Here is a 57,671-nt window from a genome sequence, read left to right as displayed (position 1 = left end):
ATAAAATTCCATTTATGCGTGAATCTAAAAGTTTGATAAATAGATTTTTTTTACCTATAAACTCTTGATTTGATCCTCTTAAAGCTAAATATGGTAAAAGAGCAAATGCACCAACAGCAAAGGAAGCAGTAGCAAATGGCCAAGCGCGGATTTTTTGCCCTCTACCATCAATAAATAAAACAGTGCTGTAGATTAAAGGCCATACACCCATGATATTAAATAAGGCGATAACTAAAGGGTTAATGCCTTGCCATTGACCAGTAGAAAGATTTTTAATTAACTCTAAACTCTCTGGGAAATTGTCAGGAGGAGCAAATAAAAAGGCGTAGGAAATAAATCCTAGCCATAACAAACCAAAAGAAATTTTTCTGAACATGATTTAAGTAATTTAACTGAAAGCTTCTGAGAGGTAATCTGCGGCTGCGGCTACAACAGCGATCGCACTTTCATAGTCTAACCGAGTCGGTCCCAAAACTCCCACACTTCCCACTGGGACAGAACCCCGACGATAGGTAGAAGAAATCAAACTACAAGTGCGAATTGGTTCTAATGGATTTTCTGCACCAATACGAACTGTCACCCTTGACTTACCCAAATCCTCTGTTTCTGGCTCCTCACAAATTAACCGCCATAGCTGTTCTTGTTCTTCTTCCAGCAGATGGATAATTGTTTGTACTTGCTGTACTTGGGAAAATTCTGGTTGACGCAAAACCTCTCCTACACCCCGCACCATAATTTGTGTAGCAGCTGGTGCAAAAGTCCGACGAGTCAATTCTACCAATGAATTTTTCAAGAATTCGCCATAGCGTTGAAAATCTTGATCTAATTCACTCCAGTCCAGATTAGCTAATTCCAACAGACTGCGGCCTCTTAAGTGGCTATTCAGAAAATTAGATACAATCTGCAACTCGTGATCAATCACCTCTGGCTCTGGTTTGGTTTCTGATGAAGCAGTGAATAAATCCATCACCTTGGAATGTGTCTCATAACCCTCAGTCACCACAATCAGCATAATCTTATCCGATTCAATTTGCACTAATTGCAAATGTCGTAACTGTGCTGTGTTAGTTTGCGGCATAGTAATTAAGGTAATACAGCCACTTAAAGTTGCCAAAATTTGGGCTGCTCCTTGTAATAGCGCTTCCAAACCCCAATCTTCCCAAGGTCGAAGTTGTTGTAATGCTGCTTCCACCTCTTTACCTACAACTTCCGTACTCCTTTCTTGGGGAACGCTACGCGCTCGGTGAACCAAAGTACGTGTAGCATCTTGTAGAGACGGTGTAATCAGTTGGTCAACATAAATGCGATAACCAGAATCAGAAGGTATTCTCCCAGCAGAAGTGTGCGGTTGGTAAACTAACCCAGATTTTTCTAAAACTCCCATGACATTGCGAATGGTAGCGGAGCTAACACCCAGGTCAAACTCCTCAATTAGAGCTTTTGAACCAACAGGTTCTGCCGTAGCGATATAGTGGCGTATAATTGCCCATAGTATATGCTGTTGTCGATTTGTTAGCTGAACTTGCATAGGAGATGTTTTACTGAAGGCAAATTTTATTCAAAGGTTGAAAAAACTTGTGGCTTTTACCACCAAAAAATTTTAAGTATTAATTAATTTAAGATAGCAAATTATATGGTTATGTAATGATAATTTAGAGCAAAACTCTACTTAAGCGTATTTACTACACTAGTTTGCTGATTGCTACAGTCTCTATCTTGAGAGTATCATCTCATCTTTTCCCGTATACTCTCACAGTACATTAACAAAAGCAGTATTTTAAGTTACAAATATAATCTTTGCCTTTTGTCGCTTTCATAGCTGTAGGAATCCTGAGAGGATGTTTTAAAAGTATTTTATGAAACCAATAAAACCTAGATACTTAACTCCCTTCCCTAAAAGGGTATAGGCATTTTCAAGCCTTTATCCTACAAGGAGAGAGGTTCTTTGGTAAAGTTTATAACTTTCCAAACATCCTCTCCAGGACTTGCAAATAAAAATCTCCCGTTTGTAGGCTGTGTTATGACGGTAGTCTTTAACACACTATGGATTTAGTAATTTATTTTTGGGGAAATCCCCCCATCTTTTCCCTAATATTGGGGAATCGAAGGATCAACTAATATAGAGTAGGCAGCAATACCACCACCAATATTTTTAACATTTGTGAATCCTTGCGCCACTAACCATTGGCACATTTGAGCAGAACGAATACCGTGATGACACAGCACCAGGGTTTCCGCTTCCGAATCAAAGCGAGTAGAAATCTCTTCGTTCCATTCAGCAAATTCGCTGAGAGGAAGGTTAACGAAACCCTCAATGCTGGCTATTTCCACTTCTTGGGGTTCTCGGACATCCACTAACTGTAGTCCAGAATCACCAGCAGCTAGACGTTGTGCTAGTTCCTCTACGCTAATTTGGATAAAAGATTGACCTGTCATGTAGTTTTTCTAAACAATCCTAATATTATTTATGTTGGCAGAAAAAATCAGAAAAATCCTCTTTTTCAATGCATAGAAGTTGCGCTTCTAGCCTAAAATCAAAAACGGAGCATTTACTAGGTCTAATGTGAACAGTCAAAGCTCATTTTTCAAGTTTCTAGTGGCTGGTGCGATCGCCCTGCTACTGTTTAGTATTGCTGGTTTTTACTGGTTTTTTCCCAAAAGTCCGATTGGCCTACTGACTTCTCGCTCTCAACCTGGTGCTGCTGTATTTGTATCAAAGCTGTCACCTGTGATCGTGTCATTGCTGGTAAATCCTGATGGATTACAGGGATTGGAGCAAAAAGGGGAAATTTCCCAGATAAAAACTAATTTATTGGCTAAAACTAGCATAAATTATCAAGAAGATATTAAACCCTGGCTGGGAAATGAAATTACATTGGCTGTAACTAGCCAAGACATAGACCGCGATCCAGAAAATGGACTACAATCAGGGTATCTGATGGCACTGGCAACAGAGAACCCAGCCCAAAGCCACGAGTTTGTCGAGTTGTTGTTTTCCAAACGGTCTTTAGCTGGGGCTAATTTAGCTGTTGAACAATACAAAGGTGTGAAGTTACTTTATGACTCCCCAGAAACACCAGCACCCGCCAAAATCCAAACCGCTTTAGCTGGTGCGGTTGTTGATAACTTTGTTTTGTTGGCGAATGATGCCAAAGTGCTACGAGAAGCTATTAATAATGTCCAAGCACCGGATTTGAATTTAACCAGTTTTCCCCAATATCAAAAAGCTACTCAAGAAATAGCTAAAGATGCTGTTGCGGTAGCTTTCCTCAATCTGCCCGAAGTTGCTAATTGGCAAGGGTTTGAACTGGCAGAATCTACTTATAATAGCCAAATTCTGTCTTTGGTATTAAATCCCCAGGGATTACTGGCAGAAAGTACGTTTTTAACATCTACTTTAACATCTACAGAAGTTACGCCTCCATCCGCATCACTATCTAAACCTGTAGGAGCTTTGCATTATATTCCCGCATCAGCAAGTTTGGCAATTAGTGGCGCGAATTTGAGTAATTTAGCTGAGAGTAATTTAGCAAAACTCTGGAAACAAGGAACAGCAACAATATACGGTTCATCAGCAGAGGCGATTTCTCGCTGGATACAACCTTTGGTAGATGTGCAGAAAGATTGGGGTTTAAATTTTAGAGAGGATATTTTTAGTTGGGTAGTGGGAGAATATGCGATCGCTATGCTAACTGAAAATAACGCACTTTTACCCAATCAAGGAAATACAACCCCCAATTGGGTGTTTGTGGTGGAAACAACACCGCAGTTAGTAGAAGGTATAGCCCGTTTAGATAAAATTGCCAGTAGCAAAGGCTTAAATGTCAGTTCCCTCACTCTCAATCAGCAAACAGTCTCCGCTTGGACAGAGTTAACAGCTGTTACTGAGGATAAATCAGCCCTCAGCGTCGCAGCTAAAATTCAGGGGGTGCATACAACCCAGGGTAATTATGAGATTTTTACCTCAGACTTAAAAACGATGGATAAAGTCTTAAGTAGTAAGGAAAAATCCTTAATTGACAATCCCAATTTTCAAGATGTGATCGCCCCTATTCCCCAACTCAACCAAGGCTACATCTATGTTGACTGGAAAAAGAGCCAAAAACTTCTCGAACGTCAACTACCCTTGCTGAAATTTGTGGAAGTTTTAGGCAAACCACTGTTTAACAATCTGCGATCGCTTACAGTTAGTAGTTATAGTCGTGAGCCAGGAACTCTAAAAGGCGGTGTGTTCTTCCAGTTTCATCGCTCTTAATTTCTCTATTTTTCTCTTCAAATCACACTTGATTGAGAAGCACAGTTTGCAAAATCCACCAAATCAAGGAAACAGTACTCTTTGTGTCACATTTCCAGATCATGTAATTAGTACTAAATAGCGCTGTTTACAAATAAAATTAGTACATATAGCAGAGAACAGGAAACAGGGAACTTTTAACAGGGTGGAAAGTCCCTTGGTGTCTGACTTATATTTACTGCCTGTCCTCACCGATCTGGCAGCTGCTATACAGTCCTGCTACGCTAAGGATGGGGTACTCCCCCTAAAAAAAATGAAAGATTTTCGTTTCTGGCTTCAATTTCGAGGTGGCTGGTTGCTGGCTACGATTACCGCTATGATAGCGATACCAGCAGCAGCCCAGACAGCAAATTTTGGTACTCTTAAGCTATCACCAGGTTTTGAACCTGCACAAGGAATGGGAACTGGCTATACAGGAGGTTCTTATTCATTATCTGCCATGAGCAAACGCGATCGCGATAAAAAAGCTTGTATCGGTTTTGCAGATCCAAATCCTGACCACATCCTCGTTTTAGAAAAAGACTTTGACAGTCTGAAAATATTAGTCAACAGCGGTGGTGATACGACTTTGTTTATTAAAGGCCCAGACGATGGGACAATCCGTTGTGGAGATGACACAGGTAAAAGTAAAGATGCGAGTGTGCTTGATCAGCAATGGAAAAGTGGCACTTATCGCATTTGGGTAGGTACATTTAATTCCGGTGTCAAACGTAACTACACTTTGACAGTAACGCAGTAATAGAGAATAGGGAATTCCTCATTATCTCCCCATCTCCCCATCTCCCCATCTCCCCATCTCCCCATCTCCGCGTCACCGTGTCCTCCCATCTCCCCATCTTCCTAGTTCCCAAGTAACGATAAAATGGGAAAGTAGCTCGCAATGCTGTCCAAGGGTACTATCTCGATGCTCTCTATACTACGTGCCGATTTTCGCATCATCTTTGAACGTGACCCAGCTGCTCGAAATTGGTTGGAGGTCTTGTTTTGCTATCCAGGTTTACAAGCCCTCATGTTCCACCGCTTTGCTCACTGGTTGCGTAGTATTGGTCTTCCATTTTTCCCCCGGCTCATTTCTCACATAGCTCGGTTTTTAACCGGGATTGAAATTCACCCAGGGGCTGTAATTGGTCAAGGAGTATTTATTGACCACGGTATGGGAGTAGTAATTGGTGAAACAGCCATTATCGGCAACTATGCCCTGATTTATCAAGGTGTCACCCTGGGGGGAACAGGTAAAGAAAGCGGCAAACGTCACCCCACATTAGGCGAAAATGTCGTTGTTGGCGCGGGAGCAAAAGTTTTGGGAAATATCCAAATTGGTGATAATGTCCGCATTGGTGCTGGTTCTGTAGTGTTGAGAGATGTTCCTTCTAGCTGCACAGTTGTAGGTGTACCAGGTCGCATTATCTATCGTGCTGGAGTTCGGGTTTCACCTCTAGAACACAACAATTTACCAGATTCAGAAGCTCAAATAATTCGCACCTTAGTTGACCGCATTGAAGCACTTGAAGAACAAATTCAAGCTCTCCAAAATCCCGCAAAAACTCCAGTTTTGGTAGGTAAATTCACTCAAGAAGATGAACTACCAAAAGAACACAACTTCTGTAATCTCAGAGATAAACAGATTCAGGAATTCTTTGATGGTGCAGGAATATAGAAAATCAAAAATTAACAACTTAACAAAATAAAACTATGGGTTTATTGCTTCAGTTAACCATTCCTGGTTTTTATTGCGGTGATAAACTGATCTATTTTGTGGTTCACCTCGCAATTCTAAATGATCTACTTGTGTAGGTTCAAGCAATAATAAACAAAAATTTTCTCCTGGTTGAATAGGATCTGGTACAGGTGGTGTAAATGCTTCCGGTGTTGTTATTCTCATTTGACCAGGAGTAGGCCAAGCAAATTGTAACCTAGCTGCATCACTCAATTCTTGCCACATTTTTATTCTCGCTGGTTGTAAATGTGGGTGAGAATCAGCACTTACTAATATTAATTCTCCAGTAATACGAAATTGTTCTCTGGTGTTGGGAAAATACCAACAAATTTCTGCTGCTGCTTGTTTTGCTATTTGTTCAGCTTTTGCACTGCGAATATCGGTGATAAATTTTAGTTGGTTGGTATCGTCTAGAAAGCCGCGAAAAACTACGGTGCGGTTAGCAGGACAACCATTTTCTCGCACCGTTGCAAGTTGTAGATAACGGGCATAAACGAGGCTGCGATTGCGATGTAGTGCGCGGGTAATAAGACTTCGCCAAGGTGCTAGTGACATTTTTTATTTTGTGTTGTCATTAATATTTCCAAAATTGTACGGTAATCCGTACCTAAGAATTCTTTGTCTACTAAAATTACCTTTCTAAGTTGGGTATATCAACAAAAAAACAGAACTTATCCCCAATTTAAGGAGGAAAAAATGAATAGTGCTGAAAAATCAGCCTTACTTGCTGAACTTGCCCAACTTAGTATTAAACATAACCCTGAAAAAATAGTGAAGATTGCTAAACAAGCAGATGGCAAAATCGTATTTTTAGAACAAGGAAACATTGAAGCAGGACTCCAGCATATATTAGAAGAACATTCTTCACAATTTGCAGATCAGGGCATAGAACCAGACCAGATACCGGATGCAATTATTACTGCACTAACCGAAGGGAAAATAATTGGGTATCAAGGAAGAAAAAAAACTCGTACTATTTATGAAGTTAACTTTAATAGCAAAACTCACTACATCTCTGTCACTGTAAGCGATAATGGGTATATAGTGGGGGCTAACCCCAGAACTTCCCCATAACTTGGTAAAGTGACTATGGCAGAAAAAATCAAACTCATGGCTGATTATGGATGCTACCCATTATGGTGGGATAGTTCTGATAAAGCTGGAGATATTGATCCAGAAACGATGCCATTAAGTAAAGAAACTATTAGCCGTTTGGAAAAATGGGCAGATATTTATGATGCAAAGTTGAATTGGGAAGATCCTAATTCATCTGGTTTTCCCACTTTAGAAGCTAAAGCAGCTTTTGAAAAACAAGGTATTAGTTTATGGAAACAACTACAAAAAGAACTTGCACCTAATTATGAAGTTATATATTTCAGTGAAACTTTACGTAAAGTTGTAACTAATATAAATGAATTAGAATCTTTGCTGACTATCAATGCTTAATGGATAGTCAACGAAAAAAGTAAACAAATAACAATCACACTGATAGCCTATTCCGCAAAAACTGATAGGTAAAACTTTGATAAGTTACAACCCTGGCACATAGTCAGGGTTTTATACTTACACTAAAATATAGTCATAATTTACACAAAATCAGACATAGCGCAAAGTGGTAAATTTATCAATCTTCCATCCTCTAACTACTTGGCGTTATAGTCTTAATTTGTTAGTCAGCACAAAGACATTATTTATGGTTCAAGAACTGGAACGTAAACGCCAGAGTACATCTTTTCCCGAATCTGCTCCAGCAGCCAATCCTGTGTTTTTTAGAACCTACAGCCGTCGTACAGAGGCCGGTTTAAGAGAAACTTATGATCAGGTGTGCGATCGCACTTTACGCGGTTTAGTCGAACTGGGAAAACTCACCCGTGAAGAAGCTGCCCTTTTGGATAAGATGCAGCGCAACATGAAAGCCCTCCCCAGTGGACGCTGGATGTGGGTAGGTGGCACAGATTGGTTAACCAAACCCAAAAACTTCTCCGGTGCTTATAACTGCACTTCTACCAACTTGGTAGACTGGAAAGCCTTCGGTTTAATGATGGACTTGGCCATGATGGGCTGCGGTACAGGTGCTATCATCGAACCCCAGTATATTAATCAACTGCCCCCTATCCGTAATCGCCTAAATATCACCATTAAAGGCGAAATTGGCAGCACTCCTCAAGAACAGCGTCATGAATTTACACAAATCCATATAGAAGCTAACACCGCTACTATCCATGTTGGAGACAGTCGAGAAGGTTGGGTAAAATCCTATCAAACCCTTTTAGAACTTTCCACCGATGAACGCTTTACAGGTGACGTTGAAGTAATTGTAGATATTAGCGACGTGCGCCAATCTGGGGAAACCCTCAAAGGCTTTGGCGGTATGGCTAATCCTGTGAAGTTGCCTGGATTATATCAGCGTTGCGCCTCTATTCTCAATAAGGCTTTAGGTAGACAATTAAACTCAGTGGAATGCTGCTTATTAATTGATGAAGCTGCTGTCACAATTGTTGCTGGCAATATAAGAAGATGTCTTCCTGAAGATGCCTTAGTTCATACCTCCAAAGGTCTTGTCCCCATTTGTGATGTGCAAGTGGGTGACTTGGTACAAACTCCTTTAGGATTTCGTCGAGTAGTTGATAAATTCGACCAAGGATTTCAGGATGTCTACGAAATTGAAACTAATGCAACTTACCCTAGAGCAACTTTAAACCACAAACAAGCAATTTTAGCAGATGCTAAAGGTGGAGTGAACTGGAAATCAGTTGCAAGTTTAGTGGAAGGCGATCGCCTGTTTCATAACACACAAATTTTACCTGGTACAGTTACCCATCTTCCGGCTGACTTTACAGGATCTAGACCTTCCCAAAGCCGAACCAGCAAGGACTTAATTGTTCCTGATCTCACACCTGAAGTAGCTTGGTTAATTGGATTAACTCATGGTGATGGCTATGTTGCCCTTGGTCGTAATAAGCATGATAAGCCCTATGGCCGTGTTGAATGGTCAATGAACAGCTTACAAATTGAGCAAACGGCAAGAATTCAAGCCAAAATAGATTCTGCTTTAGCTTTATTTGGATTGACTGCTACTCACAGCGTTACCAAAGGTGAAAATACTGCCAAGTCAATTTGTTCTTCTATTCGACTAACTGAATACTTCCATAGCTATATTAAACAGCCTAATGTCCCCTTAAAAATTCCTAGTTTTATTTTGCAGGGTTCAGTAGATATTAGGTCTGCATACTTAGCTGGACTAATGGACAGTGATGGAGCAGTTAATAATCGGCCGCCCCATCTAGTTACATCAGTCTATCAATCATTTGTTCGACAAGTTGGTGTAGTTTTATCAAGCTTGGGTATCGCTGGTAGAATTACCACTACTCGTCCCCAACAGCAAGGATGGCAAATTAAATACCACCTCACGATTCCAGCCCTTAAAGAACGTTATAACGCCATCATCGCGCCTCACTCAGTTAAGGGAGAACTGCGTCAGGGACTGAAAATGTATGGTTTTACTGTTCCTGGTGCAATTATGCGCGAGGCTTACACCTATAGCGAAATGCGAGAAATGGGTTTCCAGGGTTCTCGCACGGTCGATGCCAATTATGAACGCTACATAGCTGAGGCTGATATCTCACTAGATATTCCTGTCACAGTCAAAGGTTTAGGCAGTTACGATCATGTTCAAACCTATGACATTGAAGTAGAAGAAGCTCATTGTTTTTACTGCGACGGTTATCTGACGCATAACTCAGCAGGGATGCGACAGTTCGTTTCTGAGGATGAACAAGGCGCAACTGCCAAAGATAACTTATGGCAACAGGACGCAGAAGGCAACTGGCGCATAGACCCAGAGCGCGATTCTTTGCGGATGGCCAATCATACAAGGGTATTTCACCGCAAACCAACCTTAGAAGAATCCATTGCTGCTGTACGTAAACAATATTACAGTGGTGAAGGGGCAATTCAATGGGCAGGTGAAGCTGTAGCTAGAGCTAACATTGATTTACTAAATACACCTGAATTGAAAAAAGACTTCTTACAAGCTTATGAGCAAGGAAAAGCTAAGTATTGGATAAAAGAATACTATCCTGAAATTGATGCTGATGAGCTAGAACATAGAATAGGTAGGTTTGGTCTAAATCCGTGCGGAGAAATCACGGGTAGCAATTTTCACTGTAATTTGTCTGAGGTACACTTAAACCAACTTGATCCCGACAACTACAAAGAACAAGAAGAAGCATTTACAGCAGGTGCTTTGTCAGTGGCTGCACTGTTAAATCACCAATTCCTTGAACCACGCTATCAATACAGTCGGGAATTAGATCCCATAGTTGGTGTTTCTTTCACCGGTTTATTTGACTTCTTTGTTCATGCTTTTGGTGTGGATTGGTTACGCTGGTGGGAAGCAGGAAGACCAGAAACCACCGAAGGACTGGTTTTCAAACGCGGTGAGCAAAAATATCTCAGCTTCTGGAAAGATGTAGTCCATAAAGTTGTGTGGGAATATTGCGATCGCCATCACATCAAACGCCCCAACCGTTGTACCACAGTGCAGCCATCAGGGACAAAATCCCTCTTAACAGGTGCTAGTTCCGGTTGGCATCCCCCCAAAGCCCAAAGATTTATTCGCCGGATCACCTTCCGTAAAAATGACCCCGTAGCCTTAGCTTGTATAGACTATGGTTACAACGTCATCCCGTCCCAATCTGACAAAGACGAAAACGGCAACTTACTTAATGATCCTTTTGATCCTCGTTGTACAGAATGGTTAGTAGAAATACCTGTGGCTGTATCCTGGGCTGATTTACCCGGTGCTGATGTAATTGATGTGTCTAAGTTCTCAGCCTTAGCCCAATTAGATTTTGTCATGCAAGTGCAGCGTCATTATGTCACTCATAACACCTCAGCTACCCTAGAACTACGTTCTGAGGAAGTAGAACCCTTGGGAACACGCATCTATGAGGCTATCCAAAATGATGAAGGATATATTTCTGCGGCTTTATTAGCGCGATTTGACGATTTGCAATCATTCCCACGTCTACCTTTTGAACCAATAGACAAAGCCACTTATGAACGCTTGTCAGCAGAAGTGAAAGCAAGACGTACAACAGATGATTTCTGTGGAGCCTTAAGTCGTTACGATTTAGGGGAATTATCAGAAGCAGGCCCCAGTGGTTGCGACTCTGACAAATGTATGTTTCCAGACCAAGCACCAACTTCATAAGGATTGGGAATGGGGTATTGGGGATGAGGAAAAATTCTTCCCCATTACCCAATAATCACCCCGAAATTGCTTTCCGAGTTACGATTGATTAAGAAATAGTAATTTTTACGCCAATACCTGGAGATATTTAAATGTTCACTGATGAATTGTCACCCATCTTTAAACAAGCTACCCAGCATCCAGTCTCATTTTTTGGTGGGTTATTCTCTGGAGTGCTGCGACTCAACCTAGCTGATGATCCTGTGAAAAGTTGGTTAGATAAACATATTAGTTCTAGCAGTTCCCCTACTTGCGGGGTTCAGAATGGCAAAGCCACTGGCCCGCAACAAATTTCAATTGATTAATCTTTTATTAACCGTTAACTGTTAAACGTTAACGGTTAATAATACAACTAATAAATCATGCGAACAGACGATTACCGGAAAAATAAAGTCTAGAACATTTAGGTTTTTATAGTAGCTTAAGTCTCAATGGAAGAACTTATAGAATTGCGCGAATTATTACAAAGAGGCAACATATCCAGTGCGCTATTGATGATTGATGAAATCGAAGAGATGAGCAAAAAGGATATTCTCAATAAAATTCGTAGATATGGCATCATTCTTCTGTTGCACTTAATCAAGCAAGAAATAGAGAAACGCACAACCCGCTCTTGGGATGTATCTATCCGCAATGCGATTTTAGAAATTCAAAACTTAAACGCTCGTCCCAAATCTAAAGGCACATACAGCAGAATTCAGGAGTCAGGAGACGCTTCGCAGACCTCCGGTTCAGGAGTAAAACTGGCTTGGTGTCTAGGTTTCAATTTTGATTCTGTACCTCATTGATCTGCAATCTGCTGTATTTAGATGATAGCGAACTTTGCGAATCTCTAGAAAGCGCCTACCGTCAAGCAATTAACCAAGCATCTTTAGAGATTAATGAAGGACAATACGATTCATCTGAGCTTCAGCAAATGGTAAACAAACAAGATATCTGCAACCGAGCAATGGCAGCAATCTCAGTATTTACCGATGATGTCTAAATCAGGATTCTCAGGATTAAAGGATTAACAAGATGAAAAATACAGCGGATTCCTTTGTTATAAGGTACATCATAGTCCCCTCCCCGCAAGCAAAGCTAGCTACAGCAATGGTTTTAGCGATTATGGGGGGGGTAGAAATATTCATTTTTACCATGAGTGTAAAATCCTTAAAAGATAGTTTATACATAACATAAAATATTTTTTTGTAGTGTCTATAATTACTAATAAATAGATTTGTTAGCTAGAGAAAATACGTAAAGCCACAAATCCCCAGTAAAATTTTAGCATCCTAAAATACAGCAGTTTCCATGTATTTAGACGACGTTCTTGATTTCTCTTAGCGACTCTGCGCCTCTGCGTGAGATAAAAAAGATGTTGTAGAGACATTGCATACAACGTCTCTACAACGAAAAATAAAGTGCATCTATCTATGGCTACGCCACGCAAGCTATCATCCAGAAATGGTATTACACCCTCAAATTTGAATTCTGTAGTTTATCTAAAAACAATCTTTAGTTATCAAAATACCTTTCTAAGATAAAGACAGCGACCAAAAATCGCCATTGATAAAACTGACCCAACTGCAAAACGCTAGGGAGTAACAAAAATGGCTCAAGCCTCAGAATCTTTAGATTTGTCGATCAACTACGCTACAGACAAAGCCCTAGATCGTGATTGTACAACCTTATCCCGTCATGTACTTCAGCAATTGCAAAGTTTTTCCGCAGATGCACAGGATTTAAGTGCGCTGATGAATCGCATCGCTTTAGCGGGTAAACTAGTGGCGCGTCGCATGAGCAACGCTGGGTTAATGGAAGGCGTTCTCGGATTTACTGGGGAAGTTAACGTCCAGGGAGAATCTGTAAAAAATTTGGATGTTTACGCTAACGACGTATTTATCTCAGTATTTAAGCAAAGTGGCTTAGTTTGTCGTCTTGCTTCCGAGGAAATGGAAGACCCCTACTACATCCCGGAAAACTGCCCTATTGGTCGTTATACCTTGCTCTATGACCCGATAGATGGTTCATCTAACACAGATACTAATCTCAGCTTAGGTTCGATTTTCTCCATCCGTCAACAGGAAGGAAACGATAGCGATGGTAAAGCTACTGACCTGTTAACCAACGGACACAAGCAAATTGCCGCTGGATACATACTGTACGGCCCCTGCACGATGCTGGTCTATACTATAGGTAAGGGAGTTCACTCCTTTACCCTTGATCCCAGTTTAGGGGAGTTTATTCTCACAGAAGAAAATATCAAGATTCCTGACCACGGTTCAGTTTACAGCGTTAATGAGGGGAACTTCTGGCAGTGGGATGAATCCATTAGGGAATACATTCGCTATGTTCATCGTACCGAAGGTTATACCGCTCGTTATAGTGGCGCGATGGTGAGTGATATTCATAGAATTTTAGTACAAGGTGGTGTGTTTCTCTATCCAGGCACACTGCAAAAACCAGAAGGTAAATTGCGCCTACTTTATGAATCTGCACCTTTAGCATTTGTGATTGAACAAGCTGGAGGTAAAGCAACTACAGGATTAGTGGATATTTTGGACGTAGTTCCGAAGAAACTACATCAACGCACACCTCTAATTATTGGTAGTAAACAGGATGTAGCTAAAGTCGAATCTTTTATTCAAAACGGTCATTAGACGAAGTTGAAAAAAAGCGTCTAGCTGATGCCAGTAATGAAGCTGAAGATGGGTAATTTGGGATTGGAATGCAGCACTAGCAATGTTTGTATGTGAATTGAAAAATTCATCTCAGTTGTTTGATGTCACATTGAAAAACCACCATCAACTGAGGAAATTTATGAACTTCACCAAAAAACACTGTGAATAGGAGTTAAAAAATAGCTATGGCAACCAATCATTTATTAGAGATAAAAGAATACGGTCAAAGTATCTGGATGGATAATTTGAGCCGTGACATTATTCAATCAGGGGAACTCGAAAACTTGGTGAAAAATCAAGGAATCTCTGGTATTACCTCCAACCCCGCCATCTTTGAAAAAGCAATTACTGGTAATGCCATTTATGATGCCGATATTGAAGTTGGAATTCGTGAGGGTTTACCGACATACAAAATTTATGAATCCCTAGTTTTTGCAGATATCCGCAATGCTTGTGATATTTTGCGCCCTGTTTATGAAGCCACGAATGGTCTAGATGGTTATGTGAGTATAGAAGTCCCACCAACTATAGCTCATGATACCCAAGCGACAATAGCTGAAGCTCGTCGATATTTCCAGGAAATTGGGCGAGAAAATGTGATGATTAAAATTCCTGGGACTGAAGCTGGTTTACCAGCTGTAGAACAAGCAATAGCTGAAGGAATTAATATCAACGTGACGCTGTTGTTTGCAGTCCAAAGTTACATTAATGCAGCTTGGGCGTATATTCGGGGCTTAGAAAAACGGGTGAGTGAAGGTAGGGATATTAGCAAAATTGCTTCTGTAGCCAGCTTTTTCCTCAGCCGGATTGATAGCAACATCGACAGTACGATAGATGCGAAATTGCAGCTTGGCGTTGATGACATTAACCATGAAGCTGTGTTGCGAGCTATCAAAGGGAAAATTGCGATCGCTAACGCCAAGATAGCTTACCAAGAATACAAGAAAATCACCAGCACTGATGCTTGGCAAGCCTTAGCAGCAAAAGGCGCAAAAGTACAGCGGTTACTATGGGCCAGCACCAGCACCAAAGATCCCAGTTACAACGATGTCATGTATGTCAACGAACTAATTGGCAAAGACACAGTTAACACCCTACCACCAGCAACAATAAAAGCTTGTGCCGACCATTGCGATGTGAGCGATCGCCTGGAAACAAGGGTAGAAGAAGCGTACACCCTCATCGAAAGCTTGAAAGAAGCGGACATCAACATTGACATCAATACCGTAATGGACGAATTACTCGTTGAAGGTATTGACAAATTTGTCCAGCCCTTCCAGTCACTAATGAACTCTTTAGAAGGCAAAATCAAGCTATTGTCACCAGTATAGGGGAGATGGGGAGATGGGGAGATGGGAAGATGGGGAGATGGGGAGGAATTACCTGTCACCTGTCACCTGTCACCTGTCACCTGTCACCTTTCCCTAAATCCAAAATCCAAAATCCAAAATCTAAAATTCTATGGTCAGTCTGCTAGAAAATCCCCTACGCGTTGGTCTACAACAGCAAGGGATGCCCGAACCCCAAATTATAGTTATCTTTGGCGCTTCCGGGGATCTTACCTGGCGCAAACTAGTACCAGCACTGTACAAATTACGGAGAGAAAGACGTATTCCGCCAGAAACCACCATTGTCGGTGTAGCACGTCGAGAATGGAGCCATGAATACTTCCGTGAACAAATGCAGAAGGGCATGGAAGAAGCTCATAGTAGTGTCGAACTAGGGGAACTGTGGCAAGACTTTTCTCAAGGTCTATTCTACTGTCCTGGGAATATAGACGACCCGGAAAGTTACCAAAAACTAAAAACCTTATTAAGTGAATTAGACGAGAAACGGGGAACAAGGGGAAACCGAATGTTCTACCTTTCCGTTGCCCCCAACTTCTTTCCTGAAGCTATCAAACAGCTAGGGGGAGGGGGAATGCTAGAAGATCCTTACAAACATCGACTGGTAATTGAAAAACCCTTTGGTCGGGACTTGGCTTCTGCCCAAAGTCTTAACCAAATAGTGCAGAAATATTGTAAAGAAAACCAAGTCTACCGCATTGACCATTACTTAGGTAAAGAAACAGTTCAAAACTTGCTGGTGTTCCGTTTTGCTAACGCCATTTTTGAACCTTTGTGGAATCGACAATTTGTTGACCACGTACAAATTACCGTAGCGGAAACCGTCGGAGTAGAAGACCGGGCTGGTTACTATGAAAGCGCCGGCGCACTGCGGGATATGTTGCAAAATCACCTGATGCAACTTTATTGCTTAACAGCAATGGAAGCACCCAATTCAATGGATGCTGACAGTATCCGCACAGAAAAAGTTAAAGTACTACAGGCTACTCGTCTAGCTGATATTCATAATCTCTCACGTTCGGCAATTCGCGGGCAATATAGCGCCGGCTGGATGAAAGGACAACCAGTTGAGGGGTATCGGCAAGAACCGGGAGTTGATCCTAACTCAACAACACCCACCTATGTAGCAATGAAGTTCATGGTGGATAACTGGCGCTGGAAAGGTGTTCCTTTCTACCTCAGAACAGGGAAGCGGATGCCAAAAAAGGTGAGCGAAATTTCCATTCACTTCCGCGAAGTTCCTTCCAAAATGTTTACTTCCGCTGCTCAACAGACCAACGCCAACATTTTGACAATGCGAATTCAGCCGAATGAGGGCATTTCCCTGCGCTTTGATGTGAAAATGCCAGGGGCAGAATTCCGCACTCGTGCCGTTGATATGGACTTTAGTTATGGTTCCTTTGGTATCCAAGCTACTTCTGATGCCTATGATCGCCTGTTCCTCGATTGTATGATGGGCGACCAAACACTCTTCACACGGGCAGACGAAGTGGAAGCAGCTTGGCAAGTAGTCACACCAGCCCTTTCCGTGTGGGACGCACCGGCAGATCCCACCACTGTTCCCCAGTACGAAGCTGGTACTTGGGAACCAGCAGAAGCAGAATTCTTGATTAACCAAGATGGTCGCCGCTGGCGCAGACTCTAGAAATTTTAGATCAAAATCCAAAATCCAAAATCCAAAATAGACTATGGCTACACAAGCTCCGACGATTTTTTCACTGCAAGCACCTAAGGATGTTTCGCTCACAGAAATAGAAGCGGAATTAACTCAAATCTGGCAAAGTTATGGTATCACCGGCGATGACGGTGGACTGCCTGCGGCAACCCGGGCTACGACATTTACTTTGGTGGTTTATGAACCGGAAGAAACCCAGTATTTGTTAGCGGCAACAGGCTTTTACAACGGTCCCATCGATGGCATTTTAGGGCCACAAACAGACGCAGCATTGCGGGAAGTACAAAAAAAGCATGAATTACCAGAAACTGGTACTGCTACACCGGAAACTCTCACGGTTTTACGGGAAGAATACTTCCAAAAGCAGCACAGCGGACCAAAGGGAGATAATCATGGCGCGGCTATGGGCTATACTTTCAGCGCCACTAGTCCTACCATTGCTGATGAAATCGCGCTCCGTAACCCTTGCCGCATTATTGCTTTGTGTCCCATTGCTGGGGAAGATGAGGGGGTAAAGGCGCAAGTTTCCGCCTATTGTCCAATTCAAAAGCAATCTTCTAGTACACTAGTTTGCTGTGAATACATTACTCTCACAGGGACAGTGGCAGCTTTGGAAAGAGTTGGAGGGATGATTCCCGCTTTGTTAATTGGTGGTTTGCCTAAGTTTTTGTGGTGGAAGGCTACACCAGATGCTCATAACCCTTTGTTTAAAAGGTTAGCGGCTGTTTGTAATAATGTGATTGTTGATTCTTGCAACTTTAATACTCCAGAAGATGATTTATTGACTTTGCAAGAATTGGTAGAAACGGGTGTACCTCTAGCTGATTTGAACTGGCGGCGTTTGGCTGCATGGCAAGAGTTAACTGCTGAAGCTTACGATGCACCTCAGCGTCGTGCTGGTTTGAGAGAAATTGACCGTGTAGCTATTGATTACGAAAAGGGCAACCCTGCTCAAGGTTTGCTGTTTTTGGGTTGGTTGGCAAGTCGGTTGGAATGGCAGGCTGTTTCTTATTCAAAGGAAACCGGTGATTATGATATCACTCGCGTTCGTTTCCTGGCTCAAGACCAAAAACAAATAGAAGCAGAATTAGCAGGTGTTCCCATTGCTGATATTGGTGACATTGTTGGTGATTTGATTGCTTTGCGTTTGAGTTCTACTAATCCTCAAGCTAATTGTGGAACTTTAATTTGCTCGGAAACGGGCGGTTGTATGCGGATGGAAACTCACGGTGGCGCTCAGTCTGCTGGTTTGTTTCAACAGGTAAGTTCTCTTTCGGAACAGAAAGCGGAAGTGCTGTTGAGTCAACAGGTACAACGCTGGGGTCGTGAGGCACTTTTTGAAGAAAGTTTGGCGGTGATAGCACAAACTTTGAAGTTGGAGAATCGCTAATTGATAATTTGTAATTGGGAATTTATTCCTCACTCTTTTACCCTCTTTCTGTGATGTAAGGGGGTATTTTTTATTTTTAATCGTTGGGTAATAGTGCAATGTGATATTCCAACGTATCTCCAAAACTCACTTAAAGATGCAATATTTACAATACAATCGAGGGCAGGGAAACCCAGCCCCTACAGGCTTGGTGATAAAACTGCTATAAAAATGTCAATGAAATAATTCTAATTACCAATGTCTATAATTATTGCTGGAGAACGTAGCGGGGTGGGTAAGACAACTGTGACACTTACCCTTTTAGCGTCTTTGTGCCGTCGTGGTGCAAAGGTACAATCTTTTAAAGTGGGGCCAGACTATATTGATCCGATGTTTCATCAGTATGTTACTGGTCGTGCTTGTCGGAATTTAGACGCTGTGCTGACTTCGGAAAGTTATGTAAAAGAATGTTTTCATCGTCATTCCCCAAGGTGCGAATATGCTCTAGTTGAGGGGGTAATGGGTTTATTTGATGGGGTGAAGGGGACTGGAGAAGAAAATCAATTACCAACTGATTTTGCGAGTACAGCGCACGTTGCACGGTTATTAGACATACCTGTGATTTTGGTGATTGATTGTAGTCGGTTGTCTGGTTCGGTGGCTGCGATCGCACATGGTTATTGTGCTTTGGATAGTAGAATTAAAATTGCTGGGTTAGTTCTGAATCGGGTGGGAAGCGATCGCCATTTATCCCTGCTCAAAGATTCTCTAAAACCCCTAAAATTACCGATTCTCGGCGTTTTACGAAGACAAGATAACATCACTATACCCGACCGTCATCTTGGTTTAGTCCCCACATCTGAATTACCAGAATTGAATGATGTAGTCAATCGCTTGGCAGATTTAGGCGATAATTGCTTTGATTGGCAAAGATTATTACCACTACTTCAAGTATCTCCAATTTCAGTTATTAATCCTCAATCTCCCCAATCCCAAATCCCCAATCTCAAATCTCAAATCAGAATCGCAGTTGCACTAGATAAAGCCTTTAATTTTTACTATCAAGATAATTTAGATTTACTGCAACAATTAGGTGCAGAATTAGTTTTTTGGAGTCCTTTAGAAAATACAGAATTCCCAAACAATATCCAAGGACTGTATTTTGGTGGTGGATTTCCCGAAGTATTTGCACAACAATTAGCTGCTAATACAAGCGTTATTAAAGAAGTAAAGAAGGCTATTTTAGCCGGAATTCCCACAATTGCTGAATGTGGAGGATTGATGTATTTATGTGAAAATATTATTGATTTTGAAGGTAAATCTTGGTCAATGGTGGGCATTTTACCAACATCAGCACAAATGGATAAAAAGTTAACTTTAGGATATCGTCGTGCAGTAGCTTTACAAAATAGTTTCTTATTCGATGCCGGAACAAATATATATGGACATGAGTTTCATCGTTCTCATTTAATTACTAATTCTCAACAACCTTTATTTGATACATATCGTTATGATTGTAAGGAAAATACAGGTTTTGAAGGTTGGTGTTTACCTAATGTTCATGCTTCATACATTCATCAACATTGGGGAGAAACTTTAGAAATTCCCCAAATGTTTCTGCAACAAGCTCAAAAATTTGGTGAATAAAATTTTTCTTTCAGGATAATTGAAGAGTTATTTATAATTAGCTAAAATTTCTATATGACTTAATGCTGCTGATATGGTCACAGGTGTATAATATCCACCTCCATGCCTGGAAATAACTGGACAGGATACTTTTTTAGCTAAATCTAAAACATATTTAGTTAATTCTTGAAAGTCTCTATTTGTCCAATCCGTAATGTCTTTACCACAATCATCTCGATGTGAGTCATACCCAGAAAAGATGAAAATTAAATCAGGATTCCAGGGTAAATTTTCTAAAGCATGACGGAAGGTTGATAAACTTTCATGACTTCGGTAAAACTTCCCATCTAATCCTATTTCTGCAATAATATCTGGTGTTATTCCCTCAGAAATAAGAGGAATATTACAATGTCCAATTTTTTCTGCCATTGTCGTTGTCCCATAGCTTAAATTAGAAGCTTTAGACATATATATATCAACGGCAGTATGGATACTAATGCAATAAACATTATCGTCACAGCTAAAAATTGATTGCGTACCATCTCCATGATGAATATCCCAATCTATAATTAATATTTTATGGAAACCTTGGGACTGAGCATATTTTGCTGCTGTTGCTAAAGGGTTAAGTAAACAATATCCATGTCCCCAGTTTCTATGTGCATGATGTCCTCCTAAACAAAAACAGTAGGCACGTTCTAAACGTCCTCTTTTTATTTCATCTATAGCAGCAAATATTCCCCCCAAGCCATATACATAACCGGGTAGGCAATATTCAAAACCTTCGCATTCAATACCCAGAAGTGGTAAGGAACGCATTGATTCATTAAGTGGTTTTCCTAATGCCTTGAAAACCAACTTTTGTAGATAATCATGACTATGAACTCGCAGATATTCACTATATTTAACTTTCTTAACAGGCAAAGTTGGATAAATAGTGATTTTTTTAGCAATTTCTTGTCTGATATGATTGTAATGAGGAAATGAATAACCTACAAAAGAAATCGAATTAATTGCTTTAGAGGTTTGGCAGGTGTGCGGATGAAAATAAGTGGCAAACATATTGAATTAAGGATTGACCAATGACTAATGACTAATGACTAATGATTAATACTTTCATTCAGTCGGCGAATTATCCGCGATAGTTCACGAATAATATTCACCGCAATTTCTGGAGTTTCTTCAATCGCATCATAAAGTTGCTCTTGGGTGAGTTCTAAACATTCACAAGGATCTACAGTCGTAGCGGTGGCGGAACGGGGTTGAGTATCAAATACAGCCATTTCTCCAAAGTATTTCCCTTGCTCAACTTCTGCTAATTTGGTTTCCCCAATATGCACTTTGACTTTACCAGATACAACAATATAAAGCGATCGCCCTTCTTCACCCTGTTTAAAGATGCTGTAATTAGCAGGATATGATAATTCATTCATCACTGAAGCCAGCCGAACCACAAAATCATCTCGCAATTCATTAAAAATAGGGACGCGCCGGACAAATAACAATCGATCAACGCTGGTGAGCATAATTACTAGTTATTAATCAAACAATCTTTACAAGTTTCAAATCTGAAGTGAGAAGGAGATTAGCCATATTAACAACGATTTTGACCTAACTCTTTGAGGGTAGATGTAGAGTCTGGAGAATATTATACCAGTTAATCAGTAAGTAGATAATGAGCATGAACACTTATATATTTCCTTGAGAAGTATATCTCTCAGTCTTAGCCATTGGCAGAAAACTGATCCCTAAACCTGTAGTGTTAAGTAACTTTCTTTTTACCTTGGTCATAAAACTGTCTAGAGTATTGATATAATAAATACCACTGTGGGGTATTTAAATAAAGGGTATTTATATCAAGTTCTGCTAATTGTTTATCAAAAAAACTCTCCGTGTCAACCCTTAATCATAAGTATTCAACTGGACAGGATATAATATCCTCTTTTAAGACTTATAGAACTTTAGCATCTCAACTCACGCACATCGGGTAGGATTATGTACTTTTTAGAGAATTATTCCCTCATAGAAATTTATAACAATGTACATAGCAAAATTATTCATGAGGATAAATTTACTCCTAGTCAAGTTACAGAGCTAAGTCCCATCAAACAATTTCCAACTTTAGGAAACATAGAACCAGAGGTTGTAACTCCAATCAGTCCCACAGCTATATCAATACCTTCTGATTATTTAACTCAGGCTCCTGAAATCAACATTGATCAAAATGGTAATCATTTAACAACAGAACCTAGCTACCCAGAGCAAAAGCCTTTTAAACCACAAAAGTTACCCTTAGTACTAGAAAATAATAAAGCGCGGCCGCTTTCAACTCCCAGTATTACTATGCTGACACCATCTGCTTATGGTAAATCTTGGGGAAGAGCCTCTATTGCGGTAGGATTACAATCTCGCGCTCGCTTTACTGACAAAGCTGATGGAGTTTTAGGTGTGGGTATAGGCTTAGGTGATGCTAACAAATCGGTTGGTTTAGATGTAAATGTAGGTATTGTTGATCTGGATTCTTTCCAAAATGGAAACATTAGTTTAAAATTACATCGCCGACTACCAAATGATATGGCCGTGGCTGTCGGTGTGAAAAATTTTGTAACGTTTGGTGACACCGATGGAGGTACATCTGGTTACGGTGTAGTTACTAAAATGTTTCGCTTACAAGATAGTGATAGCAAACCTTTTAGCCGCCTTTATGTATCCGCTGGTGTGGGTGGTGGACAGTTTCGTTCCGAATCGGATATTAACAAAAAGATTGATTCAGTTGGTGTTTTTGGTAGTGTAGCTGTACAAGTTGCAAAGCCAGTGAGTACAATCATTGAATGGTCAGGACAAGATTTAGCTTTGGGTTTATCTGTCGCACCATTTAAGAAAATTCCTGTGGTAATAACACCAGGAATTAGCGATATTACTGGCAATGCTGGTGATGGTACACGTTTTATATTAGGTATCGGTTATAGTCTTTCTTTTTAGCGTAATTTACATCAATATTTAGGATCAGATTGATGAAATTTAATCGTTTATTCTTGTCAATTTTTTTGTCGGTTATTTTAATTCTCAGTTTCTTGAAATCTGTTCAGGCACAATCAGAAAATCAGTCAGATATCACTAATCCTGACCCGCAAGAGGTTGTTAACCCTGGAAATCAGTCAGATATCACTAATCCTGATCCCCAAGAAGTTGTTAACCCTAATAATGATAATAAAGATACGGGAGTAATTGTCGTAGATAGGAACGAATTTGATAGAGCTTTTTCAGCAGCAACACCAGCAGAAGCTGTGACGCAGTTGGAAGAATTACAAGCTTTTCAATTTGGGGCATATTTAGGTACTGATTTTTTTGGAGATATTACTTCAGCAGAAGGGATCGCTAACAATTTAGCTATTCTTACTAAAAAGACAAATCGAAAAGCCGCAGTTATTTACGTAACTGCTTTAAAAGACAAATTGAGTCTAATTCTGATTCCACCAATTGAAGATCAAAAAAATATTTCTAGCAATTATAAAAGCTTACAAGTTACAACACCAATTCCTGTATATCAGCCTCAAATTCTCCGCAAAGATATCCAAGAAGCCAAAAACAGCAATATCCAAAAAGTTGCTAAAGAGTTTAGAGCTAAAATTACTAATAATAGACGTAACGATTACTTTACAAGCGCTCAACAACTCTATAATTGGATAATTGAGCCTCTGGAGCCAGCCTTAAAAGCCAATAAAATCAATACCTTAATCTTTTCCCTGGATAGCGGCTTGCGAACTATTCCTATTGCTGCTTTACATGATGGTAAAGAGTTCTTGATTGAAAAATATAGTATTGGTATTATCCCTAGTTTTAGCCTCACAGATACTCGTTATGTTCCTATTGTCAATTCGGACATCCTAGCTATGGGGATATCGCAAAGTACAGAAGGACAAGAGCCTTTACCTTCTGTACCCATAGAAATAGATGCCATAAGTAAACAAATTTGGCAAAGTCAGGCTCAGGTATTTTTAAATGAAGCATCTACCCTAAATAATCTCAAGGCTTTTAGTAATAAACAGAATTATGGGATTATTCACTTAGCAACTCATGGTGATTTTAAACCAGGAAAAATCAATAATTCTTATATTCAACTTTGGAACGAAAAAATCAACTTACAACAGTTGAGAAAGTTATCTCAAGAATTACAATGGAGTAAAAATCCTAAAGTAGAAATGTTAGTTTTGAGTGCCTGTAGAACTGCCTTGGGTAGTCAAGAAGTAGAATTAGGATTTTCTGGTTTAGCAGTGCAGGCAGGGGTAAAATCGGTATTAGGTAGCCTTTGGTATGTGAGTGATCAAGGTTCTCTGGCACTGATGACTAAATTTTACGAGCAGTTAAAGATGACTTCCTTGCGCTCTGAATCTCTCAGACAAGCTCAGTTAGCCATGCTGAAGGGCGAAGTTCGCATAGCTGATGAACAATTATATCTGTCACCAGAAAAACGCATTTCTCTACCTCCAGAACTGTCTAATTTAGGTAAGATCGATTTATCCCATCCTTATTTTTGGTCTGCTTTCACTATGATTGGTAACTGGAATTAAAATAATTCGTAATTCGTAATTCGTAATTCGGAATAAGTAGATTGGCGCAATTAAATATAAAACCTCTCTCCAAACCTCTCCCCTACAAGGGGAGAGGCTTTGACTCCCACTTCGCTGGTAGGGAAGGGGGCTGGGGGGTTAGGTCTATCTTATATTTTTTAACGCCCACCTACTTAATGCCTACGGTTCCGCTAGGGATACGTAATTCGTAATTACAGCGGTTTGCAGCAGGTATTTAAACCCACGGAATTTGTTAACAGTTACAGCAGGGAAAAGGGGTGTAAAAGGAATGTTCTGGAAATGGGGCTTGAGAGTTTTTATAATATGCTTAGGGTTGTTGTTAATATTAGCTTTGATTTCCCATTTGGGAGCGGAAATTTTTTGGTTTCAGGAAGTTGGCTATTTACAAACATTTCTGCTGCGTTTAATAACTCAGAGTGCTTTATGGGTGGGAGTTGTTAGCATTAATTTTGCCTATCTTTTAGGAAATCTTGCAGTAGCAAATCGACTGAAATATCCCTATTTTTTGAACATTGAGCCAGCTAGAAGTGGGGAAAAAAGATTTGGTAGGGAATTCACAAAGTTTCTTAGTCCCCAGTATGCCAAAGTTGATGAAACCGCCCAAATTGATTTAGGAAAGACAGAAATTAGATTACACTGGCTACTTCCTTTGAGTTTAGGACTAAGTTTTTTGGTGGGGTTTATTGTGGTGCATTATGGGGAAATTACCCTAAATTATTGGTATGGAGAGGTTAATCAGGTTAGTCTACTTCCCCCTTTATTCCAATTGGAGACAATTTGGAACTTAGCCAACAGGGTTATTTCACAAGCTTGGTATTTTGTCTTAGCTTTGGTAATAGCGATCGCACTTTTAGTATATGCCCAATTTTGCCTCAGAGCGATCGCAGTTATTCTCAGTCTCGTTTTTGGCTGGGTGCTGTCTCACAATTGGGAAAAGATAGTTCTCTATTCCCACTCCACACCCTTCAACAGCACAGAACCTTTACTGGGTAAGGATATCGGCTTTTATATTTTTTACCTCCCAGTCTGGGAACTATTGGCATTTTGGCTGGTGGGATTATGTTTATATGGCTTTATTGCCGTTCTTCTCACCTATCTTTTATCAGGAGATAGCCTCAGTCAAGGCATTTTTCCTGGCTTTTCACCATCACAAAAACGTCATTTATTCGGCTTGGGTGGCTGTTTAATGTTGGTAGTGGCTTTTAGTTATTGGCTGAGTCGCTATCAACTCGTTTATTCTCCTCGTGGTGTGAGTTTTGGCGCTAGTTATACCGATGCTAAGATACAGTTGCCCGCTGAAACCATGTTATGTGTTTTAGCTGTAGCGATCGCATTTTACCTGTTATGGCAAACTTTATTTTGGAAATCCAAATCTCGGCATCATCGCTGGATAATTTACGCGGTGAGTCTTTATCTAGGCTTAATAGTTATTGGTGATTTTATTGTACCTGCTGTTGTCCAGTATTTAATCGTTCAGCCGAATGAATTACAGCGAGAGCAACCTTACATACAACGTACTATTGCTCTAACTCGTCAAGCATTCAATTTAGAAGTAATTAATTCTCAAACCTTTAACCCCCAAGGAAAATTAACTCAAGCTGATCTCAAAGCCAATGATCTCACAATTCGCAATATCCGTCTTTGGGATCAAGAACCACTCTTAAAAACTAACCGTCAATTACAACAAATTCGTCCTTATTATCAGTTTCCTGATGCCGATATTGATCGCTACCAAATTACAACTCAATCACAATCAACAGAAAAACAGCAGGTATTAATTGCTGCCAGGGAATTAGACTATAATGCTGTACCACAACAAGCTCAGACATGGGTAAACCGTAATTTAATTTACACTCATGGTTACGGCTTTACTATGAGTCCCGTTAATAAAGTTGCTCCTGGTGGTTTACCAGAATATTTTGTTAAAGATATTAGCGGTAATGGTAGTGCATTGACTACTTCTAGTGAAGCCATTAGAGAAAGCATTCCTATTCAGGAACCACGAATTTATTACGGAGAAATTACTAACACTCATGTCATGACTGGCACGAAAGTCAAAGAATTAGACTATCCCAGTGGCAGTGAGAATATTTATAATACTTATGATGGCAAAGGTGGAATTAGAATTGGTTCTCTATGGAGACGCTGGTTATTTGCTACCTATTTAAAAGACTGGCAAATGGTCTTTACACGAAATTTTTTGCCAGAAACTAAAGTATTATTCCGGCGAAATATTAACCAACGAATTCGCGCCATTGCACCTTTTTTGAAATTTGATGGTGAGCCTTATTTAGTAGCTGCTGATGCAAATTCTAACAATAAAAATCTCCAATTTCCAGGAGCAAATAATTATCTTTATTGGATAGTGGATGCTTATACAATAAGCGATCACTATCCCTATTCTGACAGAGGTAGGGACGGTATCAACTATATTCGTAACTCCGTTAAAATCGTCATTGATGCTTACAATGGCACAGTGCGATTTTACATTGCTGAACCAAAAGATCCTCTCATTGTTTCTTGGTCAAAAATTTTTCCGCAAATGTTCCAACCGCTGGCAGCTATGCCTGCAAATCTCCGCAGTCATATCCGCTATCCGGTTGATTTTTTCAAAATTCAATCGGAACGGTTAATGATTTATCATATGACCGATACCCAAGTATTTTACAATCGGGAAGACCAATGGCAAATTCCCAATGAAATTTATGGAACCCAAACCCGTCCAGTTGAACCTTACTATTTAATTACTAGCCTTCCTAATGTTGCCTTTGAAGAATTTATATTGCTGATTCCCTACACACCCAAACAACGAACAAATTTAATTGCTTGGTTAGCGGCGCGTTCAGATGGCGAGAACTACGGTAAATTGCTATTATATAACTTTCCTAAAGAACGCTTGATTTATGGAACTGAGCAAATAGAAGCAAGAATTAACCAAGATCCCGTAATTTCTCAACAAATTTCTCTATGGAATCGTCAAGGTTCTAGTGTAATTCAGGGTAATCTTTTGATTGTTCCCATTGAGCAATCTTTATTGTACGTTGAGCCAATTTATTTAGAAGCGACACAAAATAGTTTGCCAACTTTGGTGCGGGTAGTTGTTGCTTATGAAAATCGGATTGTCATGGCGCAAACTTTGGAACAAGCTTTGCAGGGAATTTTTCAGTCAGACTTAACACCAGCACCGGCGATTATTCGTCCTGTGGAAGAAGAAGGAATACCACCAGGTTAGGGACTTCTAAATTTGTCCAACTACTTACAAAAGTTGCAAATTAGTTTTTTGGCGCAACTACATGGCATGATCTGTATTTTGAGATGATTCAAACAATACTATGACTGACCATACAGATTTTCGCATAGAACGGGATTCGATGGGCGATCGCTCAATTGCTAGTAATGTTTATTACGGTATTCAAACCCAAAGGGCTATCGAAAACTTCCCCATTAGCGGGATTAAACCTTTACCTACTTACGTTGATGCTTGTTTGTTTATTAAAAAAGCTACCGCAATTGTCAACGCTGAACTAAATTGCATTCCCGCAGATATCAGTAAAGCCATAATCCAAGCTACTGATGAAATCTTAGCAGGTAAATTACGAGATCAATTTGTTGTCGATGTTTACCAAGCAGGTGCGGGAACTTCTCACCACATGAATATTAACGAAGTTCTGGCAAATCGTGCTTTAGAACTTCTCGGTGATGAAAAAGGTAACTATAAACGAGTTAGTCCTAACGATCATGTCAACTATGGGCAGTCTACCAACGATGTTATCCCTACAGCAATTCGTATTGGTGGCTTATTGGCGCTTTCCCAAACTTTACACCCAGCTTTAGAGTTAGCGATATCTGCTTTGGAAGCAAAAGCTGTGGAATTTCAAGATATTGTCAAATCTGGAAGAACCCACCTACAAGATGCTGTCCCTGTGCGTTTGGGTGAAAATTTCCGGGCTTGGGCTTATATTCTCTCAGAACATCAAAACCGTCTCTATATCGCTTCTGGGGATTTGATGGTGTTGGGTTTAGGTGGTAGTGCTGCGGGTACGGGAATGAATACTCACCCAGAATATCGACGACGGGTGGTAGAAGTCCTTTCGCAGTTATTGGAATTTCCCCTAGAACCTGCACCCCATTTAATGGCTGCTATGCAAAGTATGGGGGCTTTTGTAAATGTTTCCGGTGCATTGCGAAATTTAGCCCAGGACTTGGTGAAAATCTCCCATGACTTGCGTTTAATGGATTCGGGACCCAAAACCGGATTTAAGGAAATTCAACTGCCTCCAGTCCAACCTGGTTCTTCCATTATGCCGGGGAAATATAACCCGGTAATGGCAGAGATGACATCAATGGTATGTTTTCAGGTAATGGGATACGATAGTGCGATCGCACTGGCTGCCCAAGCTGGACAATTAGAATTAAATGTGATGATGCCTCTCATTGCCTATAATCTAATTCACAGCATCGAAATTTTGGGTAATACCATTTCTGCTCTGACTGAAAGTTGTATTCAAGGTATTACCGCTCACAAAGAAAGATGTTTAGCTTATGCCGAAGGTAGTTTAGCATTAGTCACCGCCTTAAATCCCCATATCGGTTATTTGAATGCTGCGGCTGTGGCTAAAGAATCTTTAGAAACCGGAAAATCTCTGCGTCAAATAGTTCTAGAAAAAGAATTAATGACAGAAGCAGAATTAGCGACTGTATTAGATTTAGAGCAGATGAGTGCGATAGCTGCGCTGACCTCTGGTATCGTTCCTTTGACATAATTAGGAAACACCAAACAATAAATTATCCAATCTTGTGGGATGGGAATCCTGCCCGTCCTTGATAATTAGCGGGCTGTCTGTCCCGCACCACCAGAAATTTTGGGACATTTTTTTAATTGGAAGTCCCTTGGCAATCGCTTCTCTACGAGACGTTATATTACAGCTATTTTCAGGTAAATGAACCACACTTTCATAAAGGTTTCGCGCCCCAGCGAAGCGTATCCCTGACGGGAGCCGGAGGCTCTAGCACGAAGTGCTTTAGACGCAAAGGAGGAAAGGAAAAATTAAAGCTCTTCGCCACAAAACTGGAGTTTTTTGCACAAATTCAATAAAACTGACGCTCTCTTGCTTATTAAAGCCAGCTATGTCATACTCTATAAATACATCATAATCTCTATCGATTTACCGTAGTTTACCAAAAATGGCGATGGCACACCAAAACACAGCAATCAACGTTGACAATTCCCAAAAAGTCAATTTATTCCAACTATTACAATTACTTACATCTCAAATACAGAGATTATTGTGGCATTCTCATGCCTACGGCACAGTTTTTAGTGTCTTGATACTCAGCTTAGGAAGTTTGATTTTTCTGGGTATCCATTGGACTTACCGCAAATTATTTTTCACTCCTCCCGTTGTTGAGACAAATGAATGGGACATGAAAAGTAGTAATTAAACGCCAACTTTTTCCAAAGAAAAATAAAAGTAATTTAGAGCTAAAAGCCGAAACATTAACCCAATATACAACAGTCCCAGGTTATCAAATTGTCAAAACAGTAAAAGCCACCTGTACTAAGAACTTGGGTTATTACTTAATTGCTTTTCTAATTTTCGAGATGCTAAGGACATGGAGTAACAAAATACCCAATAAATAAAACCTATAAATATATAAACTTCTGCATAACGACCTAGAAACTGTGGTTGTGCCAAGATAGAACGGGCAATCCCTGTAAGTTCAACTAATCCCACTAAAGATAAAAGAGAAGTATCTTTAAATAAGCCGATAAACTGACCAAAGATCACAGGAATAACAGCACGTAAAGCTTGAGGTAATATAATTAATATTACTACTAATGGTGTATTAAAACCTAATGCTTTTGCAGCTTCAATTTGCCCTCGTGGGATTGATTGCAGTCCACCGCGTACATTTTCTGCCATGTAAGCAGCACTAAATAGTACCAGTCCAGCAATTCCTCGTAGTAAACGATCTAAACGTAAATTCGTTGGTAAAAATAAAGGAAGCATGAATTGAGCAAGGAATAAAAGTCCTATGAGTGGAACTCCCCTAATTATTTCAATATAGAGGATAGAAAACCAACGCACTACAGGTAAATTGCTAGTTCTTCCTAAAGCAAGTAAAACCCCAATGGGAAAGGAAAGTACAATACTGATTGTTGCCATTAATAAGGTAAGTAGCAAACCGTTCCACAAATTTGTAGATACAGATTCTAGCCCAAAGCCCCCACCAAGTAACCACAAAATTATTGGGAAAGATAATAACCAAACTAACGAAATCCAAGGTGTAATTAATTTAGATAATTTTTGGGAAATTAAAAAACCTGTAAATACACTCCAAGTTATCACACTGAGAGTTGTAACTATTGCTAAAATAATCCAAACTCGCCAATACAAACTTTTGGGAAATCTACCAACTAAGAATAAGTGCAAATTAACCTGAATTACTTGCCATTGCGCTTGAGTAATTGCCCAAGTTAATATTCCTTTAGTTACCCAAAAAAGAAATATTAAAGATAAAATAGTTAATAAACTGTTGTACCAAGTGTTAAATAAGTTTTTGCGTAACCAAGTTAATTTAGTCATTACATTGGCGATTAGACTTATTAAGGATGAGGTTCTATAGCGAAAATAGTAATTACGCCTTGACCAGGACCATAATACCAAAAAACTCTCCAAGCTCCTGGAGTGTTATTTTCGACGTAGGCTTCAAATACTTTCTCTCCGTTCAGACCAGATAAAGATTGGTATTCATGAGTTTTGAGGCTGGGGTGACGGAGGTTAGTTTGCATCAATCCCAGAATTTTTAATATTTTTTTGTATTTCTTGGGATTTTTTAGCTGAAGATAGACTAATTTCTCTTCTGCGTCAGGTTGAAATTCCAGCCTAAACATCACTAATCTTCAATCTCCAAATCTGCGTACTGCGAAAAATCTCCCAAGTAACGACCCTCTCCGGCTTGTGCTTGCTTGAGTCCGCGTTCTAAGGAAGCCCAAACTACAGGGTCTTGCCAAACCCATAATTCTTCTTGGGGTATATTATTAGTATCTTTCGCCATCACGCTTGTCTGGCGACGCAGTTGAAATAAAAATTGTCCAATTGGGCTGGATTCTGTGTATGCTTGATTCAGAGAATTAACGGAATCTTCGCTGCTGAAAATTTGCACTGCTAAATCAATCAGCTTTTCGTCACTCAAAACCACAGTTTCATTAACTGTCTGGACGCTAGATGAACGGAAGCGTTCCCCATCATTTTGTAAAATGCTACGAGCTTCTAAATATTCATCTTCTAAAGGTGGATAAATCTCGGTTAAGGCATCAAGTTTATCGACATCTGAAGGACAGGTTTTACTGATTTCCTTTAGCTGGTTCTGCAAATCATCAGGTAAGGGTTGTTCTAGCCGCATTAAAGCTGCAAGAAAGGCTTTGAGGGTAAGTTTGTCTATGTTGTTCATTTAATATTAGCTTGATAGTGGCTTACCTGTGATTGTGAACGCTCCCCAATAGTATATATCATTATACAGTAATTTGTCTGGCTTTTCTTTAGAAATTTTATAAATTTCTCCCTTTAATAATCCGTTAATTCCACCGGTTAATTTTTCTGGAGGTATTTGATTCTTTAGTTCTTTATACCATTTTTGCAGTTCACCCGCAGTTAGGTTTCTTAGCCATGTTGTAGCTTCTTTTAAGGCTTGGGCATCAGATTTATTTAGTTGTTGTCTGCGTCGGTAAAATTCAATCATAATTAAAGCACTAGCAGCAGATTTCACTGTCCATAGTGTACTCACTACCTGGGCAACTCCCCGACTCAAAAAACCACTGACTAAACCAACATATTCGGTGGTTATTGTTTGGTTGCCGGTAATGGCTGTTTCGCAAGCAGCAAGACTAACCAGTTTATAGGTTGTAAGATTTTTTTGGTAAATTTCTTGGAGAGTTAATTTGTCTTCGTTGGCTAATGCTAACTGTGATTTTTTAGGTTCGCTAAAGTTGTAATTTGCGTGTCCAGCAAAGTGAAATATTTCATAACCATTTTCTAATGCTGCTTCTAACTCTTCTTTAGTAGCTTCACCTTCTTGGATACGTTGTCTATGCTCAAACATCTGACTGATAATTTCAGCTTCCAGTGTCGCATAAAACAGATGTTCATCGTCTTGAGTTGGAGAAACTTCGACACTTAATAATTTATTGCTATGGTCTGGTTTGGTAAGTGTATTTGTAATACCAAGTTTGGTGCTAGGTAGATAAGTGATGATGAATTTTGATTTTTCTTCATCTGCGTTGAATAGAACATGAAGCGGAAATCTATGTAGGTCGCGGTGGGGAATTAAAATTAATTGATTAATACCTGAAAGTTGCTGTTTGATTGTGTCAATATCTAAAATATTTTTGAGTTGGTTGAGATTTGTTTGCATATCATTTCGCCAAGCATGATCATTTTTATCTACTTCATCTTTGCCTTTACCACGATAATCATTATATTGTTGATTCCAATTTTTTACCCAGTCTTCAAAGTGTTGTAAACGTTGTGAAAGAATTAATAATTCAGATTGTGTTAAAACAATGGGTGTTGGACTATCATATTTGAGGATGAAAGTGTGAAGGGCTGCGGGGCTAAGATGCCAATAAATTATAGCTGTTGTGGGATTTAGTAACTGTTGAATATCTTGCCATTTGGGTGAAGAAATTTCTTCACTCCATCCTTCTAAAAGCCAAGATAAACAGGCGTTTTTTCCTTGTTCTGCTAGTTCTAAGGCTTGAATTGAATTACCAGATTGCACTGCTAAATCAACAGTTATTTGTTGAAAACTGACAAATTTTAAGGCTAATTGTTGTTGTTTAGCTAGACTTTTAGTATCTTTGAGCAATTTTTGTAAAATATCTGAGCCACGTCTTTGCAATTCTATGGCTTCATTGATTTGTTCTAAACCTAACAAACAGCGAATTAAATCTTGTAAAACTTCTAAATGTGCTTTTGGATATGTTTTTTCTGTGAGAGTTGTTATGGCAATATTGTAGCTGTTAACAGCTTTACGCCAATAACTAAAAGGCTTATCATCTTTGCATCCTTGGAAATAGTAGGCTTGGCCTATAATTTGATGTAATCTACCCCAACCTTCTGTATCTTGGGGACAATGTTTTAAACCTTCTTCATAGCTGGCAAATAGACCTTCATAGCCAACCTTATTTAAGTCGGGATTTTTGAATATCAGAGCCAGGTCAGGATATGTTGTAATTACTGGTAAGATGAATCTTGACCTAAAATTTTTACGTTCTGTACTTAAGTTAAATACTGCATTACCTCTATCAATCCAAGCATAATGGTAATCATGTTTAATTTCTAAAGCTTTATCGTGGGATGCTAATGCTTCTTCATCTTGCATCAAGTTATGTAAAACTCTACCTCTTTCGTGCCAAGCTTGATAAAAGTCAGGATTGATTTCTATGGCTTTGTTGTAGGAAATAATTGCTTCTTCATGTCTTCCTAGTTCAGCCAGCGAAAAACCTCTACTCTGCCAAGAATATTCATCATTGGGATTGAGTTCAATCGCTTTGTTGTAGGAAATAATTGCTTCTTCATATCTTCCTAGTTCAGCTAGTACATTACCATGTTCGTACCAGCCACCAGAGCAAGTAGCTTCTAAATCTTGAGCTTGGTTCAAACTTTTAAGCGATTCTTCATAATTACCTAGTAACCTCAAGGCTGTACCCTTATTATGCCAAGCTTTATGATCTTCTGATTCAATTTCTATGGCTTTGTTGCAGGATACAAGAGCTTCTTCACAGCGTCTTAATTTAAGAAGCACTGAGCCTTTAGTAGCCCAAGCTTCGTGGTTATCAGATTTAATTTCTATAGCTGTGTTGCAGGATATGAGAGCTTCTTCATAGCGTTCTAAATTAGCAAGTGCAGTACCTCGATGATTCCAAGCCTCATCATAGTCTGGTTTTAATTCTATAGCTTTATCGAAAGATAGGAGAGATTCTTGACTACGCCCTAAATTAAGTAATGCTACTCCTTGATTGTTCCAAACCTCATTATGATATAGTTCTAATTCTATAGCTTTCTCATATGATGCGACAGCTTCTTCATATCTTTTCAAACCTAGCAATATTCCCCCTAACCAAGCCCAAGCCCTATTATATTCAGGATTTAATTCTATAGATTTTTGGCAAGATTCTAGAGCTTCTACAAAAAGATTTAAATTAGCCAAGGCTAATCCTTGATTCGCCCAAGCAATGTTATGTTTTGGATTCAATTCTATAGATTTTTTGGAAGATTCTAGAGCCTCTTTATAGCGTTTTAAGCCCAATAGAGCATAAGATTTGTTACTCCAAGTTATGTTATCTTCGGGGTTTAGTTCTAAAGCTTTTTCACAGGATATCAGAGCTTCTTCAAATTTTTGTAATCCTAATAATGCAGCCCCTTTATTACTCCAAGCAGTGTTATCTTCGGGGTTCAATTCTAGAGCTTTTTCGCAGGATATCAGAGCTTTTTCAAATTTTTGTAATCCTAATAATGCAGCCCCTTTGCTACTCCAAGCAATGTGATATTCTGGGTTTAATTCTATAATTTCCTCACAAAATATCAGAGCTTCTTCAAAGCGTTCTAATCTTAATAATCCCGATACTTTATTAATACAAGCACTTTTATTTTCTGGGTTCAGTTCTATGGCTTTATTTAAGCAAATCAGAGCTTCTTCAACACATCCTAATTCTAGTAGTGCTAACCCTTTATCACTCCAAGCAATTTTATTTTCTGGGTTCAGTTCTATGGCTTTATTTAAACATATCAGAGCTTCTTCAACACATCCTAATTCTAGTAGTGCTGACCCTTTATCACTCCAAGCAATTTTATTTTCTGGGTTCAGTTCTATGGCTTTATTATAAGCTGTAATAGCTTCTTCATAACGTTCTAGCCCTAATAATGCTTTCCCTTTGCATTCCCAAGCAAAGTATTCATAGGTATTAGGTTGAAGTTCTATAACTTTGTTGAAACACACGAGAGCTTCAGAAAATCGCTTGATTGTCAGGAGAAGTAACCCATGCAGAAGCCAAAAATCACTACTGTTTGGAGAGATTTCTGTGATTTTGCTAGACAATGCAAGAGCTTTTTCATAGCGACCTAAGTCATACAATTCTGACCATCGGTTTAACAAATATTGTCGAATTTTTTCAGATTCTTGAACCTGTCCTAAATTATGCAGTGCTACCCCCTTATTGTACCAGCTTAGATAATCATCAGGATTAATTTTTAGGGATTCCTCAAAAGATGCCAATGCTTCTTCATATCTTCCTAAATGATTGAGCAGCAATCCACGATTTTGCCAAACAAGATAGTGGTCATGAGGATTTATTTCTATAGCTTGATTATAAGATGCTAGAGCTTCTTCATATCTTCCTAAATTATGCAGTGCCAACCCCTGATTGTACCAAGTTAGATAATCATCATGGTTAATTTTTAGGGATTCCTCAAAAGATACTAACGCTTCTTCATATCGTCCTAAATTATTTAGCGAAAAACCTCTACTCCCCCAAACCTTATACTCATCAGTATTTATTTCTATAGCTTTGTTAAAGGATAAAATAGCTTCTTCATATTGTTCTAATTCATCCTCTGCCAGTCCCCTATAATACCAGGTTAAATTATCAGCATTATTTATTTCTATGGCTTTGTCTAAAGATACAAGTGCTTCTTTGTCTCGTTCTAATTTGTACAGTGCATAACCTCTTTGCCTCCAAGCTGCTTGGTAGTTTGATTCAATCTCTATAGCTTTGTCGTAACAAAAAATTGCCCCTTCAAAATCTTCGCTTGCAAATTTTTCTTCACCTTGAAGAAACCAGTTTTCTGCTTGAGTATCTAGAAAATCATCCTTAACCATCTCCCCATCTCCCCATCTCCTCATCTTTCTCTAATCTGCACGGTGCGGTTAAATAAATTCATTATTACAGAGATGCTTAAGCTGAGGGTGAGATAGGTGAGGATAATTAGTAACATCACTTCTACGGCTCTCCCTGTTTGGTTAAAGGTGGTAGAGGCGACAAAATAAATATCAGGGTAGCCGATAGCGATCGCTAAACTGGAGTTTTTTGTTAAATTGAGATACTGACTGGTGAGTGGGGGAATGATTACCCGCAAAGCTTGGGGAAAAATCACCAACCGCATTGCTAACCCTGGTTTTAGCCCCAGCGATTGCGCTGCTTCCCATTGTCCCTTATGTACTGATTGAATTCCACCCCGGACAATTTCTGCAATAAATGCACCCGTGTAAAAAGTTAACCCCAGCAGCAATGCTGAAAACTCTGGAGAAAAGCTCATTCCCAGAAGTTCTATCCCATTTTGACTAAAGTAAACCAAACCACCCAGGGAAATTTTATTTTCAACCTTGGGAAAAGCAAGGAAAACAGCAAAGTACCAAAATAGTAATTGCAGTAATAAGGGAGTGTTACGGAAAAACTCAACATAAACTGAGGTAATATTCCGCACTAACCAGTTATCTGATAGACGAGCAATTCCCGCAGTTAATCCCACAATTGTGGTCAGAATAATTCCTATTATTGCCACTCGCAAAGAGTTGATTAAACCCACCCACAAGGCACGGCTATAGGTATCTGTTGGGTTGTAAGCAATGAGTTTTTCACCGATATCAAAAGATGCTTGTTGCCCAAGAAAATCAAAGCCAAACTGAATACCTAATTGCTGGAAATTTCGGTTAAGATTACTCCACAGTATCGTTACCAAAACTGCTGCTAAAAACACGGCAATTAATTGTCCAGCAATTCGCCAAAAGTGGTTTTTAGTCATTAGTCATTGGTGATTGGTGATTGGTAAATTATTCTTCTCTACTTTTCCGACTCTCTATCATCTAAAAGGGGGAGAATAGAGTAAACCGCCTTTTGACCAAAGTTGATTTTGACCACGAGCTAAATTAAGCTTTGTCTTGGCTCCCAGATTGCGATCATAAATTTCACCGTAGTTACCAACGTGCTTAATTATTTTAGCTGCGAAGTCTTTTGTTAAGCCGAGTCCTTCCCCAAGGTTGCCTTCTGTACCTAAAAAACGCTTAATATCTGGGTCGGTACTAGTGGTAAATTGTGCCAGATTTTGAGAATTAATTCCCAATTCTTCAGCTTTGACCAGGGAATAAATAGTCCATTTGACAATATCAGCCCATTTAGTATCTCCTTTTACCACTGCTGGTGCAAGAGGTTCTGAGGACAGAACATCATCGAGAATGATGTTATCGTCTGGTTTGGGTAGAGTTGTGCGTCGAGAAACTAAGCCGGAACGGTCTGTAGTAATTGCGTCACAACGCCCTTGAGCATAGGTAGCAAAGGTAATATTAACGTCTTCAAAAACAACGGATTTATAGGTTATGTTGCGTTTCCGCATTTGGTCTGCTAAGTTCTGTTCGGTAGTAGTACCAGTTTGAATACAGATGGCTTTGTCTTTAAGGTCTGCTAGAGATTTGATAGAGCTATTTTTGCGAACCATTACGGCTTGACCGTCATAAAAAACTACAGGTGCAAAATCTAGACCTTGGGAAGTATCACGACTCAATGTCCAGGTAGTGTTACGACTGAGAATATCGACTTCCCCAGTTTGCAAAGCTGTAAATCGTTCTTTAGTATTGAGATTGCGGTATTCTACAGCTTCAGGATCATCGAATATAGCAGATGCGATCGCACGACAAACATCTACATCAATACCGCTATATTTACCATTAGTCTCCACAAAGCTAAATCCTGGTAATTCCCCACTCACACCACAGATGAGCTTACCACGGCTTTTAATGCTATTCCAGCGATCGCGTGTGACTTGTGCTTCAGGGGTACTGCCTGTTGTTGCTGATGGTTCAGACCCGCTACTACAAGCACTGAGAGCAAAGATCATGGGAGCAATGGCTAGAATTAAACCTGATTTACGCATAATTACTTACGGACTACTATTTAACTAGGTTTTGAACACGAATGAAATCGCTGCATTCTATCACTGTTCTTCATTAAAAGTTCCCCGTTCTGTCACCTGACTATCAATAAGAAACAGCGAACAATGTTAGATGTCTATTGGTGTCGGAGTTTTATCGCCCTCCGTAGGCATCGCTCTCCCAAATGTTCAGAAAGATCCGTGTAATGAATAGCCCTATGGAGGAGAGTTAAGATAGTATTTACTTTATGTAGTAAAACTTAATCTTTCAAAATAGAAAAATGTTGATAAAAATAGTAACCCCTCCATTCCTCATTATTGAGGGGAGATTTAGAAAGTCTTTATGAAATTGTTTCTGAGTAAGATATTCAGCCGTTGGGTGCCAGCTGGTGTCAGTCTCGATACTTATACCCATCAATTTACACAAAATAACTTGCGTATTAAAGGAATAATACTGTTCGTTATTATCAACATCATTTGGGGTTCAACCTTCCCACTCATCGAAAACACAGTCAATAGTCTTTCGCCCAGTGTATTAATTTCAATGAGATTCACTGTAGCAGCAATATTTTTTAGCGTCAACTTGCGTCGTCTAAATAAGCTGATGCTACGCGATGGTTTACTTCTGGGACTATTGTTTTTTGCCTATCTAGCTATTGAAACAATTGCTCTAGAAAGCATTCATGCAAACCGGGCAGCATTTATTATTAGCCTAAGTGCAATCTTAGTACCTTTACTGGGCTTGTTTTTGGGTCGGCACTTACCGTTAAAAACTTTCCTATCTGCTGGACTTGCTATTTTTGGTATCGGCGTAATATTTTGGGGAGAGGGAGTATTAGGAATTGGCGATTTGCTAATGTTAGTAGATGCCATTGTTTATGCAATTTATACTCTCATACTAGAACAAATAGCACCCCGTCATCCATCTTTATCGCTCACTAGCGTCCAATTAGTTGTAGTTGCCATACTAGGCGCACTGTGGAGTAACACACAATTAGTCGAAGAGTTTAATACCATATATGAGAACTGGAGCGTGATTCTTTACCTCGGGTTAGTGGCCACTGCCATTGTCACCTGGCTTCAGACATTAGCTCAACGATGGATTCGGTCTGAAGAAGCGGCTTTACTTTATACACTTGAGCCAATATTCGCAGCGATATTCTCGTTTTGGTTACTTGGTGAACAGCTTGGTATAAGCAGTCTCATTGGCGCGACTTTTGTTTTATCTGCAATAGTTCTCGGCCAAAACTCTCAAGATTTTGAGCCGTACACAGAGGTTGATGTCAGCGAACCAACATCAGCTGTGCTGGTTGTCTCGGAGGCTAATTGTGTAAAATCAAATAGTTTGGGATCTTAAATTAAACATCTCTGTGCTGAGTGTTGAGAGTAAACTAGTACCGCTTTCTCGGAATTAAAAATTAACAATTAAAAATTAAAAAAGTAGATTAAACAGGCTTTTTCAGTATTTTTAATGGTTGCTTAACTTACGCCGTGTTGTACTAGTTCCTTCAAAGCAAGAACTAAACATAAAAATTTCCCGTTTTTACCTTTAGCAACAACGGGAATGGATATTGTTAATTATTTACGAATTATCGGGACGCAACTTGTGGTTCAGCCCAAACTTGGGGATCTCTTTCACCAAAAGTCACAGGTTGATCCCCATCTGTGGAAACATTTACACTTTTACCATCACTAGACACTTGCACCAAAGGCCAATTTTCTGCACCTAATTCACCTGTACGGAACAACGCATGATCCGGTTGTTTTTTACTCCAACCTAATAATATTGCTATTTTTTCATGCTCATTTTCTTCTTGAGGTGGTGCAACTGTTTGAGTCTGATTTTGTTGACGATCCCAAATCAATGCATGATCTGTAACATCGGCTGTGTTAAATATACCTACAAACTTGCGGGCTAAAAAGCGATCGCCTTTTTCTGACCAGCTGACAGGAACTAATACCCCTATTTTGCCTTGATGATCGATTTCTTCTGATCCCACCCTCTGTTTTAAGAGTGGATCTATAGGCTGAGAAGTTGCAGCCATCACTCGCAAACTCTTGGTTTGCTTATCTTCTATAAACAACAAGCTAGTTACTCGGCTGTTGTACATTTCTGGGTTAACTTCTAGTTGCACACGGCTATAAACAGCATACCTGCCATCGGGAGAAACCACTGGCACACTGCGATAGTATCGCACTCCAGAACCCCCTTTTCCGCCAATAGCTTCCTGAGTCATCATAATCCATTTCCAGGGGATCGGATGTGGACTGCCCATGGGATCATCTGGTATTGCTTCCAAGTCATCTGGCTGACTATTTACAGGTATTTCTGTGATTGAGGATGGTTGTGATTCTCTGATGCTGGAAGTGATGTTAGTTGTTGCTAATGCTTGAGTCCCCATACTCTTGCTGACTAGAGAATCTCCTTCCCTTTGCAAAGCCTGAACTTTCGCGTCTTTTAATTTTTGGATTAAATCTGCTTGACTAACAGGAACTTTTGCTAAATTAGCTTTTTTGACTACTGCCAAAATATCACTAGCAGCCACATCACCGCTTGACAGATTATTTGCTTTAATAGCCCCAGAATCAATTTTATCAGCCAGTAATAGTTGCCTTTCCTCACTTATAGGCTTGTTGACTAGCATAGACTCTAATCTTGCACCCAATAAGTTGACTCGACCTACTTGTAAATTAGGTTCCTTTGCAACAACCTGCTCCTGGGTCATTGAATCTGATTGTTTAAGTCCTGAATTAATTTTTGCTACCTGTGATTGTTTCGCTGAGGTAGAGTAAACAGATACCCCTATAAAGGGTGCAATGAGTATCACAACAACAACGTACTTAAGAAATGGTTGTACGCGGAACCATCCTGACAGCAAAAGGGATTTAAGCATGAGTGGACTCTCTAGGGGGTGGGGCAGTTGCTATGTGAGGGGCAATGTCTATACAGCAAGGAAAAAGCTATGAATATTATATGTATAACAACAAACTACAAGCTCTAACGAGATAATCTCTTCAAATTTTGCATCACTTTACAAAAGTTTCAGTATCATCGTTCACACCTCTATAATCTTCAAACTCTGTAATTTTTCTGTACAATGTTGTGACGAACTACTGAATATGGATTAACTCAGTAATTAGTGCGTGACTATACATGAATTTTTAGCCTATACTCAAACCAAGCCGAATATAGATGACTCTAAAAAGAATATAAGTTGCGTCTTTGGACTACTAAAGATGGCGACTAAATTTAGGTAAACTTTTAACAGCAGCTTGAGCTAAAACTAATCAAACTTAGGTTTCCTTATTTATTAAGCTGCCATAACAGCGCTGACCCCGATAACACAAAAAGATGGTTTGTTCCTTGAGAATTTCGGATAGTCGGCGCAAAATTATCAACAAAAATATCATTATCATCCACCAAAACTCATAAATAGCAAATCTATTTGTAAATATTGCTATAGATTTTCTGCAAGGCGCTACGTGTAGCTTGCTTCCCCAGAGGGGTACGCTTGCCGCAGGCATCACGCAAATACAAGCAAAACTAATTTGGTAACTTATCAAGTTAATTGGATGATCAGGTGGCTAAATGGCCAGCCATAAGGCATGACCAAATATTGATGCTTGTAAACAGCAGAGACAGTTAATCTCAGCTGACCTGTTTGCTAAAATATTTTAGTCTATCAAGGAACTTTTTGTTGCACCGATAATAAACACTTTACCATCAAACAACTAAAATTTAATGTCCAAAAAGCAAAATTGCTTTGCGTTTTTTTCATCTCTCTTGAGATTTAGTCAGTTGTGGGCAGTCGGTTGTCAGTGATTCATGACGCACTTAATATTGACTAATGACTAATCACCAATGACTCATAACTAATGAAAGTCGTATTTTTTGGTACTCCCCAGTTTGCAGTTCCCACTCTCAAAAAATTACTGGATCACCCAGAATTTCAAGTCTTAGCAGTTGTCAGCCAACCCGATAAACGCCGAGAGCGAGGGAATAAATTGACACCATCTCCTGTAAAAGCACTCGCTACTGCTCACAATCTATCAGTATGGCAACCAGAGAAAGTGAAAAAAGATGTTGAAACTTTAAGCCAACTTCAACAATTAGAAGCAGATGTGTTTGTCGTAGTTGCTTACGGACAGATTTTGTCTAAGAAAATTTTAAAGATGCCCAAGTTGGGTTGTATCAACGTACATGGTTCGATTTTACCTCAGTATCGAGGAGCGGCTCCCATTCAGTGGTGTTTGTATCACGGGGAGAAAGAAACCGGGATTACAACTATGTTAATGGATGCTGGCATGGATACGGGAGATATGCTTTTAAAAGCAACTATACCTATTCAATTACTAGATAATGCTCAAATTTTAGCTGATCAGCTAGAGGTAATTGGTGCGGATTTGTTAGTAGAAACCCTGCTCAAGCTGGAACGTGGGGAAATTGAACCCATTCCTCAAGATAATTCCGCAGCTACTTACGCATCTTTGATTCAAAAGCAAGACTATAATTTGGACTGGTCAAAGACTGCTATCCAGTTACACAATCAAATTAGAGGCTTTTATCCTAATTGCATAACTACCTTTCGTAACCAAGCACTAAAAATCGCAGCCACTGTTCCCCTCGATTCTGCTTATATTCACGAATTACCACCTGAATTACAAGATAAAATACATAAAATACCTAATTTGTCAAGTACATCCGGCGCTCCTGGACAAGTCGTGAGTATTGCTAAGGGAATGGGTGCAATTGTACAAACTTGGGAAGGGTTGTTGCTTTTAAGAGAAGTTCAGCTAACTGGGAAACGCCCTCAATCAGGATGGGATTTCGTGAATGGAACTCGTTTAACAGTTGGAGAAATGATGGGTGATTGAGATCAATTAAAAATTTAAAATTTAAAATTTAAACTTAAAAACAGTTTCAGTCGGGGGTCTTGATTAATTTTCTCCCCGTCCCAGTGTCTTTAGCCCCCTGTCAAGAGTTCTCTATTTTCATAGAACCGACATGATTTACAGGGGCCTTCTGGGTTAACTGCACAGCGAATGATTTCCGAATGAGCATTATAGCTACAGGTGGCATCACCAATTACCCATCTTCCCTGCAATAAACTTTTTTCTGATGGTCGTTTAGCTTTTTGGACGTAAATAGCAATATTATGTAGGCGGTAGCGCCCTCCTTTATAGTGGTATCGATGACGACGCTCTAGGACTGCGTAAGTTATACCTTCCAAATCGAGATAGTTTCCCGGTTGGGGTGTCCAATCAAGTTGTAATCTACCGAGAGACTGACACGAATTGGTCAGAATTACCTCAGTTGGCAAAGAGTCTGACTCCATAATAAGTTTATACTATGTGATTTACATTATAAAAATGGTATCGCAATCGTCTACCATTGCTGACTGAGGTTGGATGATAATTAATGATTTACTATTATTTGCGAGCAATTTGCATTTCAGGAAGATATTGATCTTGGCGTTAACCAGATATCACATTTAACTCACCTGCTCCGCGAATATGCGACCATTTAGTCAGGAGATGATCAGATATCTGACCATTGGTTTACAATTCCAGATCATTTAAGATTGTGGCTAGTTAGTTAATGCTTCTTAACAAACTAATTGAACTTGAAAATTCCCTAGCGACCAATTTATAGGTACTATAGATAACCCTGAGAAATTGACTTGAGATTTACACATCTTTACAATCTGCCATGTTTGGAAAGAGTCTGTCGGGTAAATACTTGATGCCTATGTTGCTGATTAAAGCTGAATAGCAGCGATCTTGGCACATAAACTGTTCAGAGAGCTTATTAAATAGTTTGAAGTTATGTAGCCTTTTACTTACAGCCCATCCAGCACTGCGGTAAACTATGCCTTGATTATGATTCCTTCGCAGAGAAGAACACTCGAAAGGAGCAGTTTTTTCAATGTCTCATACCGTAAAAATCTACGATACCTGCATCGGCTGCACCCAATGCGTCCGCGCTTGCCCCACTGACGTTCTAGAGATGGTTCCTTGGGATGGCTGTAAAGCTGCTCAAGTGGCATCTTCACCCCGCACAGAAGACTGCGTAGGCTGCAAACGTTGTGAAACAGCTTGCCCCACCGACTTTTTGAGCATCCGGGTTTATCTGGGTGCTGAAACAACTCGCAGTATGGGTCTAGCGTACTGAGGATTTTAAAAAACTCAGTAAATTAGTGCTGAGGGCTGAGAACAGGAGAAATAAGAAGCAAGTCACCTAAAAGCATTCTTGTTTCTTCTCTCAGAACTCAGCACTCTTAAAATAATTCGTAATTCGTAATAGTGCCTACGGCAGGCTACCGCCAACGTAATTCGTAATTCGTAAACAGGTGACAGGTGACAGGTAATTCTTAATTTTCCGCGCGTCACCGCGTCTCTCAGTCCCCGCGTCCTCATCTCCCCGCGTCCCTCTCTCTGTGTCCCCGTGTCCCTCGCTGTGCGTCTCTTCGTGAATTTTGCCGATGACTACTCTGTGCTGACAACTATACTTAATTAAATTCGGTGAACAGTAAATCGTGAACAGTTATTAGGCTGATGGTGAGAGATTTCAACCAAATGAACTGATAACTGGTAAGTGGTAACTGGTAACTGGTTAAAATCCTGAAACCGGAGTGGTTTAAGCAATGTGCGGAATAGTTGGATATATAGGCACTCAAGCGGCAACAGATATTCTATTGGCTGGACTAGAAAAATTAGAGTATAGAGGTTATGACTCGGCAGGAATTGCCACTATTTGGGAAGGTGACGTTCATTGTGTGCGGGCTAAAGGAAAATTGCTCAACCTGCGTTCTAAACTAGAACAAATCGAAAATCCTGCCCAAATTGGCATTGGTCACACTCGCTGGGCAACTCATGGTAAACCAGAAGAACATAACGCCCATCCACATATGGATACGGCGCTGCGGATAGCAGTGGTGCAGAATGGCATTATTGAGAATTACCGCGAGTTGCGGGAACACCTTAAGGCGCTAGGACATAAATTTCGTTCAGAAACAGATACAGAGGTAATCCCCCATCTAATTGCTGAGTGTTTAAAGCATTCTCCTGAAAATTCCCTTTCCGCTTCGGTTTTTTTAGATGCAGTGCGGGAAGCTGTGAGTAAATTAGAGGGAGCATTTGCTGTTGCGGCTATTTCTGCTGACTACCCTGATGAATTGATTGTAGTTCGCCAACAAGCACCGTTAGTCATTGGTTTTGGACAAGGTGAGTTTTTCTGTGCTTCTGATACTCCGGCAATTGTCCCCTATACCCGCGCTATATTGCCCCTAGAAAACGGTGAAATTGCTCGTTTGACTCCTTTAGGGGTGGAGGTGTATAATTTTGCTGGACATCGCTTGAAAAAGAATCCTCGCACCCTGAATTGGAATCCCATCATGGTGGAAAAACAGGGATTCAAGCATTTTATGCTCAAGGAAATCTATGAGCAACCGGGAGTAGTGCGGGATTGTTTAGAAGCTTATTTCTCAACAGAAGATAATACCCAAATAACTGATCAATCACCGGTGAAATTGGGTTTACCAGCAAAATTGTACGCAGATTTAGAACAAATTCAAATTGTGGCCTGTGGTACAAGTTGGCACGCTGCATTAGTGGGTAAATACTTATTAGAACAATTGGCGGGAATTCCCACTCAGGTACAATATGCTTCTGAATTTCGTTATGCACCATCACCACTAACGGCTAATACTCTCACTATTGGCGTAACTCAATCTGGGGAAACTGCTGATACTTTAGCAGCTTTGGCGATGGAAAAAGAACGCCGACTAGGAAAAGAAGCTAAGTATCAAGCGCGACTTTTGGGAATTACTAACCGCCCAGAAAGTAGTTTAGGTAATATGGTTGCGAATATTATCAATACTCATGGGGGAATTGAAATTGGTGTCGCAGCGACGAAAACTTTTGTGGCGCAATTGATGGCGTTTTATGCTTTGGCGTTAGATTTGGCTTATCGTCGTCATGAGATTACTTCCCCAAGATTGGAGGAAATTATCACAGGTTTACGTCAGCTACCAGGGGAAATTGAAGCGATTTTAGAAACTCAAGAACGTTATATTGAGCATTTGGTACATGATTTTGCGGAAACGAAAGATTTTATCTTTATTGGGAGAGGAATTAATTTTCCGATTGCGTTAGAAGGGGCTTTGAAATTAAAAGAAATCAGTTATATTCACGCCGAAGGTTATCCGGCTGGGGAAATGAAACATGGCCCTATTGCTTTGTTAGATGCGAAAGTTCCTGTAGTTGCGATCGCAGTTCCTGGTACTGTATATGAAAAGGTGATTTCTAATGCTCAGGAAGCAAAAGCTAGAGATGCAAGGTTAATTGGTGTGACTTCTGTTAAAGATGGGGAAGCGGCGGAAATCTTTAATGATTTAATTCCTGTTTCGGAAGTTGAGGAAATTCTTTCCCCAATTCTCACGGTTATACCATTGCAATTGTTAGCTTATCACATTGCAGCGCGGCGGGGTTTGGATGTGGATCAACCGAGGAATTTAGCGAAGTCGGTAACTGTGGAATAAAAAAGTAGAATATTAACCTCTGAGGTAATAAGTAATTCTATTACCAATAGAGGTTATTTTTTATTATACCAGAAACAATAAAAATTTTACAGTTAGTTTCTTTTGACATCAGGGAAAATCTGATAAATTTCCTGCCAGTGCGGACTTACCCAACCAGCAATACGGATTACTTCTCTGAAAATTACAACAGATAAACCACTTTCAACTTCTTCAAAAGCAGTATCCCAGTCTGTTAATATACTTATAAAAGTATCCAGTTTTTGTAAAATTATCTTAGATAATCCATCTGCAAATTGTTTAATTTTAGCTAGTGCTGTACAAAGGTCTCCTAACTCTTCTTCATCTATATTTTTAGGTATTAAATCGCAATCTCGCTTGATTGTTGCCAAAATTTCTCTAGCTTCTTTTTCTTGTCCTCTTTCGGAAAATGCCGTTGCTAAACTGGTTAGAGCTATTATTCTGTCTGGTATATCTGTAATCAGATTAGAAATCTTTTGTGCTTTGCATAAAAATCCTATTTCGACTAATATTTCCGTTACTTGCCTTAATAATAATGGATCTAAATATTCATCTGTTTCAATAATTATTTTTTCTATCTCAGAAAATAAAATATCGGCTTTTTCTTTATATTTGACATCATAAATATTCCGTGCTAATATGACTAATTTTCTTAATCTAAATGATAAATATTGTTCTGTTCTTGCTATTTTTTCTGCTTTTAAAAATAGAACCTTAGATTTTTTTATATTTCCTATATGATTAAATGCAACTGCTAAATCATTGAGTATCCATAAGCGATGAGGATCATGTTGAACTAATTTTGCTGATTTTAAAGATTCAGTAATTAACCCATAGGCATCTTTATTTTTTCCTTGACTATACAGTGTTATAGCTAAATCTTTTAATGAACGAGAAAAATTATAATTATCTTTTATTTGTCTTGCAAACTTTTCTGCTTTTTCTAAATCACCTATTTGGATGAGACTTTTTACCAATGAATATAATGCGTATCCTTTCTCCTCATAATCATCATTGATAAATTTCATAACTTTTTGCGCCTCATCTAAAAAATTAGATTTGGCTAATACTTCTGTTAAAACTGCTAATGCTGATGGTAAATAGAAATCATCTTGTATAGAAAATGCTTCTTGTTTAATATCTCTTAGCAGTAAACTTGCCTTGTCTTGATATCCAGATTTTGCCAGTTCTGAAGCTAAAGCACTGAGCGCATTTTTTCTTACTTGTTTATCTTCAATGTCTTGAATAAATTCTTCAGCCTTTAAAAAATTACCACATTTAGCCACTGCTACTGACATTTCCATTAAGCCTTCTGAATAGAGGTCATCATTTTCTATCATTGATAAATATTCTTGAGCTTGCCTAATATCCCCAGCATAAGCAGTTACTGATACTAATTCTACAAGTGATTGCTCTGCTCGTATACTCCCATTTAATAACGGGACTATTTCCTGTACTTCAGCAAGATATAATTTAGCCTCTGATTGCATTCTCTTACTACATAATGTTTTAGCTAAATGACTTAGTACCTCTATTTTTACCCAACTTTCTTGAGTTATTTGGGATATCATGTAAGCCTCATTAAACCGATTACATTCAGCTATATTTACAACCAGATAAATCAAATTTTTATTATTATATAATTTATCTGATTCTATTAAAATTTGAATTGCTGTTTCAACTTCAATAAAAACTATATTTGAAAGTTCATGTTCTCCGATGACAAATAGTAATGATGCAAATTTGCTTAGAATTTGAATAAATTTGATTTTATCCCAGTCATGCTGGCAAGAATTTAATAGGTAATTTCTCTCTTTAAATAATTGTACAGTTTCAGATAAAATAGCTTTTATTTCGTCTAAACTTAAACTAACTTTTGTTTTACAAATTAAATTATATAAATCACAAAATGCTTCAAATTTACCTAATCCATCCAGTGATTTAGCAATTTCCCAGATTTCATCTAAAATTTCTGGTTTATGTTTTTTATTTTCATCAAGAGATTTATAAATGGTAATTAATCCATAAAATCTTTCTTCAATATCTAATCTTAAACGAGCATGATTTAAAGCCTCTTCTTCTCTATCCAACCAAACCAAAGTTATTAAATCATCATTATTATATAAACTAACTCTTTGGTTTACTATCTGCCGTGCTGTATGTAGTTGCACTAAAATTAATAATTCATCTGCGGTTAAAGGATCAGTAAAATCATTTATTGCCAATTGCAAATCAGCGACGTATGCTGCATCACCTATACAAGCAATATATTTTGCCTCCATCCAATCAGGTGATTTTATCAACAGTCTATAAAGTTCTTTTTTGCGTCCTGATTCTCTCAAATGGTAAGCCAAATTTTGAAAGAAATAACCATCATTTATTCCTGTATGCCAACCATGAGAACAATATTTAGAATAAGCAGCTAATAAACGATTATGTAATATGGATAAATCACCAGCTTGCTTACATACATAGTCATATTGAAGGTCATGTAAAGTTAAACAATTTTGATCATCACGACGAACTAGGGATCTTTCTACGAACAAATCAATATCATCTTGAGTATCAAATGTATTTAATCCTTCCGATTGCCAAAAAGGTTGTAAAACAGCTTCGGGAATTAGTGTATCTTCTGGGAAAACAGCAAAATCTAGATATCGTTTTTGTAAATCAGGTTCTAATGCTTCAACACTAACTTGTATTGCTTTGAGTAAGTTTGGATAAGGATAATCAGGAAAGTTAAATTTTATTTTCTCTAAATCAGCATTACGAAGTTTATATAATACGTTTTTCCAACGGTCTGGTTTATCTTTTAACATTGCCCCAATCATGGCTAATGCTAAAGGCAATTTACCACATTCTTCTACTATTTGATGTGCTTCTAGAGGTAAAGTTTCTGGATGTTGTTTTGCCCATAAAGCTAGTAATGCTAGTGATTCTGGAACTGTTAGCAAGTCTAGTTGATGATTAACAGTACCTAATTCTTCTAGTATCTTACTATCTCGTGTAGTAATCAACATCTTGCAACGCTGACCTAAAACATTAAATGCTTGCGCGTCTTTAGTTTTCCAAACATCATCAATAATTAGCAAGCAAGCTTTATTTGCTAACAATTCACCTAAATAGACTTTGCCTTGTTGCACATCTTGAAATATTTGCGAACTATCACCCAGCATTTTAGCTAAATCTGATTGTCTTAAGGTTAGTGCTGGTTGCTGTCCAAGTGTTACCCACAAAATACCATCAGGGAAAACACTCCTTATGTCTTCATCATGGGCTAAAATTGCGGCTAAAACTGATTTGCCAATTCCTCCCATACCTTGCAAACCCACACGATGAGAAATTCCTGTGACGGCTACTCTTTGGTTTTCATTCTCAAGTAATAAACTTTTGATTTTATTGAGTTCATCAGGACGTGGTAGGAAATTTAAAGGTTGTTCTGGTACGTGAGAAAGCTTTCCTAATATTTTGGATTTAGTTTGATGATTATCTAATTTTTTTGATTTCTCAAGTCTTTGAGATTCCCAAAGTTTATCAAATTCTATCAAATTTTTTTGTTTATCTTTACTCCAAAGTTTCAAGACAAAGTGCCAATTAGTGCTTCCCTGTGTGCTTGTGCGTCTATCTTCACATATATTTAAATATTTGAAATTTCTAATAATTTCGTAAAAGTAATCATTCTTGTCTAATTTGGCTAGTTTTACTAGCAATCTTAGTGGAGTTTCAAAAATAATTAATTTGGGATTATTACTATCTTCATCTTCCCATCTGTATTTTATTGCTAGATCATGGCGGTTATCCAAAACATAAGATAGTAATTCTTCTAAAAAGCGACTTGCAAGTTGTCTAGCCCTAGCACTGAAATTAGGTTCTTTCTTAGGTGTATTCATAAACTGAGTATAATAATTTTTTGTAAAAAAGTTTGGGAATTCCCAAAGACAAACAAGTTCCCAAAGTCTGTAATTCTTACTATACAAGACTTCTAGCTTTTATTAACTGATTCTTGCCTTGGGAAATTCCCAAATTATAACCTCTAACTAACGTTACCGAGGTTACATCAAATGACAGTGCAAACTCAATTCTTAACTCCCACAGAGATTGGTAGAGAATTAGAAAAACTCACTGGTAAGAAAATCAGTGCTATTAAGGTCAACAAATTACTACAAGAAATGCAGTTGCAGTATAAAACTACTAATCTGTGGCAACCTACGATATTGGGTAAGGGATTAAGTGTCATACTGCCCTACACAGGTACAAATAATCATTGTGGATTTCAAGTTAAATGGAGTACGGATATTATTGACTTGCTAAAAAATAAAATATATAGGACTTACGCAAGAGTTACGGAATAAGGTATCCCTGACGGGAGCCGTAAGGCATACCGCAGAGGCGCAGAGGACACAGAGAAATGAGGGTTTGAGAGATATTTTGCGTAAGTCCTAATATAAATAGACGAGTGCGATACCTTTCCTGCGGAACGCTACGCGAAGGCATTTTGGAAATGCTGCGATCGCTAATAGAGGTTATTTTTTATGGCTTGATGTAAATGTAAATAGACGCAAGCCAAGCTTTAGCGATATTCCCCTTAGGGAACTCCAAAAAATAAATTATCCAATTTCACAGAATCAAAACAACTTTTCCTCTCCCTGTCCTCAAAACGATGGGGTATTTTTTTACTTGGAAGTCCGTAAATGACGATTTTTGATTCTTTCCGCACTACCTGTAGGAATCGCCGCAATTAATTTTCGCGTATATTCTTCTTTGGCTTCGCGGTAAAGACTTTCGGCTGTACCTTCTTCCACAATTTTCCCCTGATTCATCACCAAAATGCGATCGCTCATAAATTTAACCACACTTAAATCATGGGAAATAAATATATAAGTAAGTTGAAACTCATCCTGTAATTCTTTTAACAAATTCAACACCTGGGCTTGTACTGACACATCCAGTGCCGAAACAGACTCATCGCAGATAATAAATTTAGGATTTAACGCCAAAGACCGCGCAATACAAACCCTTTGACGTTGACCACCAGAAAACTGATGAGGATAGCGTTTGAGATCATCTGCACTCAATCCTACCCGTTCTAACAGTTCCGCAGCCCGATCTCGCCGTTGTTGCTTTGTCTTCCCCACCGAGTGAATTAACAACGGTTCCATAACTGCATCCCCAATCTTCATCCGGGGATCAAGAGAACTAAAAGGATTTTGAAAGACTATTTGCATTTCTCGTCGCAATTTCTGCAACTTTTCGCCTTTCAGGGTAGTAATATCCTGCCCCTCAAACAAAATCTTCCCACTCATGGGTGCGATTAATCTCAGCAAAGTTCTGCCCAAAGTGGTTTTACCACAACCCGATTCTCCCACCAATCCCAGAGTTTCTCCTGGATACACATCAAAAGAAACAGAATTCACAGCCATATTGTAGGGTTTTGTCCCACTTAATACCCCCCGTGCCGGAAAACCAACTGTCAAATTGCGAATTTCCAGCAGGGGTTTTTGGGTGGTGAGATTTGTCAATCTTTGGTTAATCTCTTCACTGGTGATATCCCTTGGTTGTGCTGGTTCTTTGGCATGAATTACTACCTTGCCGATTGCATCTTCTTCTGCATTCATATAGTCAGAAACAGTCAGCAATTTTTGGGGACGGCGTTCCAAGTGAGGACGACAAGCTACAAGTCCCTTAGTATATGGATGTTGGGGACTAGTAAAAATTTGCGCCGCTGCCCCATATTCAACAATTTTACCTTTATACATCACCGCAACTTGGTCAGCGATTTCCGAAACTAACCCCAAGTCATGGCTGATAAAAATTATGCCCATATCGCGGCTTTGCTGCAATTCCCGCATCAAGTCAATAATTGTTGCTTGTACCGTCACATCCAAAGCTGTGGTAGGTTCATCAGCAATTAACAGTGATGGGTTACAGGAAATAGCCATTGCAATCATCACCCGTTGTAACTGTCCTCCCGAAAGTTGATGAGGATAGCGTTCCAGCATGGCTGCTTTATGTTCTTTTACCAACTGCGCTAGTTGAAAGCTATTTGGCTGCGACTTATGAAGATACCGCTGCTGAAGTTCTTCATCGCTAGATAAAAGTTTAACTTCTTGCAAAAGAGCGATCGCTATTCTTCGCGCTTCAGTTACACTCACATTCTGATGGCGCATAATCGCTTCTGTCAGCTGAAATCCAATATCATAAACCGGGTTGAGTGAAGTCATCGGTTCTTGAAAAATCATGGCGATATCACCACCCCGGTACAGCTGCATTTCCTGAGGAGGTAAAGCCAATAAATCGATGGGTTGGGCATTCTCCTGGGGACGAAACCAAATCTGTCCCCCACTCACCCTACCGGGATACTGCAACAAACCCATGACAGCTAGGGCTGTAACTGATTTACCACTCCCCGATTCTCCTACTATTCCTAGAGTCTCACCTCGATTTAACTCAAAGGTGATACCATCTACAGCATTAACTTTGCTGCCATCACCGGAAAATTCAACTTGTAGATTGCGAACCTCTAGGACAGTTTCTTTCATGAGTACGGGGGTAGTAAATTTGACTTAAAGTTAATAGATGTTTTGCTATTTTCTTAAGTTAACTCTATATTTTACAACTTAGGTAAAATTTCTGGAATTAAATTACCCGGAACTTTAGATAAAGCCAGATTTTGTCCTTGTATTCCTAATTCATTGTGGAAAGTCCGAATTGCTTTGACGATATGATTGAAGGTTGTTTGATAAGGTTCTGTTTGTTTAATGAAACCCTTTAATGCTTGCAGATGATTTTCTAAAGCTGCTTCTAAATGGTGAGAAATTATTTTTTTGTCCCCAGCAAAGGAGCCATCTATTGCTAGTTGATAATGAGCTAATCCCAAGTTATTATGTGTTGCTAACAAATCAAAACTTAAAGCTATGCCACTCAGGGAGTGCGCCAAATTAATTGTTTCTTCATAAGCATTGATGCATAATTGCAGAAAATTTTGTCGTTCATCTTTAGATATTTTCGGTAAATTTGCTATATGCCAATAAGCAGTACCAAGATTGTTTTGAGTAGCCGCACAGGCATTGGGAACATTAGCAGATGTGCGATATTTCAGCGCTTCACTGTAGACATCAATTGCTAACTGTAGGTATTCCATTGGTTTTTCATATTGGGAGAGATTCCAATAAGCAGTGCCAATATTGTTTTGAATCATGCCATACTTTAGCGGTTCCTCTGCGGGTTTGTAATGAACCAGTGCTAAATTATAAGCTGCGATCGCTTTTTGGAGATGCTCCACTGGTTGACTATATTGCCCTAAATGCCAGTAAGCAGTCCCCAAATTATTCTGACAAGCCGCATACTTTAAAGGATCAATTTCTTCTGTACGATAAAGAAGTGCTTGACTATAAGCCGCCACAGCTTGCTGCCAGTTCTCCACAGGCTGAGAAAACTTTGCTAAATCACCGTAAGCCGTTGCCAAATTATTCTGCACACGGGCGTAAATTTCCGGTTGGGTATCAGGTGCAATTAATTTGATTGCTAACTGATAAAATTCTATTCCCTGCTCTATATAAGTCTGTTCCTCCCCATTATTTCCCGGTGTGCGGTGTAGCATCCAGTAAAGTGTACCCAAATCATTCAAAATATCTGGAAGTTGTGGCGAAGAGTCGTCATAGCTAACTGCTTCCTGATAAGCAAGAATTGCCACCATTAAGTTTTCTAAACTTGACTGTCCTTGCTCAATGCGGAGGCGATATAAATTTCCTAAGTTTTCATAAGCTACTGCTATTTCTGCTCCAGAAGCTTTTTCCTGATGTAGTTGCTCAATTTCCCAGAGAAGTTGGTGTGGTTGCCAGTTATGATACGCATCTTTAGCAATATCCGTGTTCAATGTGGCTGTGACTAGCGACTTCAACTCGTCGCTAACATACAACAAAGATGATAGCTTTGGGATATCAGTTCCATTGGCAGATATTGCAGTCGTTTTATCTGATGTATATTCAACTTTTTCTGCAAATGGTTTTGTCTGAAAATTCTTAATGTCAGTAATCTGAAAATCTTGGACAGCCTGTTCTGAGAATTCTTCTAGGGTGTCAAAATTAGTTATATCTCCACTTCGCCAATTAGACAAATTGTCTGAATCTCGATTATCTATGGTTGGTGTCGGTTCACCGGCAAATATAAATATACCAGTCCGACAATGCCAAAATTTTGGTGCTGATTGCTGAATCGCATACAACCAAGGGCGAGGTAGCCAAAAAAGCAAGCTAGAGTCCAGAAATCGACTGGATTCTTGGTTAGTAAAATATTGCTCGCTTAAACGCAGATAGTGTAGAAACAAACGCTGTACTGCTACTGATTGTTTAGTTAGCAGTTCTACACCAACAATTTGAAATGCTGGTATTGGTAAAGGGCGACCAGGCGTATCCTTTGATTCTCCCACAATCGGTGGTGGATAATTAGCCAACCATTGATTTATTTGGGCGATAGGATTCGGGTCGCTTAGATTTAAACGCAATGTGACCAATCGTGGATAAGCTGGAGTACTGATTGCTCCTGCATCTGCTGGCTGATATAGCACTTGCCCGACTGGATAAGCCAACGTCGAGTGCAAGCGAGTAGCTACTTGATTCCTCAAGTGTAAATCATCACATATAGCAAAAAGAATTTGTCGCCGCAAGCCAAGGCTCAAGGCAAGTTTTAGGCGTTGATATACTTGCCTATTCCAAGCAAAAATATCTGTGGGTAAAGTTTCATTCACACTCATGGTGGCTACAGAGCCGAAAGATAGTATACATCCTGAAGGAATGCATTGGACATTACAGAAAAATCCCAATATTCTGATTTTCTAGTCAATGTTTTTTGCTCAGGATGAATCGAGTTTTAAAGATTTAATATGGTAAACTTTAGTATATATTTATACAATTACATTGCTATTATAACACAATATAAAAAATTAGGCTTCTCCTCACATTGGAATCTGAGAAGCCAAAAAATTGACCTGTTTAAATTTAGGAGTGAAGATTCAAAATCCAAAATCCAAAATCCAAAATTTAAAATCTTAAATTAGGTTATTTACTTAAAGTCCTTAATTCCTAACCGACTTGGGAAACAGAGAAGGCGACAAAAATTAAGCCACCAACCAAAAGCGCAGCCCCAATTCCTAAGATAATATAGGTACGCTTTTGTCCATCCGTGGGAGGTTCTGCTTGATAAACCTTGGGTTCACGGGCAAAATTATTGATAAGACCGCCTTCTTCGTTTGTATAGGGCATGAAGTGATTCCTTGTTATCTTCTTTAGATTTTATGTTACATAATTCTAGATTTACTCTCATAATTATAGACAAATCGTTACATTAATTAAAACTAAAAGTTAATCATTTTAGATTCAGGTTTAAGGATTGACAAAATCAATAATATGTGTATATCTTACACACATACTAAACTAAATAATTCTAAATTGAGCCAAAGGCGTAGGTAAAGAATACAAAATTAAAGGTTTGTAGTCAGGTCTTTAGACCTTCTATCTCCTGTGTTCGATGCTTCACTATCTTCGTAGCTCCTCTGCTGCAAGTCTTTGGCGATACAAATTAGGGCTTTAGCCCTAACTACGAGCCAGTTTAAAAACTCGTTACATTACTTAACGTATTTTGATTTATTTTCGCTTACCTACTTGTATCAGTTTTCTGGAATAGGATTCATTCCTAACTGAGCGCGAATTTTTATAACTGGAATATCCCAAAACTGATCCCATTTTTGGGCGATGAATTTGCCAGGAGTATGAGAACCTAGATAGTAGCCGCGAGATATTTCTGTCATTAAAGGTTTGAGTTTAGCAGGTTGGTAGAGACTAATTAAAACCATACCAAAACTGACAAGCATGATGCTGATAGGAATAGGAGTTTGTGCTAGAACAAAAGCTTGTAAACCCAGTTCTCCAAATACATCAGTCTCAAATCCGGCGACGACATGATAAATATCATGAGTAGTTCTCCAGAGCATTTTCAGATAAGAAATATCATCAACTACAGGAACTTTTTTGTAGAAGTTGGGATCGAAGCCTCTAGCTTTCATTTCCGTAGCATAAACATTTCCTAAAGTTCCTTCAGGAAGTTTACTTAATTCATCTAAATTTATCGGTGCAGGTAGCCAGCGTTCTGTAAATAAGGCGTTAATTTCGGAATTTTTCTTAAGTTCATCTACAGCTAATTGTGCGATTTGTGTTTGATCAAGTGCATCTTCAAAATTAAAAACTGGATCAGTTCCATCATATTCCGTTCTCAATGCTCTTGATGCGAGAAATTGAATGTAGGCTAGTAGTCCTTTATCGTTATTGTAGGTAATTACATTATCCATGATTATTCTCCGTTGTGAGAAATAGCAGTAGTTAGTTTTTGTGAACAATGAAAATATTTTTATATATTTAATTATTGGGGATATAAGAAGTGTTTTTCATATATCAAAAGGGAGATGTAATTATACAATTAAGTAGATAGGTTAAAATGCAGCAGATTTCATAATGGTGAAGTAGATAATGGCGGGCAAGATACCCGCACCACAGGATTGGTTAAAATTAACTAGTAATCGTTCCCGTCACAGGTGAACTAGCACTAGCGTAGTCTTTCCTCGGCATTCTTCCGGCTAAATAAGCCATGCGACCGGCGAC

The 57,671-nt window shown here is 39.2% G+C and carries 44 protein-coding genes (2 of these 44 cut by a window edge); 24 read left to right on the top strand and 20 right to left on the bottom strand.

Annotated features, from left to right (window positions below):
• The 3 genes from H6G59_RS06960 to H6G59_RS06950 form a co-directional block, all read right to left on the bottom strand.
• Positions 1-376, bottom strand: the 5' portion of a protein-coding gene (locus H6G59_RS06960; protein ID WP_190712762.1) for a DUF2834 domain-containing protein. It extends 275 nt beyond the left edge of the window; 376 of the gene's 651 nt are visible here — the first part of the coding sequence; its start codon is at positions 374-376; its stop codon lies off the left edge, out of view.
• A gap of 12 nt (positions 377-388) precedes the next feature.
• Positions 389-1,528, bottom strand: a complete 1,140-nt coding sequence (hrcA, locus tag H6G59_RS06955; RefSeq protein WP_190712760.1) for a heat-inducible transcriptional repressor HrcA — start codon at positions 1,526-1,528, stop codon at positions 389-391.
• A 560-nt stretch (positions 1,529-2,088) separates the two neighbouring features.
• Positions 2,089-2,436: a rhodanese-like domain-containing protein gene (locus H6G59_RS06950; protein WP_190712757.1), complete on the bottom strand. Its 348-nt coding sequence runs from the start codon at positions 2,434-2,436 to the stop codon at positions 2,089-2,091.
• A gap of 127 nt (positions 2,437-2,563) precedes the next feature.
• Between H6G59_RS06950 and H6G59_RS06945 the strand changes: the two genes are divergently transcribed.
• The 3 genes from H6G59_RS06945 to cysE all read left to right on the top strand — a co-directional run bounded on the left by H6G59_RS06945 (position 2,564) and on the right by cysE (position 5,951).
• A complete protein-coding gene (locus H6G59_RS06945; protein WP_190712755.1) occupies positions 2,564-4,255 on the top strand; it encodes a DUF3352 domain-containing protein in 1,692 nt (563 codons plus the stop codon).
• A 292-nt stretch (positions 4,256-4,547) separates the two neighbouring features.
• A complete protein-coding gene (locus tag H6G59_RS06940; protein WP_190712753.1) occupies positions 4,548-5,033 on the top strand; it encodes a hypothetical protein in 486 nt (161 codons plus the stop codon).
• Positions 5,034-5,198: 165 nt separating this feature from the next.
• Positions 5,199-5,951: a serine O-acetyltransferase gene (cysE, locus tag H6G59_RS06935; protein WP_190712751.1), complete on the top strand. Its 753-nt coding sequence runs from the start codon at positions 5,199-5,201 to the stop codon at positions 5,949-5,951.
• Between the two features lie 33 nt (positions 5,952-5,984).
• On the opposite strand, the gene H6G59_RS06930 is transcribed toward cysE, so the two are convergent.
• Positions 5,985-6,566, bottom strand: a complete 582-nt coding sequence (locus H6G59_RS06930; RefSeq protein ID WP_190712749.1) for an Npun_F5749 family FMN-dependent PPOX-type flavoprotein — start codon at positions 6,564-6,566, stop codon at positions 5,985-5,987.
• 141 nt (positions 6,567-6,707) lie between these two features.
• Here H6G59_RS06930 and H6G59_RS06925 point away from each other — a divergent pair, with 141 nt between their 5' ends.
• The 11 genes from H6G59_RS06925 (at position 6,708) to H6G59_RS06875 (ending at position 19,965) form a co-directional block, all read left to right on the top strand.
• Positions 6,708-7,085 carry a hypothetical protein gene (locus H6G59_RS06925; RefSeq protein WP_190712747.1) on the top strand — a complete coding sequence of 126 codons (378 nt, stop codon included), beginning with the start codon at positions 6,708-6,710 and terminating at the stop codon, positions 7,083-7,085.
• A 15-nt stretch (positions 7,086-7,100) separates the two neighbouring features.
• Complete coding sequence (locus H6G59_RS06920) at positions 7,101-7,457, top strand: hypothetical protein (protein ID WP_190712746.1); 357 nt, start codon at positions 7,101-7,103, stop codon at positions 7,455-7,457.
• A 247-nt stretch (positions 7,458-7,704) separates the two neighbouring features.
• Entirely contained in the window at positions 7,705-11,226 is a 3,522-nt protein-coding gene (gene nrdJ / locus H6G59_RS06915) for a ribonucleoside-triphosphate reductase, adenosylcobalamin-dependent (protein WP_190712744.1), read from the top strand.
• Positions 11,227-11,357: 131 nt separating this feature from the next.
• Positions 11,358-11,570 (top strand): ssl0294 family protein, encoded by a 213-nt coding sequence (locus H6G59_RS06910; protein ID WP_127051876.1) that lies wholly within the window; start codon positions 11,358-11,360, stop codon positions 11,568-11,570.
• Positions 11,571-11,696: 126 nt separating this feature from the next.
• Positions 11,697-12,053, top strand: coding sequence for a DUF29 family protein (locus H6G59_RS06905; protein WP_190712742.1), 357 nt, complete (start codon positions 11,697-11,699; stop codon positions 12,051-12,053).
• A complete protein-coding gene (locus tag H6G59_RS06900; protein ID WP_190712740.1) occupies positions 12,050-12,250 on the top strand; it encodes a hypothetical protein in 201 nt (66 codons plus the stop codon). The genes H6G59_RS06905 and H6G59_RS06900 overlap by 4 nt, the downstream gene beginning before the upstream one ends.
• A gap of 607 nt (positions 12,251-12,857) precedes the next feature.
• Positions 12,858-13,907: a class 1 fructose-bisphosphatase gene (gene fbp, locus H6G59_RS06895; protein ID WP_190712738.1), complete on the top strand. Its 1,050-nt coding sequence runs from the start codon at positions 12,858-12,860 to the stop codon at positions 13,905-13,907.
• Between the two features lie 206 nt (positions 13,908-14,113).
• Positions 14,114-15,259 carry a transaldolase gene (tal, locus tag H6G59_RS06890; RefSeq protein ID WP_190712736.1) on the top strand — a complete coding sequence of 382 codons (1,146 nt, stop codon included), beginning with the start codon at positions 14,114-14,116 and terminating at the stop codon, positions 15,257-15,259.
• A gap of 130 nt (positions 15,260-15,389) precedes the next feature.
• Positions 15,390-16,919: a glucose-6-phosphate dehydrogenase gene (gene zwf / locus H6G59_RS06885; protein WP_190712734.1), complete on the top strand. Its 1,530-nt coding sequence runs from the start codon at positions 15,390-15,392 to the stop codon at positions 16,917-16,919.
• Positions 16,920-16,962: 43 nt separating this feature from the next.
• Positions 16,963-18,339 (top strand): glucose-6-phosphate dehydrogenase assembly protein OpcA, encoded by a 1,377-nt coding sequence (gene opcA, locus H6G59_RS06880; RefSeq protein WP_190712732.1) that lies wholly within the window; start codon positions 16,963-16,965, stop codon positions 18,337-18,339.
• Positions 18,340-18,576: 237 nt separating this feature from the next.
• Positions 18,577-19,965: a cobyrinic acid a,c-diamide synthase CobB gene (locus H6G59_RS06875; protein ID WP_190712730.1), complete on the top strand. Its 1,389-nt coding sequence runs from the start codon at positions 18,577-18,579 to the stop codon at positions 19,963-19,965.
• Between the two features lie 27 nt (positions 19,966-19,992).
• Here H6G59_RS06875 and H6G59_RS06870 read toward each other — a convergent pair whose 3' ends face one another.
• On the bottom strand, positions 19,993-21,006 hold the full coding sequence (locus H6G59_RS06870; protein ID WP_190712728.1) for an arginase family protein: 1,014 nt from the start codon (positions 21,004-21,006) through the stop codon (positions 19,993-19,995).
• Between the two features lie 38 nt (positions 21,007-21,044).
• Complete coding sequence (locus tag H6G59_RS06865; protein ID WP_127051866.1) at positions 21,045-21,470, bottom strand: cyclic nucleotide-binding domain-containing protein; 426 nt, start codon at positions 21,468-21,470, stop codon at positions 21,045-21,047.
• Between the two features lie 469 nt (positions 21,471-21,939).
• Between H6G59_RS06865 and H6G59_RS06860 the strand changes: the two genes are divergently transcribed.
• The 5 genes from H6G59_RS06860 (at position 21,940) to H6G59_RS06840 (ending at position 29,978) form a co-directional block, all read left to right on the top strand.
• Positions 21,940-22,926 carry a hypothetical protein gene (locus H6G59_RS06860; protein ID WP_190712727.1) on the top strand — a complete coding sequence of 329 codons (987 nt, stop codon included), beginning with the start codon at positions 21,940-21,942 and terminating at the stop codon, positions 22,924-22,926.
• A gap of 32 nt (positions 22,927-22,958) precedes the next feature.
• Positions 22,959-24,515, top strand: a complete 1,557-nt coding sequence (locus tag H6G59_RS06855) for a CHAT domain-containing protein (RefSeq protein WP_190712724.1) — start codon at positions 22,959-22,961, stop codon at positions 24,513-24,515.
• Positions 24,516-24,804: 289 nt separating this feature from the next.
• The gene (locus H6G59_RS06850) at positions 24,805-27,768 is read left to right on the top strand and encodes a UPF0182 family protein (RefSeq protein ID WP_190712722.1); all 2,964 of its coding nucleotides are present in this window, start codon (positions 24,805-24,807) and stop codon (positions 27,766-27,768) included.
• 100 nt (positions 27,769-27,868) lie between these two features.
• Positions 27,869-29,299, top strand: a complete 1,431-nt coding sequence (locus tag H6G59_RS06845) for an aspartate ammonia-lyase (protein ID WP_190712720.1) — start codon at positions 27,869-27,871, stop codon at positions 29,297-29,299.
• 427 nt (positions 29,300-29,726) lie between these two features.
• Positions 29,727-29,978 carry a hypothetical protein gene (locus H6G59_RS06840; protein WP_190712719.1) on the top strand — a complete coding sequence of 84 codons (252 nt, stop codon included), beginning with the start codon at positions 29,727-29,729 and terminating at the stop codon, positions 29,976-29,978.
• Between the two features lie 116 nt (positions 29,979-30,094).
• Here the strand turns inward: H6G59_RS06840 and H6G59_RS06835 are convergent, their stop codons facing one another.
• Genes H6G59_RS06835 through H6G59_RS06810 form a run of 6 tightly spaced genes read right to left on the bottom strand, consistent with a single transcriptional unit; the run spans position 30,095 to position 38,464 of the window.
• A complete protein-coding gene (locus tag H6G59_RS06835) occupies positions 30,095-31,123 on the bottom strand; it encodes an amino acid ABC transporter permease (RefSeq protein ID WP_190712716.1) in 1,029 nt (342 codons plus the stop codon).
• A 20-nt stretch (positions 31,124-31,143) separates the two neighbouring features.
• A complete protein-coding gene (locus tag H6G59_RS06830; RefSeq protein ID WP_199331949.1) occupies positions 31,144-31,431 on the bottom strand; it encodes a hypothetical protein in 288 nt (95 codons plus the stop codon).
• A gap of 2 nt (positions 31,432-31,433) precedes the next feature.
• Positions 31,434-31,991 carry a hypothetical protein gene (locus tag H6G59_RS06825; RefSeq protein WP_190712712.1) on the bottom strand — a complete coding sequence of 186 codons (558 nt, stop codon included), beginning with the start codon at positions 31,989-31,991 and terminating at the stop codon, positions 31,434-31,436.
• 6 nt (positions 31,992-31,997) lie between these two features.
• Positions 31,998-36,440, bottom strand: coding sequence for a tetratricopeptide repeat protein (locus tag H6G59_RS06820; RefSeq protein WP_190712710.1), 4,443 nt, complete (start codon positions 36,438-36,440; stop codon positions 31,998-32,000).
• Positions 36,437-37,339 (bottom strand): amino acid ABC transporter permease, encoded by a 903-nt coding sequence (locus H6G59_RS06815; protein ID WP_190712707.1) that lies wholly within the window; start codon positions 37,337-37,339, stop codon positions 36,437-36,439. The genes H6G59_RS06820 and H6G59_RS06815 overlap by 4 nt, the downstream gene beginning before the upstream one ends.
• Before the next feature lie 57 nt (positions 37,340-37,396).
• The gene (locus H6G59_RS06810; RefSeq protein ID WP_190712705.1) at positions 37,397-38,464 is read right to left on the bottom strand and encodes an amino acid ABC transporter substrate-binding protein; all 1,068 of its coding nucleotides are present in this window, start codon (positions 38,462-38,464) and stop codon (positions 37,397-37,399) included.
• A gap of 376 nt (positions 38,465-38,840) precedes the next feature.
• On the opposite strand from H6G59_RS06810, the gene H6G59_RS06805 reads away from it, so the two are divergent.
• Positions 38,841-39,818, top strand: a complete 978-nt coding sequence (locus H6G59_RS06805) for a DMT family transporter (RefSeq protein WP_339327933.1) — start codon at positions 38,841-38,843, stop codon at positions 39,816-39,818.
• A gap of 232 nt (positions 39,819-40,050) precedes the next feature.
• Here the strand turns inward: H6G59_RS06805 and H6G59_RS06800 are convergent, their stop codons facing one another.
• A complete protein-coding gene (locus H6G59_RS06800; protein WP_190712701.1) occupies positions 40,051-41,355 on the bottom strand; it encodes a hypothetical protein in 1,305 nt (434 codons plus the stop codon).
• Positions 41,356-42,337: 982 nt separating this feature from the next.
• Here H6G59_RS06800 and fmt point away from each other — a divergent pair.
• Positions 42,338-43,336 (top strand): methionyl-tRNA formyltransferase, encoded by a 999-nt coding sequence (gene fmt / locus H6G59_RS06795; RefSeq protein ID WP_190712699.1) that lies wholly within the window; start codon positions 42,338-42,340, stop codon positions 43,334-43,336.
• Between the two features lie 89 nt (positions 43,337-43,425).
• On the opposite strand, the gene H6G59_RS06790 is transcribed toward fmt, so the two are convergent.
• The gene (locus H6G59_RS06790; RefSeq protein ID WP_190712697.1) at positions 43,426-43,797 is read right to left on the bottom strand and encodes a DUF6464 family protein; all 372 of its coding nucleotides are present in this window, start codon (positions 43,795-43,797) and stop codon (positions 43,426-43,428) included.
• Positions 43,798-44,387: 590 nt separating this feature from the next.
• Between H6G59_RS06790 and psaC the strand changes: the two genes are divergently transcribed.
• Both psaC and glmS read left to right on the top strand, forming a co-directional pair.
• A complete protein-coding gene (gene psaC / locus H6G59_RS06785) occupies positions 44,388-44,633 on the top strand; it encodes a photosystem I iron-sulfur center protein PsaC (protein WP_010997613.1) in 246 nt (81 codons plus the stop codon).
• Between the two features lie 472 nt (positions 44,634-45,105).
• Entirely contained in the window at positions 45,106-47,001 is a 1,896-nt protein-coding gene (gene glmS, locus H6G59_RS06780) for a glutamine--fructose-6-phosphate transaminase (isomerizing) (RefSeq protein ID WP_190712696.1), read from the top strand.
• 92 nt (positions 47,002-47,093) lie between these two features.
• On the opposite strand, the gene H6G59_RS06775 is transcribed toward glmS, so the two are convergent.
• The gene (locus H6G59_RS06775; protein WP_190712694.1) at positions 47,094-50,909 is read right to left on the bottom strand and encodes an NB-ARC domain-containing protein; all 3,816 of its coding nucleotides are present in this window, start codon (positions 50,907-50,909) and stop codon (positions 47,094-47,096) included.
• A 171-nt stretch (positions 50,910-51,080) separates the two neighbouring features.
• On the opposite strand from H6G59_RS06775, the gene H6G59_RS06770 reads away from it, so the two are divergent.
• Positions 51,081-51,371 carry a hypothetical protein gene (locus H6G59_RS06770; protein WP_190712692.1) on the top strand — a complete coding sequence of 97 codons (291 nt, stop codon included), beginning with the start codon at positions 51,081-51,083 and terminating at the stop codon, positions 51,369-51,371.
• A gap of 321 nt (positions 51,372-51,692) precedes the next feature.
• Here H6G59_RS06770 and H6G59_RS06765 read toward each other — a convergent pair whose 3' ends face one another.
• The 5 genes from H6G59_RS06765 to thiO form a co-directional block, all read right to left on the bottom strand.
• On the bottom strand, positions 51,693-53,558 hold the full coding sequence (locus H6G59_RS06765) for an ABC transporter ATP-binding protein (RefSeq protein WP_190712690.1): 1,866 nt from the start codon (positions 53,556-53,558) through the stop codon (positions 51,693-51,695).
• A gap of 71 nt (positions 53,559-53,629) precedes the next feature.
• On the bottom strand, positions 53,630-55,771 hold the full coding sequence (locus H6G59_RS06760; protein WP_190712688.1) for a tetratricopeptide repeat protein: 2,142 nt from the start codon (positions 55,769-55,771) through the stop codon (positions 53,630-53,632).
• A gap of 328 nt (positions 55,772-56,099) precedes the next feature.
• On the bottom strand, positions 56,100-56,279 hold the full coding sequence (psb34, locus tag H6G59_RS06755; RefSeq protein ID WP_190712686.1) for a photosystem II assembly protein Psb34: 180 nt from the start codon (positions 56,277-56,279) through the stop codon (positions 56,100-56,102).
• Positions 56,280-56,683: 404 nt separating this feature from the next.
• On the bottom strand, positions 56,684-57,361 hold the full coding sequence (locus H6G59_RS06750; protein WP_190712684.1) for a Coq4 family protein: 678 nt from the start codon (positions 57,359-57,361) through the stop codon (positions 56,684-56,686).
• 217 nt (positions 57,362-57,578) lie between these two features.
• Positions 57,579-57,671: the final stretch of a glycine oxidase ThiO gene (thiO, locus tag H6G59_RS06745; protein ID WP_190712682.1), read on the bottom strand. Its footprint extends 1,869 nt past the window's final position; 93 of the gene's 1,962 nt are visible here — the last part of the coding sequence; its start codon lies beyond the right edge, outside the window; it ends in the stop codon at positions 57,579-57,581.

Source organism: Anabaena lutea FACHB-196, assembly GCF_014698305.1.
Classification (GTDB): domain Bacteria; phylum Cyanobacteriota; class Cyanobacteriia; order Cyanobacteriales; family Nostocaceae; genus Anabaena; species Anabaena lutea.
The sequence above is the reverse complement of the archived record's forward strand: the minus strand, read 5'-3'. Positions and strand labels throughout refer to the sequence as shown.

What these genes read in the sequence shown, in the direction of transcription:
- hrcA (WP_190712760.1), bottom strand. Translation starts at nt 1,528, where the DNA reads ATGCAAGTTCAGCTAACAAATCGACAACAGCATATACTATGGGCAATT.
- H6G59_RS06950 (WP_190712757.1), bottom strand. Translation starts at nt 2,436, where the DNA reads ATGACAGGTCAATCTTTTATCCAAATTAGCGTAGAGGAACTAGCACAA.
- H6G59_RS06940 (WP_190712753.1), top strand. Translation starts at nt 4,548, where the DNA reads ATGAAAGATTTTCGTTTCTGGCTTCAATTTCGAGGTGGCTGGTTGCTG.
- cysE (WP_190712751.1), top strand. Translation starts at nt 5,199, where the DNA reads ATGCTCTCTATACTACGTGCCGATTTTCGCATCATCTTTGAACGTGAC.
- H6G59_RS06930 (WP_190712749.1), bottom strand. Translation starts at nt 6,566, where the DNA reads ATGTCACTAGCACCTTGGCGAAGTCTTATTACCCGCGCACTACATCGC.
- H6G59_RS06925 (WP_190712747.1), top strand. Translation starts at nt 6,708, where the DNA reads ATGAATAGTGCTGAAAAATCAGCCTTACTTGCTGAACTTGCCCAACTT.
- H6G59_RS06920 (WP_190712746.1), top strand. Translation starts at nt 7,101, where the DNA reads ATGGCAGAAAAAATCAAACTCATGGCTGATTATGGATGCTACCCATTA.
- nrdJ (WP_190712744.1), top strand. Translation starts at nt 7,705, where the DNA reads ATGGTTCAAGAACTGGAACGTAAACGCCAGAGTACATCTTTTCCCGAA.
- H6G59_RS06910 (WP_127051876.1), top strand. Translation starts at nt 11,358, where the DNA reads ATGTTCACTGATGAATTGTCACCCATCTTTAAACAAGCTACCCAGCAT.
- H6G59_RS06905 (WP_190712742.1), top strand. Translation starts at nt 11,697, where the DNA reads ATGGAAGAACTTATAGAATTGCGCGAATTATTACAAAGAGGCAACATA.
- fbp (WP_190712738.1), top strand. Translation starts at nt 12,858, where the DNA reads ATGGCTCAAGCCTCAGAATCTTTAGATTTGTCGATCAACTACGCTACA.
- tal (WP_190712736.1), top strand. Translation starts at nt 14,114, where the DNA reads ATGGCAACCAATCATTTATTAGAGATAAAAGAATACGGTCAAAGTATC.
- zwf (WP_190712734.1), top strand. Translation starts at nt 15,390, where the DNA reads ATGGTCAGTCTGCTAGAAAATCCCCTACGCGTTGGTCTACAACAGCAA.
- opcA (WP_190712732.1), top strand. Translation starts at nt 16,963, where the DNA reads ATGGCTACACAAGCTCCGACGATTTTTTCACTGCAAGCACCTAAGGAT.
- H6G59_RS06875 (WP_190712730.1), top strand. Translation starts at nt 18,577, where the DNA reads ATGTCTATAATTATTGCTGGAGAACGTAGCGGGGTGGGTAAGACAACT.
- H6G59_RS06870 (WP_190712728.1), bottom strand. Translation starts at nt 21,006, where the DNA reads ATGTTTGCCACTTATTTTCATCCGCACACCTGCCAAACCTCTAAAGCA.
- H6G59_RS06865 (WP_127051866.1), bottom strand. Translation starts at nt 21,470, where the DNA reads ATGCTCACCAGCGTTGATCGATTGTTATTTGTCCGGCGCGTCCCTATT.
- H6G59_RS06860 (WP_190712727.1), top strand. Translation starts at nt 21,940, where the DNA reads ATGTACTTTTTAGAGAATTATTCCCTCATAGAAATTTATAACAATGTA.
- H6G59_RS06855 (WP_190712724.1), top strand. Translation starts at nt 22,959, where the DNA reads ATGAAATTTAATCGTTTATTCTTGTCAATTTTTTTGTCGGTTATTTTA.
- H6G59_RS06850 (WP_190712722.1), top strand. Translation starts at nt 24,805, where the DNA reads ATGTTCTGGAAATGGGGCTTGAGAGTTTTTATAATATGCTTAGGGTTG.
- H6G59_RS06845 (WP_190712720.1), top strand. Translation starts at nt 27,869, where the DNA reads ATGACTGACCATACAGATTTTCGCATAGAACGGGATTCGATGGGCGAT.
- H6G59_RS06840 (WP_190712719.1), top strand. Translation starts at nt 29,727, where the DNA reads ATGGCACACCAAAACACAGCAATCAACGTTGACAATTCCCAAAAAGTC.
- H6G59_RS06835 (WP_190712716.1), bottom strand. Translation starts at nt 31,123, where the DNA reads ATGACTAAATTAACTTGGTTACGCAAAAACTTATTTAACACTTGGTAC.
- H6G59_RS06830 (WP_199331949.1), bottom strand. Translation starts at nt 31,431, where the DNA reads ATGTTTAGGCTGGAATTTCAACCTGACGCAGAAGAGAAATTAGTCTAT.
- H6G59_RS06825 (WP_190712712.1), bottom strand. Translation starts at nt 31,991, where the DNA reads ATGAACAACATAGACAAACTTACCCTCAAAGCCTTTCTTGCAGCTTTA.
- H6G59_RS06820 (WP_190712710.1), bottom strand. Translation starts at nt 36,440, where the DNA reads ATGAGGAGATGGGGAGATGGGGAGATGGTTAAGGATGATTTTCTAGAT.
- H6G59_RS06815 (WP_190712707.1), bottom strand. Translation starts at nt 37,339, where the DNA reads ATGACTAAAAACCACTTTTGGCGAATTGCTGGACAATTAATTGCCGTG.
- H6G59_RS06810 (WP_190712705.1), bottom strand. Translation starts at nt 38,464, where the DNA reads ATGCGTAAATCAGGTTTAATTCTAGCCATTGCTCCCATGATCTTTGCT.
- H6G59_RS06800 (WP_190712701.1), bottom strand. Translation starts at nt 41,355, where the DNA reads ATGCTTAAATCCCTTTTGCTGTCAGGATGGTTCCGCGTACAACCATTT.
- fmt (WP_190712699.1), top strand. Translation starts at nt 42,338, where the DNA reads ATGAAAGTCGTATTTTTTGGTACTCCCCAGTTTGCAGTTCCCACTCTC.
- H6G59_RS06790 (WP_190712697.1), bottom strand. Translation starts at nt 43,797, where the DNA reads ATGGAGTCAGACTCTTTGCCAACTGAGGTAATTCTGACCAATTCGTGT.
- psaC (WP_010997613.1), top strand. Translation starts at nt 44,388, where the DNA reads ATGTCTCATACCGTAAAAATCTACGATACCTGCATCGGCTGCACCCAA.
- glmS (WP_190712696.1), top strand. Translation starts at nt 45,106, where the DNA reads ATGTGCGGAATAGTTGGATATATAGGCACTCAAGCGGCAACAGATATT.
- H6G59_RS06775 (WP_190712694.1), bottom strand. Translation starts at nt 50,909, where the DNA reads ATGAATACACCTAAGAAAGAACCTAATTTCAGTGCTAGGGCTAGACAA.
- H6G59_RS06770 (WP_190712692.1), top strand. Translation starts at nt 51,081, where the DNA reads ATGACAGTGCAAACTCAATTCTTAACTCCCACAGAGATTGGTAGAGAA.
- H6G59_RS06765 (WP_190712690.1), bottom strand. Translation starts at nt 53,558, where the DNA reads ATGAAAGAAACTGTCCTAGAGGTTCGCAATCTACAAGTTGAATTTTCC.
- H6G59_RS06760 (WP_190712688.1), bottom strand. Translation starts at nt 55,771, where the DNA reads ATGAGTGTGAATGAAACTTTACCCACAGATATTTTTGCTTGGAATAGG.
- psb34 (WP_190712686.1), bottom strand. Translation starts at nt 56,279, where the DNA reads ATGCCCTATACAAACGAAGAAGGCGGTCTTATCAATAATTTTGCCCGT.
- H6G59_RS06750 (WP_190712684.1), bottom strand. Translation starts at nt 57,361, where the DNA reads ATGGATAATGTAATTACCTACAATAACGATAAAGGACTACTAGCCTAC.